Genomic DNA, 56564 nt, shown 5'->3' on the forward strand with positions numbered 1-56564 from the left:
CCCCCCCCCCCCCCCCCCCCCCCCCCCCCCCCCCTCACTCCTCCAACAATTCCGCCAACCGCGCCTTGTCGGCCTCGCTCAAGCCCGCCGCTTCGGGCGCCGCGGCCCGCCTGCGGGTGACGACAAAGGCCAGCACCGCACCCGCCAGCAAGGCCGCCGGCCCCGCGAGCCACAGGATCAGGTTGGCGCCCGAAGTGGTCGGTTTCAACAGCACGAACTCGCCATAGCGCGCGACGATATAGGCCACCGCCTGATCATCCGTATCGCCCGCCTTGATCCGGTCGCGCAGAAGGACCCGCAGGTCATGGGCGAGGTCTGCATCGGAATCGTCGATGCTCTCGTTGCGGCAGACCAGACAGCGCAGCCCCTGGCTCAGGGCGCGCGCGCGCGCCTCCTCGGCCGGATCGGGCAGCATCTCGTCGGGCCGGACCGCGAAGGCGGGGGCGGCGAGCAGGGCGAAGGCCAGAGCCAGTCCGAGCCGCCTCATTCTGCCGGCACTCCCACCGGCCGGCGCGCCCCGGCGGCGAGGCGATAGCGCCGGTCGGTCAGGCTCATGATCCCGCCTGCCGCCATCATCAGCCCGCCAAGCCAGAGCCAGTCGGCAAAGGGCTTCAAATAAGACCGAACGGCATAGCCGCCGCCGTCCTGCGGATCGCCCACGACGAGGTAGATGTCGCCGAATATCCCGGGCCGGATCGCGGCCTCGGTCGTGGCCATGCCGGCGACCGGATAGGTCCGCTTGGCGGGATGCATCACGGCGACCTCTGCGCCGCCCTTGCTCACCACCATCTCGGCCACCCGGGCGGTATAGTTCGGCCCCGGCACGTCGCGCACCTCTTTCAGCTGGACCTGATAGGGGCCAAGCGCATAGCTCTCACCCACTTTCAACACCCGGATATCCTCGACCGCCCAAGAGGTCAGGGCCACCACGCCAAAGATCACCACGCCAAAGCCGGCATGGGCGATCGCCCGGCCCCAATCGGCACGCGGCAGGCGGGTCAGCCTTGCAAAGCGGTTGCCGAAGGCGCCACGGCCCGACCGCTGCCAGAGGTCGATCGCCGCCCCCGCCACCAGCCAGACCGCCAGCGCCACGCCCAAAGGCGCCAAGGGCGAGCGCCCCGAGGTCAGCGCAAAGGCCAGAAGCGCCATCGCCACCGCCAGCGCCAAAGCCCCGGCAAAGGGCCGCAAGGCGCGGCCAAGCTCCGCCCGCTTCCAGGGCAGGACCGCTCCCACCGGCAGGATCACCGCCAGACCCAGCACAAAGGGCATGAAAGCCGCGTTGAAGAAGGGGGCGCCGACCGACAGGGCGCGGCCCCAGAGGATTTCCGCCACCAGGGGCCAGATCGTGCCGATGAAGACCACGAAACAGGCCACCGTCAGCAGAAGGTTGTTCACGACCAGGCCGCTTTCCCGGCTGACCATGGCGAAAACGCCCTTGGACTCCAAAGCCCCGGCCCGCGCCGCAAAAAGCGTCAGCGCCCCGCCGACAAAGACCGCGAGGATGGCCAGCACGAACATCCCCCGCGTCGGATCGCTGGCAAAGGCATGGACCGAGGTGATGACGCCCGAGCGGACGATGAAAGTCCCGATCAGCGAGAAGCCGAAGGCAAGGATCGCCAGAAGCATGGTCCAGGCCTTCAGACTCTCGCGCTTTTCGACCACGATGGCGGAGTGCAGCAGGGCGGTGGCGATCAGCCAGGGCATGAAACTGGCATTCTCCACCGGGTCCCAGAACCAGAACCCGCCCCAGCCAAGTTCATAATAGGCCCAGAGCGAACCCATCGTGATGCCGATGGTCAAGAACAGCCAGGCGGCGAGCGTCCAGGGCCGCACCCAGCGGCCCCAGGCGGCATCCACCCGCCCCTCGATCAGGGCGGCGACGGCGAAGGCGAAGGCCATGCTCAACCCGACATAGCCGAGATACAGGAACGGCGGGTGGAAGGCCAACCCCGGGTCCTGCAGCAAGGGGTTCATGTCATGCCCGTTCATCGGCGGATAAGCCAGCCGCAGGAAGGGGTTGGAGGTCCAGAGCATGAAGGCCAGGAAGGCCACCGCGATCGCCCCCTGCACCGCCAGAACCCGCGCCTTCAGCCGCACCGGCAATTGCCCGCCAAACCAATGCGCACAGGCGCCGTAAAGGCTGAGCGCCAGCACCCAGAGCAGCAAGGAGCCCTCATGGTTGCCCCAGACCCCCGCCACCTTGTAGAGCATCGGCTTCAGGGTATGCGAATTCTCGACCACAAGCTTCAAGCTGAAATCGCTGGTGACAAAGGCATAGGTCAGCGCGCCGAAGCTGACCGAGATCAGCAGGAACTGCGCGGTGGCGGCGGGCCCGGCCAGCGCCATCAGCATCGGATCGCGGCGCTGCGCCCCGATCAGCGGCAGCGTGGCCTGGATGCAGGCCACGACAAAGGCCAGGATCAGGGCAAAATGTCCAAGCTCGACGATCATCGGCCTCTCCTCTTGTTGCGGCGATCATAGGCGGGTTTGCGCGCCGATCCAATGGGCTGCGGCAGGGCTGGCCCGCCGCTGCGGCACCGCGCCGCGTGATGTGATGCGGGTTTCCGGCGATTTGCCGGGGTGGCGCGCGGATTTCGCACAGAATTGCCATGGACCGGGGCGAGACTTGCCCGGATAGTGCGGCAAAATGGAGGATGACATGGCCAGAACCACCCAGATCCGGACCACACTGATCGGGGCCCCGATCGATGCGGGCCAGCGCCGCGCCGGCTGCGTGATGGGACCGCAGGCCTACCGGGTCGCGGGGCTGGCGCAGGCCATCGCCGAACTGGGGCATGGCGTGCAGGATTGGGGCGATCTGGCCCTGCCCCTGCTGGAACCCGCCACCTGCCCCAACCCCGCCGTCCATTCCCTGCCCGAGATCCTCGGCTGGACCAGGGTGCTGTCAGCCTCCGTCGTCACGGCGCTGGAGGGCGGCACCCTGCCTATCGTGATGGGCGGCGACCATTCGCTGGCACTGGGTTCGGTCGCGGGGGCTGCGACCCATGCGGCGGCGGTCGGGCGGCCGCTGTTCCTGCTCTGGCTCGATGCCCATTCGGATTTCCACACGCCGCTCACCACGACCTCGGGCAACCTGCACGGCACCCCGGTCGCCTATATCGCCGGGCGCGAGGGCTTTGACGCCTTCCCGCCCTTCCCCGGCGTGATCCCGGCGGAGCGGATCTGCCTTTACGGCATCCGCTCGGTCGACCCGGCCGAACATGCGGCCCTCCTGACCCACGACATCGCGATCAACGACATGCGGGTCCTGGACGAGCGCGGCATCGTGGCGCCCTTGCGCGAGTTTCTCGAGACGGTGAAGGCGGCGGGTGGCATGCTGCATGTCTCGCTCGATGTCGATTTCCTCGACCCTTCGATCGCCCCCGCGGTCGGCACCACGGTCCCCGGCGGCACCACCTTCCGCGAAGCACATCTGGTGATGGAACTGCTGCACGAGGCGGGTCTGGTGACCTCGCTGGATCTGGTCGAGCTGAACCCGTTCCTGGACGAACGCGGCAAGACGGCCAAGCTGATGGTGGATCTGGTCGGTTCGCTGATGGGGCGCAAGGTCTTCGACCGGCCGACGCGGAGCTTCTGAAGTGGCAGCGGGGGGTTTCCACCCCCCGCACCCCCCGAGGCGGGGGCGGCTCACGCCCCCCCGCCGCCCCCAGTGGGATATTTCTGTCTAGATGAAGGGGCGGGCTTTTACTGGCCGGGGTTTCCTCCTATCTTGACCGCATGACCGTGCCCTTGATCGACCCCTTCGCCCGCGCCATCTCTTATCTGCGCGTCTCTGTGACGGATCGCTGCGATTTCCGCTGCGCCTATTGCATGACCGAACACATGACCTTCCTGCCCAAGGCCGAGCTTCTGAGCCTTGAGGAACTGGAGCGGGTCTGTTCCGCCTTCATCCGGATGGGCGTCGAGAAGCTGCGCATCACCGGGGGGGAGCCCTTGGTCCGCAAGGGGATCATGTCGTTTTTCGAGGCGATGGGGCTGAAACTCGGTCACGGGTTGAAGGAACTGACCGTCACCACCAATGGCTCGCAGCTGCGCAAATACGCGCAGGCGCTGGCCGATTGCGGGGTGAAGCGGATCAACGTCTCGGTCGACACGCTGGACGACAAGAAATTCGCCGAGATCACCCGCTGGGGCCGCCTGGCTCAGGTGCTCGATGGCATCGCTGCGGCGAAAGAGGCGGGGCTCAAGGTCAAGATCAACGCCGTGGCGCTGAAAGGCTTCAACGAGGACGAGCTGTTTTCCATGGCCGAATGGTGCGCCCGCGACGGCCACGACCTGACCTTCATCGAGGTCATGCCGATGGGCGACATGGGAACGGTCGAGCGCGCCGACCAGTACTGGAGCCTGAAGGACCTGCAAGCCCGCCTCGCCAGCCGCTACACAATGACCGAGCTGGCAGAGAAGACCGGCGGCCCGGCGCGCTATCTGCGGCTGGAGGAGACGGGGCAGAAGATCGGCCTGATCACCCCGCTGACCCACAACTTCTGCGAAAGCTGCAATCGGGTGCGGCTGACCTGCACGGGCGAGTTGTACATGTGCCTTGGCCAGGAAGACATGGCCGACCTGCGGGCGCCCCTGCGGGCGAGTGCTGACGATGCCCCGCTGGAGGCCGCCATCCGAGCGGCAATCCTGCGCAAGCCCAAGGGGCATGACTTTGATTATTCAAGGGCGAAGGTGGCCGGGCAAGTGAGCCGGCATATGAGCCATACGGGGGGGTGAGGACTTTTGACCTCCGCAGGTCAATTTTGGTTACATCAAGGGATTGGTTTGGACGTAATCTCTTTCGATTGACTTAGCTGAAAGGGCAGAAATGTGAGGTATCTCTTATTTTGCTTCTGTCTTGTTTTTTCAATGATGCCAGCCGTGGCAGATGAGATTACTGACGCCGCCGTAATTTTCGGCGGAAAAGATGCTATAGTCAAGAAGTGGGCCAGAACACCGCGCGTCGTCGTAATTCATGAAAACCCGACCGAACTTCGTGCACTTCGACCAACGATCGATTTTTTAAACGAAACGACGCACTTGGGAATAGGCACTTATCAAGACATCTGGATCCCCGATTTGCAGAGCTCTCCGTTATTGGATTCCGGCGCCTCTTTCCGAATAAATATAAGCGGTTTCTTGACGAACCGCCCCCATGGGCACCCTGTTTATACGAAGAGAAGTTATTACAGCAGATATCTTTATTTTTCTGGTCGACATCAGAACCGGATCATTCTTTTCGGTCGTCCTCGACGATCACCTGCCCAATTTACAGCGCGGTTTCGCAAATGGTTCTAACCCCTGCTACTTTTCCATGAAGTCAAAGAGCGGGCAAATCGCGATCGCCGAGATCTATATCAACAGTCTGTTGAGCGCAGAGGATATCGACGAATGCATTTACGAAGAGCTTACGCAAGCCTTCGGGCTGGTGGATGACTCACAGGGCACGCCCTATTTTACCTATGACAACCTTGCCGGTGCGAAACCGGGCAATCGAGACTGGAAGCTCCTCAAGGCTCTCTATGATCCACATCTGAAGCCTGGCGATCCCGTTTCAAAAGCCTTGGAACTTTATCGCACGCTTCCTGAAAATTATACCCAAAGCCAGAAACCGTCCCAAGTGCCGGAGGCACAAACCAACAGCCCCCCTAAATCAACCCCCCAAACCGCCGCTTTTCATGAATACTAGCGTTGTCTAGAAGACCGATTCTCCAATTTATAGTTAACGCCCCCTCTCCTCCCCGCGCGTAGAGCCGGAAGGAAGACCGAAAGAAGACGCCAAAAAGACAAGCACCTCCCCACTCCAACCCCGATTACCCCCGCGCTCGCAGGCACTTGCCCCCTCACACCGGCATCCGCGCCTCGATCATCCCGGCGTACCAGCTTGCGCCAAACGGAATGGCATTGTCGTCGAAGTTATAGGCGGCATGGTGCAGCGTCGCGGTGTCGCCATTGCCAAGGAAGATATAGGCGCCGGGGCGGGACTGGAGCATGTAGCTGAAATCCTCCGCCGCCATCAAAGGGGCGATGTCGGTCGCGACCGCGGGAGAGATCCCCTCAGCCACAAGCGCCGCAAACCGGGTGTTCTCCGGCGCGTTGAGCGTCACCGGATAGCCGCGCTGATAAAGCACCTCCGCCCGCGCGCCGAGCGCCAGAGCCGTGCCTTCGGCAATCTCGCCGATGCGCTTTTCGACCAGATCCTGCACCCCATGATCCATGGTCCGCACGGTGCCCTTCAGCTTCACGGTCGTCGGGATCACGTTATGGGCCGGGCTGTCGGTCTCCACCACGCAGACCGAGACGACGACCTGCTTCAAAGGGTCGACATTGCGGCTGGCGATGGTCTGCAGCGCCAGGATGACATGCGAGGCGACGACGACCGGATCGACGCCATTGTGCGGGTTGGCGGCATGGCCGCCCTTGCCGGTGATCACAATGTCGAACTGGTCGGCCGCAGCCATCATCGCGCCCTCGCGCAGGGCAAAGCTGCCGACCGGAATGCCCGGCATATTGTGCATGCCATAGACCTCCTGAATGCCGAAGCGCTCCATCATGCCCTCGGCCACCATCTCGCGCCCGCCACCGCCGCCCTCTTCGGCGGGCTGGAAGATCAGGACCGCGGTGCCGTCGAAATTCCGCGTCTCGGCCAGATACTTGGCCGCGCCCAGCAACATGGCGGTATGCCCGTCATGGCCGCAAGCGTGCATTTTCCCTTGCGTTTTGGAGGCATAGGCCAACCCGGTCTTTTCATGGATCGGCAGGGCGTCCATATCGGCGCGCAGCCCGATCACCCGGCCCGAGCCGGAATTGCGCCCCTTGATCACCGCGACCACCCCCGTGCGCCCGATGCCCTCGACCACCTCGTCACAGCCGAAACTGCGGCACAGTTCCGCCACCTTCCCCGCGGTGCGCTGCACGTCGAACATCAGCTCCGGATGGGCGTGAAAATCGCGGCGCCAGGCGGTGATCTCGGGCAGCAGTTCGGCAAATCGGTTCTTCACGGGCATGGGACGACTCCTTTGCCCGATGATCCGCCAATCGCAGCCCATCAGCAACCCCCGCTTTTCCCCCTTTCATACTGGCAGAAATATCCTCGGGGGCGGTCCGGAGGGGGCGGAAAGCCCCCTCCGGGCGGGGGGTGCGGGGGGCGGCAGCCCCCCGCTTCCGCCTCACAGCGACGGCCCCGGCACCAATTTGCTGCCATCGCTGAACCGCGACAACCGGAACCGCGACAGATCATGCCCGACCTCCCGCCCCGCAACCAGATCCGCCACGACGCGCCCCATCCCCGGCCCGATGCCGAAGCCGTGGCCGCACATGCCCGTGGCCACCACCAGCCCCGGGATCGCGGCCACCCGGTCCACCACCGGCACTACATCGGGGATCGTGTCGATCATGCCCGCCCAGGTCCGCAACAGGGCGGGCCTCCCAAGGGACGGAAAAGCCGCGGCAAAATCGTCCTGCACCTTGGACAGTGCCTTCAGGTTCGGCGCCGGATTCAACACGCGCATCTTCTCGAAGGGCGAGATTTCCTCGCCCGTCCAGGCCCTTGCCGTGCCCCAGCCATCGGGGAAACCGACGGGCGCGCGGGCGCGGAATTTGGTCTTGCGGAAGTCTTTGCGCAGCACCGACAGGAATTTCCCCACGTGGCGGAAGGCATCCGGGCCAAGGTAGAAATCATGCGAGGCGCCCGGCGCGATCGTATAGCCGCCATCCTCCCGCCTGCGAAAGGCAAAGCGGTCGTCGGCGGCACAGCCTGCAAAGACATCCGGCATCGGCTCGGTCTGCGCAACCGAAGCCAGGACCGAAAGCTGCGGGATCTTCACCCCCTCGGCCCTGAGCAGAAGCGAGGACCAGGACCCGCCCGCCACCACGACCTGATCACAGGCGATGCGGCCCTTTTCGGTGAAAACCCCGGCGATCTTGCCGCCCTGAAGGTCCAGCCGCCGCACCGCGCAATCCTCAACAATAACAGCGCCCTGCTCGACAGCGCCCTCGGCCAGCAGCGGCACCGCGACCCAAGGTTCGGCCCGTGCGTCCGTGGCGGTGAAGAGCCCACCCACCCATTGCACCGCCGCGCCCTTGATCCGGTCATAGACCTGCAGGCCGGATTGCAGCCGCACATCCAGCCCCATGGCGCGCGCCTGATCGGCCCAGATCTCGAAGCCCATCATCTCGGCCTGGGTCCGCGCGAGGTACATGACGCCCTCCTGCCGGAAGCCCAGACCGCGGCCGCCGCCGGCGCTGAACCTCTCGTGCAGATCCTGCCAGATCGCGAGGCTTTCCATCATGATCGGCAATTCGGCAAAGTCGCGGCCCTGCTGGCGGATCCAGCCCCAGTTGCGGCTCGATTGTTCTCCCGCGATGCGGCCCTTTTCGCAAAGGACGACCCGGATGCCCTGCTCGGCCAGAAACCAGGCCGTCATGACGCCGATGATGCCGCCGCCGATCACCACCACGTCACAGGCGGCGGGCGGCGGGGCGCCAAAGCGGATCGGCGTCGCGATCGAGATCGGGCCGGTGTCAGAAAACGACGTCACGCGAGATCCTCCAACAGGCGGCGCATGAAGTCATGCCCGGCCTGAAACTCGGTTTCCTCAAGATATTCATCGGGTTGGTGGGCCTGGGCTATGTCGCCCGGCCCGCAGACCACCGCCGAATAGCCGCGGGCCTGAAAGTGCCCGGCCTCGGTGCCATAAGACACGACGCCCGAGGCATTGGCCCCGGTCAGGCGGCGGACCAGCGCCTCGGCAGCACCGCCGCCAGGGCCGTCCTCGGGCTGGAGGGGGGGGACGCGGAAGAATCGTTGCAGCAAGATCCCGGCGCCGGGCTTGCGGGCGGAAAGCCTTGCGCCCAGGTCGGCGGCGGCGGCTTCGAAGGCTGCGGCATGGGCCTCGACCTCTTCGCCGGGCACCACGCGCATCTCCAGCGCGAAACGGCAATCGGCGGCGGTGATGTTATGCGCGGTTCCGCCCGAGATCATCCCGATGTGCAGCGTGGTGAAGGGCGGATCGAAGCGGCTGGCCAGAAGGCTTGGCGCCTCGGCCTGCAGGGCTTCGTTGCGGTCGTTGACCCAAGTGATCAGCCGCGCGCCTTCCATGATCGCCGAGACGCCATAAGGCAGCAGGGAGGAGTGCACCTCGAACCCTTTCACATGGACATGAAAGCCGGTGCCGCCCTTGTGGCCATGGATCGGCTGCATCCGCGACGGCTCGCCGATCAGCGCGATCTCGGCCTTGGGGAAGGCGGTTGCCATGGTGCCCAGCATCGGATCGGCCCCGGTGCAGCCGATCTCCTCGTCATAGGACAGGGCCAGCTGCAGGGGCCGCGCCAGATCGCGGCGCGCGGCCTCGACCAGGGCCCAGATCGACAGCGCGACATAGCCCTTCATGTCGCAGGCGCCGCGGCCATAGATCCGGCCCTCGCGGGTGGTCAGGGTGAAAGGGTCCGAGGACCAGGCCTGCCCCTCGACCGGCACGACATCGGAATGGCCGGAGAGGACCACGCCACCCGCGATCAGCGGCCCGGCATGGGCCATCAGCGCGGCCTTGCGACCATCCTCGTTCCAGTGCCGGGCGGTGGCGATGCCGTGGCTGGCCAGGTAATCCTCCACCCAATCGATCAGCGGCAGGTTGCTGTCATGGCTGACCGTCGGAAAGGCCACCAGCCGCGCCAGAATCTCGATCGGCGTCAGAATTTCGACCATCGCGGCCTCCTGTTCGTTTTGCAGCGGACCCTCCACCCGCGCCCTTCCAGTGTCAACATCCGGCGGAATGTGCGGCGGGCCAGACAGATCGCCGCGCAAAGAGGGGGCAAATCGGTCAAGATAAAGATTGATCGGTTGGACAAAATCGGGAAAGCTCCGGGAAGGGCGAGCATGGCGCTGGACGCCAGCCGACCCTGACGACGTAAGCCGAATAAAAACAAAGACCTGGGGAGAAACCTATGCCCGATGGGGGCGACGCCGTCCTGGACGTTCGGGGCTTGACGACGGTTTTCCGCACCCGTGGTGGTGAGGTCCATGCCGTCAATCAGGTCAGCTTTCACCTCAAGCGCGGTGAACTTTTGGGCGTTGTGGGCGAAAGCGGCTCGGGCAAGTCGGTGACGATGATGTCGCTGATCGGGCTGTTGCCGATGCCCCCCGCCGAGGTGCGCGGCGGCGAGGTCTGGATGGGCGGGCGCGACCTGCTGAAGATCCCGGCCAAGGACCTGCGCGACATGCGCGGCGCCAAGGTCGGCTTTGTCTTCCAGGACCCGATGACCAGCCTCAACCCGGTGTTTCAGGTCGGCTTCCAGATCATGGAACCCCTGATCCGCCACATGGGCCTGACCAAGGCTCAGGCCCGGGTCCGCGCGGTGGAGCTTCTGGAACTGGTGGGCATCCCCGATGCCGCAGCCCGGCTCGACAGCTATCCGCACCAGTTCTCGGGCGGCATGCGGCAGCGTGTGATGATCGCGATAGCGCTGGCCTGCGACCCCGATGTGCTGATCGCCGACGAGCCGACCACGGCGCTGGACGTGACCATTCAGGCGCAGATTCTGGAGCTTGTGAAGGAGCTGCGCCAGAAGCTTGGCATGGCGATCATCTGGATCACCCATGATCTGGGCGTGATCGCCGGCATCGCCGACCGGGTGATGGTGATGTATGGCGGGCAGATCGTCGAACACGGGCCGGTCAAGACGCTGTTCGCCGATGCGCAGCACCCCTACACGCGGGCCTTGCTGAAAACCGTGCCCTCGCTGACCGGCGCCCGCGCCGCGCGGCTGCAGGTGATCGAGGGCCAGCCGCCGATCATGACCGAAGCGCCGACCTCCTGCGCCTTCGCCCCGCGCTGTGCCCATGTCTTTGCCCGCTGCCGGGTGGAAAACCCGCAGCGCCGCGCGGTGGACGGCGCGCAACTGGGCCAGGGCCATGACGTGGCCTGCCATTGGGAGGCGGGTCATGCGTAGCAGCCATCCGCCGAAGATGGGCAGCATTGCCCATCCTACCGACTCCCGTTGCGCAACCTTAGGGCGTAGGATGGGCAATACTGCCCATCTTCGGGACATCGGAGGGCGCGCCCATGTTTGACATCGCATCAAAGCCCGGCGCAAACCCTCTTGTCCGGGTCCGCGACCTCAAGATGTATTTCCCGATCCACAGCGGCGTCCTGCGCCGCCATACCGGCGATGTGAAAGCGGTCGATGGCGTCAGCTTCGACATCATGGCGGGTGAAACCCTCGGTCTTGTCGGCGAAAGCGGCTGCGGCAAATCCACCGTCGGCCGGGCGCTGATCCGGCTTTACGAACCCACCGCCGGCTCGGTCGAGATTGCCGGCGACGATATCCTCGCGCTGCGCCCCGAGGCGCTGCGCAAGAAGCGGCCGCAGATGCAGATGGTCTTTCAGGACCCGCAGGCGAGCCTCAACCCGCGGATGACCCTGGCGCAGATCATCGGCGAGCCGCTGGTCGAACATTCCGGCAAATCCGGCACCGATCGGCTGGCGCGGATTTACGAGCTGATGGATCAGGTCGGCCTCAACCGCCGTTTCGCCAACCGCTACCCGCATGAGTTTTCCGGCGGCCAGCGCCAGCGCATCGGCATCGCCCGGGCTCTGGCCTTGAACCCCAAGTTCATCGTCTGCGACGAGCCGATCGCGGCCTTGGATGTCTCGATCCAGGCGCAGGTGGTCAACCTGTTGGAAGACCTGCAGGAACGCCTTGGGCTGACCTATCTCTTCATCAGCCATGACCTGTCGATGGTGCGCCATATCGCCGACCGGGTCGCGGTCATGTACCTTGGCCGCATCGTCGAATTGTCGCCCCGCGACGCGCTTTACGAAAAGCCGCTGCATCCTTACGCCGAGGCGCTCCTCTCCGCCGTGCCGGAACCTGACCCCGACCGCGAAGGCTCGCGCCAGCGCATCATCCTGAAGGGCGATGTGCCCTCGCCCGCCAATCCCCCCAAGGGCTGCGCCTTTTGCACGCGCTGCCCGAAGGTGATGGAGATTTGCCACAAAGTCCGCCCGGACCTGACCGAGGTTCAGCCCGGACGCCAGGTTGCCTGCCACCTTTACCCAAGTCCCGCCGCACCCATCGGATCAACCGGGGGCGGTCAAGTCCAACTGCAACAACAAGGAGTGTAACCCCATGAAATTGAAGACAGCTCTTCTGGGCGCTGCCGCTTGCCTCACGATGGCAAGCGCCGCCTTCGCCGAGCGTGGCTCGGATGGCCATGTGAATGTCCTTTATTGGCAGGCCCCTTCCAACCTCAACCCCTATCTCTCGGGTGGCACCAAGGAACTGGAATCCGCCTCGCTGGTCTTGGAGCCGCTGGCCGGTTTTGACGCCAAGGGCGCCCTTTTTCCGCGTCTGGCCGTGGATATCCCGACCGTGGACAACGGCGGCCTCTCCAAGGATCTGACCGTGATCACCTGGAAGCTGAAGCCGGGCCTCGTCTGGTCGGACGGCTCGCCGGTGACCTCGGCGGACGTGAAGTTCTCCTATGACTATTGCAAGGACCCGGCGGGCGGCTGCGCCCAGGCCTCGAAATACGAAGGCATCAAGACGGTCGAAACCCCGGATGCCGCGACCATCGTCGTGACCTTCACAGCGCCCAAGCCCAACCCCTACCTGGCCTTCGTCGGCGCCACCTCGCCGATCCTGCAGAAGGCGCAGTTCGAGAAATGCATCGGCGCGGCAGCACCGACCTGCACCGATGCCAACAACATGCCGATCGGCACCGGCCCGTTCAAGGTGACCTCCTTCAAGACCAATGACACGATCGAGCTGGAAGCCAACCCGAACTACCGCGACCCGGCGAAGCCCGCTTTCGCGACGATGACCCTGAAAGGCGGCGGCGATGCCGAAGCAGCCGCCCGCGCCGTGATGGAAACCGGCGAGTTCGACTATGCCTGGAACACGCAAGTGAACCCGGAACTGCAAACCCAGATGGCCGCCGGCGGCAAGGGCCATTTCGTCAACGGCTTCGGCACCCTGGTCGAGCGGATCGAGATGAACCTGACCGACCCGTCCTCGGATCTGGCCGAGGGCGAGCGTTCCACCGTCAAGCATCCGCACCCGATCCTGTCCGACATCAACGTCCGCAAGGCGCTGTCGATGGCGATCGACCGTCAGGCGCTGGTCGATGTGGGCTATGGCACCGCAGGTCGCCCGACCTGCAATCTGGTTCCGGCCCCCGAGGCCTATGCTTCCGACAACACCGGCTGCATCAAGCAGGACATGGATGGCGCCAAGAAGCTCCTGGATGACGCCGGCTGGAAACCCGGCGCCGATGGCGTCCGCGAGAAGGACGGCAAGAAGCTGCACCTCTTGTACCAGACCTCGGTCAACCCGGTCCGGCAGGACTTCCAGTCGCTGGTCAAGTCGTGGTGGACCGATCTCGGCGTCGATGTCGAGCTGAAGTCGATTGACGCCTCGGTCTTCTTCGGCGGCGATGCGGGTTCGCCCGATACCTTCCAGAAGTTCTATGCCGATGTCGAAATGTACGCCAACAACTTCGACGGCACCGATCCGGAAGCCTATCTGTCGCAATACAAGTGCGACAAGATCCCCTCCCCGGCCACGCAATGGCAGGGCGAGAACATCAACCGCTTCTGCGACCCGGCCTATGACGCGCTGGCCGCCAAGATGTCGGCGACCTCTGACATTGCCGAGCGTGGCACGCTCGCCAAGCAGTTGAACGACATGCTGACCAAGGACAGCATGACGATCGTGCCGCTGGTCGACCGCGGCCGTCTGTCGGCCGCGTCCAACACGCTGGGCGGGGTGGATCTGAACGTCTGGGATTCCGAACTGTGGAACGCACAGGACTGGACCCGCACGAAGTAATCCCCTGACCCCAAGGGTCGCGGGCCAGTCCTTACCCGGGCCGGCCCGCGATCCCCTGCAAAAGGCAAGCCCCGATGCTGACCTATGCCCTGCGCAGGCTTCTGCTTGCGATCCCGACATTGCTGCTGATCTCGCTGGTGATCTTCCTTCTGGTCGATCTCGCCCCCGGCAGCCCGATGTCCGAGGTGCCCCTGACCGTGCCCCCCGAGACACGGCTGAAGATGATGGCGGCGATGGGCGCCGATCAGCCGGTCTTCATCCGCTATATCCTGTGGCTGCGCCAGTTCTTCTGGGTCGAGCCGATGCACCAGTTCGATCTGATGTTCGGCTCCCATATCGTCGAGGGCCAGCAGCGCATCCTGTCCTATCAGACCCGCGGCCCGGTCTTCACGGTGATCGGCGAGCGCATCCCCCAGACCCTGACGGTGATCGGCACCGCCTATCTGGTCGGCGTGCTGATCGCGATCCCGATCGGGATCTATTCGGCCTACAAGCAATATTCCTGGTTCGACCAGCTTGGCACCTTCATCGCGATGCTGGGCTATTCGGTGCCGACCTTCTTCACCGGGGTTCTGTTGATCGTGATCTTCGCGATCAAGCTGAAATGGTTCCCCTCGATCTACAACACCTCGCTCAGGGTCACCGACTGGGGCAGTTTTCTGATGCAGATGCGTCAGATGGTGCTGCCGGTCACTGTGCTCGCCCTGTTCAACGCGGCCGAGATCAGCCGTTACACGCGGTCCTCGATGCTGGAGAACCTCGGCCAGGATTACGTCCGCACCGCCCGCGCCAAGGGCATGGGCGAGGGCACGGTGGTCTTGAAACATGTGCTCAGGAACTCGCTGATCCCGGTGGTCACCGTGATCGCGCTTGGCATCCCCGGCATCTTCGGCGGGGCGATCATCACCGAGAATGTCTTCAAGGTGAATGGCATCGGCGCTGCCCTGATCGGCGCCATCCATGCCAATGACCTGCCCATGGTTCAGACCCTGACCTTCATCTTCGCCATCCTGATCGTCGCCTTCAACCTGATCGCCGATATCCTGTACGGCATCCTGGACCCGAGGATCCGCTATGATTGAAGCCGCCCTGCCCAAGCCCGAGCCCGAAGTGAAGCTCGCCCCGCCGCGCAGCCAGGCCCGCGACATCTGGGACCAGTTCAAGACCCACAAGGGCGCCATGACAGGCCTTGTCGTGCTGTGCCTGCTGATCACGGCGATCCTGATCGGGCCCTTCCTGTGGCAGATCGACCCATCCTATGTGAACCCGGACACCGCCAAGATGATCCTCGGCCGCAACAAGCCGCCGACCTGGGCGCATCCGATGGGCACCGACCAGCTGGCCCGCGACATGCTGGCGCGCGTCCTTTACGGCGGGCGGATCTCGCTGGCGGTGGGGGCGGTGGCCATGCTGATCTCGGTGGTGATCGGCACGGCAATCGGGGTGCTGGCGGGTTATTTCAAGCGGCTCGACGGCGTGCTGATGCGGCTGACCGACCTGTTCCTGGCCCTGCCCCTGCTGCCCTTGCTTCTGGTCCTGATGATGCTGTTCGGCGATGCGGTGCGCAAGGCGGTGGGGCCGGAGTCGGGCACCTTCCTGCTGATCGTCTTTGCCATCGGCGTCACCAGCTGGATGTCGGCCGCCCGCATCGTGCGCGGCCAGGTCCTGGCCCTGAAAGAGCGCGAGTTCGTCCTCGCCGCCCGCTCGATCGGCACGCCCAACCTGCGGCTGATCTTCCGCCATGTCCTGCCCAACGTGATCTCTCCGGTCATGGTGGCCGCGACACTGGGCATCGCGGGGGCGATCATCACCGAAAGCGTGCTGAGCTTTCTCGGCCTCGGCTTTCCGCCGGATTTCCCGACCTGGGGCCGGCTTTTGTACGACGGGGTGGACTATATGCAGCTCTACCCCAGCCGGGTGATCATCCCCGGGCTCGCGATTTCCCTGACCGTGCTGTCGGTGAATTACATCGGCGACGGCCTGCGCGACGCCTTGGACCCGCGGATTCGCGGCCGCTGAGGCAGGCGCGGGGCACCCTACCCCGACCTGTGGAAGCGGGGGGGTTCACACCCCCCGTGGGATATTTATAGACCCATGAAAGGGTCAGTGCATCGCCTTGCGGATTCGGCGGATCGAGAGCCAGACGCCAAGGATGACCAGCGGGGTCAGGAGGGCGAGGGCCAGCGGTTCCGCGATATGCCAATGCTCGAAGACCGGGGCGGCGATATGGGCGGCGAGGCTGGTGGCATAATAGCTGATCGCCACCACCGACAGGCCCTCGACCGTGTGCTGCAGGCGAAGCGCCAGATCGGCGCGGCGGTCCATCGAGGCCAGGAGCGCCTGGTTCTGCGCCGACCGTTCGACATCGACCCGCGTGCGCAACAATTCCGCCGCGCGCTGCGCCCGTTCCGCCATCGCCTCGAGCCGCGCCTCGGTCGATTTCACCGTCCGCATCGCGGGGTCATAGCGGCGCATCATGAATTCGCCGAAGGTCTGCCGCCCGCTGGTGCGTTCCTCGCGCAGGACCGCGATGCGCTGGGTGACGATGGCCTCATAGGCCGCCGAGGCGCCGAAGCGGAACGAGCTTTGCACCGCGAGGCTTTCCAGTTCCGAGGCGATGGCAAGGAGTTCGTGCAGCGCCGCCTCGGCCGGGCGCCTGTCGGTGTCGAGCCCGAGGACCAGGGCCGAAAGCTGCGGGTCGAGCAGGTTCAGCCGCGCCGTCACCTCGCGCGCCTTGATCAGCCCCAGCATCGACATGGCGCGGTAGGTCTCGATCTCGCACAGGCGCTGGACGATGCGGCCGATGCGCCGGCTGCCGGTGCCCGGCGCCACGAAGACCGCAAAGCGCATGTGGCCAGCCGGGTCGATGCGGAAATCCCCCGCGATCACCGCAGCCCCTTCGACCACCCGCGACACCGCGATGCTTTCGGCGACGAACCACTCCTCGAGCTTGGCGCGCAGTTCGGCTTCGGTTTCGGGCAGGGCTTCGATCCGCACCATGACCGAGGTCGCACAGCGCGTCGCCGCCGCCTCGCGCCAGTCGGCCGGGAAAACCTCGGCATCGGCGGGGTCGAACGGCCGGTCCGAGACGCCGGGGGTGAAGGCGGAGTAGGTGACGAACTCGGTATGGCTTTCCCATTTCAGGGTCGAGCGCCCGATAGGCCCGGAAAAATGGTTGGCCTCGGGCTGCGGATGGGCAGAGCCGTGGCGGTCCAGCAGCGCCAGCAGATGCGCGCGGTCCGCCTCGCGGTCGCGGTTGGCGCCCTCCTCCGCCATCAGCGCGGCAAAGACCGCGGTCGAGGGCGCCGAGAGCACCGGGAAGGGCCGGGCATGAAGCTCGTTGACCAGGGCATAGCGCAGGGGATGGTCGGAAGGGGTCATCGCGTCTCTCGGGGCTGGCGGAAGCTGAGGGCCGAAGATAGGCAAACCGGCGAAATCGTAAAGATGAAAGTGTCATGGAAACAAAGGCTTGTCAGTATACTTCGGTAGACTGGCAAAAAAGTTTCATCTGGGACCGTAGGGCGCGGCCCCACCCTGCGTAGATCCGGGCAGAAACCCCTTCAGGAGACTGCGATGAAAACCCAACTCTTTGCCGCCTTGATCCTTGCCCTCGCCACCCCGGCCCTGGCCGAGAATGTCACCGTGACCGGCTCCAATGGCGGCAGCCTGGTCAGCCAGGGCTCGTGCCAGAAAAGCGCAGGCGCGGCCTCTTGCGCCAGCACCACCACACTGACCGGGCCGAACGGCAAGGTCAGCACCAGGGCGCGCAGCACCACGGCGGGCAATGGCCAGATCACCTCGACCCTCTCGGGCACAAGGGCCAGTGGCAAGGTCTTTGGCCGCACCATCAAGGCCTCGCGCTGAGCCGGCGGATTGCATAGCTTCAGCTGATGGCCCCGCCCCCCGCCCTTGCCCCGAAGCCCCGTCCCGCCCATGCGGTGGAGGCCGAGGCGCTTATGGCGCGGATGGCTTCGGGGGACCGGCAGGCGCTGGCGGGGCTGATCGCCCTCTACGGGCGCGGGATCCGCAGCTACTGCGCCCGCGCCCTGCACCACGGGGCCGAGGCCGAGGATGCCGCACAGGAGGTCTTCCTGAAACTCTGGTCCTTCGCGCAGCACTTCGACCCGGCCAAGGCATCGGTGGCAACCTGGGCCTACCGGATCGCGCTGCGCCATTGCATCGACCGCAACCGCCGCGCCCGTCTGCGCCAGTTCTTCGGCCTTGGCGGTCCGGTCGCGGAGCCCGCGGACGAGGCCCCCGACGCGCTGCGCCAGATTGCCGCGCGGCAGGATCTGGCCGGGGTGCGGCGGGCGGTTCAGGCCCTGCCCGAACGCCAACGTCAGGCCTTGCTCTTGCGCGTGGTGGCCGAGATGGACACCACGGCGATTGCCGAGGTGATGGGCACCGGTACCGGTGCCATCGAACAATTACTGGTCCGGGCCCGCACCGCCTTGCGCGCGAGGACCGGGCTGGATCTGAGGGAATGAGGGGAAGATGACAGAGACACGCGCAGAACTGGAAGCAAGGTTCGGCCCCGATCCGGCCGACTGGCCCGCCCCCTTTCGCGGGACGCTGGCCGCGGGCGACGAAGGCATCCTGCATCAGGCGCTGGTGGCGGACCCGGACGAAAGCGCCCTGGCCCGTGCCGTTCTGTCCCGTCTGGCGCAGGAAAAGCCAGCGCTTCTGTCCGGCATTCTGTCGCCAAGATTGGCGCTTGGCGCCTATGCCGCGCTGTGGCTCGGCATGGCGTTTCTGGGCTGGCAAGGCGCGGGCAGCGCCCTCGGCGCGCCCCTGCTGGCGTTGACCCTGGGGGACTTTTCAGGCTGGGAGATGCTGCAATGACCTCTTGGAAGTCGGTGGCCCTCGGCGCGGTTCTGGCCCTGTCCCTCTTGGGCAATGCCCTGGCCCTTGGCGCGGGGCTGAAGCTTCACCACCTGCGGCAAGACCTGCTGGGCGGCGGTGCTGCGGTGACGCTGCCGACGGCGGAACGCCGGGCTCTGGGATGGGCCCTGGTCGCCCATCAGGCCGAATTGCAACCCTCCCTGCATGCGGTGCAGGTGGCCCGGGCGGAGGCTGCGGCGGCGATCCGCGCCCGCCCCTTCGACCGCGCCAAAGTATCCGCCGCACTGGACGGGCTGCGTACGGCGCTGGATGGGCTGATGGTGCAGGGGCAAGGCGTGGTGCTGGACGATCTCGCGCAACGCCACGGCAGCTGAGCCAAAGCAAAACCCCGCCCTTTGACGGGGCGGGGTTTTGTAGGTCAGCGCAAGGCCGGATCAGTTGATCAGCGGCAGAAGCGCGTCGAGGCTCTTCTTGGCGTCGCCGTAGAACATCCGGGTGTTTTCCTTGTAGAACAAGGGGTTCTCGATGCCCGAATAGCCGGTGCCCTGGCCGCGTTTGGAGACGATCACCAGCTTGGCCTTCCAGCACTCCAGCACCGGCATGCCGGCGATGGGGGAGTTCGGGTCTTCCTGCGCCGCCGGGTTCACGATGTCGTTCGAGCCGATGACGATGGCGACGTCCGTAGTGGGGAAGTCGTCGTTGATCTCGTCCATCTCCATCACGATGTCATAGGGCACCTTGGCCTCGGCCAGAAGCACGTTCATATGGCCGGGCAGACGGCCCGCCACCGGGTGGATCGCGAAGCGCACGTTCTTGCCCTTGGCGCGCAGCTTGCGGGTCAGTTCCGAGACCGACTGCTGCGCCTGCGCCACGGCCATGCCATAGCCCGGGATGATGATGATGCTGTCGGCATCGTTCAGCGCCGCGGCCACGCCCTCGGTGTCAATCGCCACCTGCTCGCCGGTGATCTCCATCGCAGGACCGGTGGTGCCGCCGAAACCGCCGAGGATGACCGAGATGAAGCTGCGGTTCATCGCCTTGCACATGATATAGCTCAGGATCGCACCCGAGGAGCCGACCAGCGCACCGACCACGATGAGCAGGTCGTTGGAGAGCGAGAAGCCGATCGCCGCCGCCGCCCAGCCCGAATAGCTGTTCAGCATCGACACCACGACCGGCATATCCGCCCCGCCGATCCCCATGATCAGGTGATAGCCGATGAAGAGGGCCGCCAACGTCATGCCCAGCAGGGCAAAGGTCGACCCGGTCTGGATATAGACCACCAGCAAGACCAGCGAAATCAGCGCAGCACCTGCGTTCAGCAGATGGCCGCCCGGCAGCTTCTTGGCCTTGCCGTCGACCTTGCCCGCGAGCTTGCCGTAAGCGATGACCGAGCCGGTGAAGGTGACCGCCCCGATGAAGACACCAAGGAAGGTTTCCACCCGCAGGATGGTCAGTTCGACCGAGTCCTTGTGCGCCAGGATCGCGGCAAAGCCGGTCAGGGCATCCTTGGCGGTCTGGTCCAGGCTCAGAACCCGCGCGGCCTCGATATCGGCGTTAAAGCCGATGAAGACCGCCGCGAGGCCCACCAGCGAGTGCATGGCCGCCACAAGCTGCGGCATCTCGGTCATCTGGACGCGTTTGGCCGCAATCGCCCCCAGAACCGCGCCGCCGGCCAGCATGACGACCGACAGAACCGTGAAGAAAGTCCCGCTGGCGCTTTGGCCGATCAGCGTGGCAACCACCGCCAGGGCCATGCCCGCAATGCCATACCAGACCGCGCGCTTGGCGCTTTCCTGGCCCGAAAGTCCGCCCAGCGACAGGATGAAAAGCACCGCCGCGACGACGTAAGCCGATGTCGTGAAACCCATTTGCTTTTCCTCCCCTTACGACTTCTGGAACATGGCGAGCATGCGCCGCGTCACCATGAAACCGCCGAATATGTTGATCCCGGCCATGAAGACCGACAGGGCGGCCAGAACAACCACCAGCCAGGAGCCCGAGCCGACCTGCGTCAGCGCGCCGAGGATGATGATCGAGGAAATCGCATTGGTCACCGCCATCAGCGGCGTGTGCAGCGAGTGGCTGACGTTCCAGATCACCGAGAAGCCGATGAAGACCGACAGCACGAAAACGATAAAGTGCGACATGAAGGCCGCCGGCGCGTAAAGCCCGGCCAGCAGCATCAGGGCACCGCCGATGACCAGAAGGCCGACCTGGTTGCGGGTCTGGGCCTTGAAGGCGGCGGTCTCAACGGCGCGCTTTTCTTCCGCCGTCAGCTCCTTGACCTTTTCCTTGGGCTTTTGGACGGCAATCGCGGCGATCTTCGGCGGCGGTGGCGGCCAGGTGATCTCGCCCCCCTTGGCCACCGTGGCGCCGCGGATCACGTCATCTTCCATGTTGTGGGCGATCACACCGTCTTTCTTCGGTGTAAGATCGGTCAGCATGTGCCTGATATTGGTCGAATAAAGCGTCGAGGCCTGGGCGGCCATCCGGCTCGGAAAATCGGTGTAGCCGACAATCGTCACGCCATTGGGGCTGACGATCTTCTGGTCCGGCACCGTCAGATCGCAGTTGCCGCCACGCTCGGCGGCAAGGTCGACCACGACCGAGCCGGGCTTCATCATGGCAACCATATCCGCCGTCCAGAGCTTGGGCGCAGGGCGGCCCGGGATCAGGGCGGTGGTGATGACGATGTCCATCTCGGGCGCAAGCTCGCGGAATTTCGCGAGCTGCTTGGCCTGAAACGCCGGAGTCGATGGCGCGGCATAGCCGCCGGTCGCAGCCCCGTCCGGCAGTTCGGAGGCGTCAAACTCCAGATAGACGAAAGACGCGCCCATCGATTCAATCTGCTCGGCCACTTCGGGACGCACGTCAAAGGCATGGACGATGGCACCGAGCGACACGCTGGTGCCGATGGCGGCAAGACCCGCCACCCCGGCGCCGACGATCAGCACCTTGGCCGGCGGCACCTTGCCCGCCGCCGTCACCTGACCGGTGAAGAAGCGGCCGAAGTTCGAGCCCGCCTCGATCACCGCGCGGTAGCCCGCGATATTGGCCATCGAGGACAAGGCGTCCATCTTCTGGGCGCGCGAAATGCGCGGCACCATGTCCATTGCGACCACGGTGGCGCCGCGCGCTTTGGCAATCTCGAGGAGTTCGGGGTTCTGGGCGGGCCAGAAGAAGGAAATCAGCGTCTGACCGCTCCGCAAAGCCTCGGCCTCGGCGACTTCCGGGCCACGCACCTTGACCAGCACGTCAGAGGCCGCCTCGACGGCAGCGGCATCCGGCAGAACCTCGACCCCGGCGGCGGTATAAAGCGCGTCCGAAAAGCCGGCCTTGACCCCTGCTCCCGACTGAATGCAGCAGACATGACCCAGTTTCTGCAACTGTCCTGCCGAATCCGGTGTCATCGCAACGCGATTTTCCCCCGGAAATACCTCTGCCAATGCTCCGATCTTCACGCGCGCTCCCCCTATCCGATCGACCCAGGACCAATGGGCCGTTTCCTGATTTTTGGCATATCATGACAAAAACCGGATGCAACCTTAACCTGCCCGGATGCCGTGCCGGTTGAGAATATTTCGCATTTGGGTGGCGGAGTGTCGGTTTCAGATGACAGATCGCACCGCACCGGGCCGGCCGCCGGGGGTTTTGCACCCCCGGACCCCCGCAGAGTATTTGGACAGAGGGCAAAGGCAGGGGCGGTTTCGCGGGCTGGAAAGTTGCGTTAGGCTGACTGAAAAGGGAGTGACCATGACCACCGATTTCGCAGCCACAAGGACGCAGTTTCATTTGCCCGAGGGGGTGATCTATCTCGACGGCAACTCGCTGGGGCCTTTGCCGGTCAAGGCGGCGGCGCGGGTGGCGGAGACCATGACGGCGGAATGGGGCGAGATGCTGATCCGGGGCTGGAACAGCGCCGGCTGGATGGAGATGCCAAAACGGGTCGGCGACCGGATTGCCGGGTTGATCGGGGCGGAGGCCGGGCATGTGGTGATGGGGGATACCCTGTCGATCAAGGTCTATCAGGCCCTGGCTTCGGCCTTGCAGATGCGCCCGGGGCGGCGGGTGATCCTGTCGGACAGCGGCAACTTCCCCTCGGACCTTTACATGGCGCAGGGGCTTTGCGCGACCTTGGGCGGAGAATACCGGTTGGAAACCGTGGCGCCAGAAGCGGTGCTGGCGGCGATTGATGAGACCGTCGCCGTGGTCATGGTGACCGAGGTCGATTACCGCAGCGGGCGGCGGCATGACATGGCGGCGCTGTCGGCGCGGGCGCATGAAAAGGGCGCGCTGATCATCTGGGATCTGGCGCATTCGGCGGGGGCCTTCCCGGTCGGCGTGGCTGCGGGCGGCGCGGATTTTGCGGTGGGCTGCAGCTATAAATACCTCAACTCCGGCCCCGGCGGCCCGGCCTTCATCTATGTGGCACCCCGCCATGCTGAAACCGTGCAACCGGCGCTGTCGGGCTGGCTCGGCCATGACGCGCCCTTTGCCTTTGAACCCGGCTACCGCCCCGGCCCGGGGATCGAGCGGATGCGGGTCGGCACGCCGCCGATCCTGCAACTGGCGGCTTTGGAGGCGGCGCTGGATGTCTGGGACGCGGTCGATCTGGAGGACCTTCGCGCGGCCTCGCTTGCCCTGACCGACCGCTTCATCGCCGGGGTCGAGGCCACCTGCCCCATGCTGGAACTGGTCACCCCGCGCGAGCATGCACGGCGCGGCTCGCAGGTCTCGTTCCGCCACCCGGAGGGCTATGCAATCATGCAGGCGCTGATCGCCCAAGGCGTCATCGGCGATTTCCGCGCCCCCGACATCCTGCGCTTTGGCGTCACCCCGCTTTATATCGGCGCGGCAGAGATCGACTGCGCGGTGGCGATTCTGGCCGAGATCATGCAGAGCGGCTCCTGGGACCGGCCCGAATTCAAGGCGCGGGCGCGGGTGACATGATCCGGCACTTTCGGCCCTCGGACGCGCAGGCCACGCGGGATGTGTTTGTGGCCGCCGTGCAGATCGGTGCGGCGGGGCGCTACAGTGCTGAGGAACTGGCGGAGTGGATGCCCGACCCTGCCATGCCGCCCGACTGGGGCCCCTGGCTGGACCGTCACATCACCCTTGTGGCCGAGGAGGGCGCGATTGCGGGCTTCATGATGCTGGAGCGTTCGGGCTACCTCAACATGGCCTTCGTGCGCCCCGAGGCGATGGGCAAGGGCGTGGCGGATGCGCTTTACGCAGGGATTCTCGCCGAAGCGCGGGCGCTGCACCTGCCGCGCCTGACGGTGCTGGCCAGCCGTTACGCGCAGGGGTTTTTTACGCGTCATGGCTGGCGCCTCGCCCCCGAGCTGACCGACCTGCCCGGCCTCGACCCGGCGCAAGGGCCGGACGACCGCCCGATGAATCGCGCCATGGCCCTTGATCTTTAACGGCAATTTCCGCTTTTCTTCGGGAACCGGATCATCCTTTCGGTTGTTTTAATACAGACTGCTTTGACCTTCTGCTCTGGCTGCGCTAGCGTTTTCGGTTAAGGCATCGCTGGATGCCACAGAAGGATGGGACGCGCGATGGTGATGAAGAACTGGCACAAGGGCGCTTGGCTTGCCGCGGCACTGATCCTGCCGCTGGCGGGATGCGAGGATGTAGCAGGCGTGAGCATGTCGAACACCGCGCCGGTCCAGTTGTCTGCGCCCGACACCCATTACGCCGCCCAGCCCGACACGAACTTCACCGTCCCCGCTGTCCCCGTGGAAAAGCTTGACCCCGCGATGATGCGCCAGGAGGTCGACTATCCCAGCACCCAGGCGCCGGGCACCGTGATCATCGACCCCTCGACCAAGCATCTGTACCTGATCACCCAGAAGGGCCGCGCGCTGCGCTATGGCATTTCGGTCGGCAAGGCCGGTTTTGGCTGGTCGGGCGAGGCCGAGGTTACCAGCCGCACCCATTGGCCGACCTGGACCCCGCCGCCCGAGATGATCTCGCGCCGGCCCGAGCTGGAGAAATACCGTGGCGGCCAGCCCGGCGGCCTGACCAACCCGCTGGGCGCGCGGGCCCTGTATCTCAAGACCAATGGCATCGACTACGGCTACCGGATCCACGGCACGCCGGAGTGGGAGAGCATCGGGCACAACGCCTCTTCGGGCTGTATCCGGATGATCAACCAGGACGTGATGGACCTTTATGAGCGGATCCCCGACGGCACCCATGTCGTGGTGTTGAACGAGGATGGCAGCTTCCCCACCAAGCTTTCGGTGCCGCCGCCCGCCAAGAAGCCGGCGAAAAAGCCCGCGCCCAAGGTTGATCCGGTGCCGGTCGTGGCCCCGGAGCCGCCGGTCATGCAGCCTGCGCCGGAGCCGATGATGGGCCCGCCGGGCCGGGTCTGAGCCCTGCCCCGCATTTGCGGCAAATTTTAACCCATTAAGCACGAGTTCAACCTTGCCTTGTGTGAGGGCTCGTCTGGGTTAAAATCCCCTTAATTTCCGGGATCGGATTTTAGGGAGCTGCCATGACCACCTATCTGATTACCAATTATGTGACCTGGGTCGGGTTCACGACGCTGCATGCCGGTGATCGTCTGGTGGTGGCGCCGGGCGGCGGGCTGGTGATGCCCGGGTTTGACCTGAGCGTCACGGGCGCCGGCGGGCCAACGGCAATCAGCTTTGCGGGCTATGTCTATCTGGACCAGGTGACGGTGGACAAGGATGTGACCATCGGCCTGACCAGCTCGGCCCAGTTCCAGAGCGATACCGAAGGTGCCGCGTTCCAGATCGGCGGCACTGCCAGTGTCGCGACCGGATCGGCGCATCTCGATACGGCGGGCGCCATCAGCGTGAGCCATGGCATCGGCGTCCAGACCTGGGGCGCCAAGAATGTGGTGGTCAACTCCGGTCTGATCACGGCGGATGTCGGTGTCTTTCTGGCCAGCAATTTCGACAGCCTGACCAACAGCGGCACCATCCTTGGCACCAACCATGCCGTGCATCTGGAGGATTTCGGCCTGACGCTGACCAACCTTGGCAGCCTAGCCGCCTCGGCCGGGTCTGCGGCGCTTGTGACGGGCGACAGCGCCAGTGTCACCAATGCGGGCAGCATCACCGGCCTTCTGACCGCGATCGACGTGGCCAGCGACATCAGCTTTCACCTGAACAATTCCGGCACGATCACCGGGGCCATCACCTCCACCGGGGCCTCGGCCGATCAGATCGTCAACAGCGGCACGATCAGCGGCGATGTGGCGCTTGGCCGCGGCAATGACCGCTTCGGCGGCGGGCATCTGGCGGGCAACCTCGACATGGGGCTCGGCAATGACACGGTGGATGCGCGCGGCGGGGCGGTGGCGGGCGTGATCAGCGATGCCGGAGGCAGCGACACCTATTACGTCGACAGCCCGGTGACCCGGATTTTCGACACCGGGCCGGGCAAGGATCTGGTGCTGGCCTGGTCGTCGTTCCAGCTCGATGGCGGGCTGGAGGCTTTGACCCTGATGGGGCCGGGCGATCTGGCGGGTTATGGCAACGGTCTGGCCAATGTGATCATCGGCACCGAGGGCGCCAACCTGTTGAGCGGCGGCGGCGGACAGGACCGGCTCTTTGGCAATAGCGGCGCGGATGACCTGCGCGGCGGTCAGGGCGCCGATCAGCTGTTCGGCGGCGACGGCGCCGATGTTCTGCGCGGCGGCGCCGGGCGCGATGTGATGACCGGGGGCGAGGATGCCGATATCTTCATCTTCACCGCCCTGTCGCAGACGGGCGCCAGCACCGACAGCGCCGACCTGATCACCGATTTCACCCTGGGCGAGGACCGGATCGACCTTTCCGCGCTCGATGCCATCCGGGGCAATGGCCATGCCGATGACGCCTTCACCTTCATCGGTGCCGCGGCCTTTGGCCATGTCGCAGGCCAATTGCAGGTCACTCAGGGCGATGGCAGGACCTGGGTGGCGCTGGATGTCGATGGCAACGGGCTGGCCGATGCGCTGATTGCGCTCGACGGGCTTTTGGCCCTGACGGTTGAGGATTTCCTGCTTTAGAACAGCTGCTGCCGCTTGCGGGATAGGGTGAAGCCATGGCCCGATCTGGTCTCGCAGGTCATCCCCGTCTTGTCCGATGTGCAGGTGATGCCGCCATAGGTCAGGGTGCTGCCATAGTCCAGCACCTCGGCCTCGGGGTCGGCCACCGTGTCGCCGTGACAGACCAAAGCGCCGCGTTTTGAACTTTCGGCAACGGAAAAGCTATCGCCCCAATCCAGATCGCAATCGGCGGGCGGTGTGGTGAAGCTGCGGTTCAATTCCATCAGATCGCAGCGTACCTCGGTGCCCTGCTCCACCACAAAAAGGCAGGCGATGTTGCCTGTGGGCGAGCGGAAGGCATGCAAGGTCTCCCCTGCCGTCTGATCCTCTCCTTGGTCCGCCGGAGCGGTGTCACCCTGTCCGGCCTCCGGCAGATAAAGCCCCGGCAGGCCCAGCATCGCCGCCCGGTTGCCCGTACCGCTGCCCAAGGGACCGGTGGTCGAAAGGATCTTCACCCCCTGATCGGTCAGGGCAAAGAAGATCCGGCTCGTGTCATCCTCGGGGTCGATGTAGGTGAAGAACCTGCCCTGAAGCGCGGCGTGACCCTCGACATGCAGGCAGGCCACTTCGCCCTCGGGGCAGGTCCGGGCGCCCGTTGGCGCGCCGGAGGTCAGACCGAAGTCAAAGCCATCGTCTTGGACCGCCTGCACGGCAAGCACCGCCCCTTTGGTGTTGCTGTAAAGACCCTCCGCCGGCCCGGCGATGGCGGCAGAGGACAGAAGCGAAAGCAAAGCGGCAAGGGCAAATCGGCGCATGACAAACCTCATTCCAATGAGGCCAGTCTTGCCGCCTTTGCCCTTGGCATCAAGCCAGAGGTTGCGCCTTCTCGACCAGACGGGCGAAGAAACTGGCGCCGATCGGGGCAGCCTCGTCGTTGAAGTCGAAGGCCGCGTGGTGCAGGCCGGCACCGGGACCGGTGCCCATGAAAAGATAGGCGCCGGGACGTGCTTCGAGCATGTAGGAGAAATCCTCCGACCCCATCTCGCGGCTGGCATGGCCATGCGCGGCCTCGGCGCCCGAGATATCGGCGGCGACCTCGGTGGCGAAGGCGGCCTCATCCGGCGTGTTGACGGTGGCGGGGTAGCCCCAGTCGTAGTCGATGCGGGCCGAGACGTTATAGGCGGTAGCATGGCCCTCGACGATCTCATAGAAGCGCTTCTTCAGAAGCTCGCGCACCTCGGGTTTGAACGAGCGGATCGTGGCGCAGAACATCGCCTCTTCCGGGATGATGTTCGAGGCGGTGCCGGTGTGGATCTGCGTCACAGAAATCACCGCCTCGTCCAGCGCATAGACATTGCGCGGGATGATGGTCTGGATCGCCTGCACCATGCCGACGACGGCCACCACCGGATCGACGCATTCATGCGGCGTGGCAGCATGACCGCCCTTGCCGGTGATATAGACATAGGCCGTATCGACCGAGGCCATATGCGGGCCGGGCGTCGTGTAGAAATTGCCGAACTCCTGGTTGGGGGAGTTGTGGATGCCGTAGACCTGGCCAATGTCGAAGCGGTCCATGATGCCTTCCTGCACCATGGCCTGACCGCCGGCGCCATCCTCTTCCGCCGGCTGGAAGATCAGTGCGACACGGCCGGCAAAGCGCCGGGTCTCGGCCAGATATTTTGCGGCCCCCAGCAGCATGGTGACATGGCCGTCATGGCCGCAGGCATGCATCCGCCCCGGGATGGTCGAGGCATATTCCGCCCCGGTGATCTCGGTGATCGGCAAGGCGTCCATGTCGGCGCGCAAGCCGATGGTCGGCCCCGGACCCTGGCCGTTGATGATGGCGACGATGCCGGTCTTGGCGATGCCCGGGTGGATTTCATCCACGCCGATCTCGGCCAGGCGTTCGGCGATGAAAGCGGCGGTGTTCACACAGTCGAAGGAAAGTTCCGGGTGCATGTGCAGATGGTGCCGCCAGCCCTTCATTTCCTCGGCATAAGCGGCGATACGGTTGAGGACGGGCATGGCAGACTCCTTTTTTGCCCTTTGATCAAATCTTAAAATGAAGGCAACGGCAATGGCCCTTCCCTCTGATGCGCTCGTTCGTGATCCCGATGGCGGTATCGACCGCCTGCGCGAGATCATGCGGCGCCTGCGCGACAAGACCACCGGCTGCCCCTGGGATATCGAGCAGACCTTTGCCACCATCCTGCCCTATACGATCGAAGAGGCGCATGAGGTGGCCGATGCGATCACCCGCGAGGCCTGGGAGGAGCTGCCGGGCGAGCTGGGCGATCTGCTGCTGCAGGTGGTCTTCCATGCCCAGATGGCCGAGGAAGCTGGCATGTTCGGCTTTGACGACGTGGCCCGCGCGATTTCCGACAAGATGCTGGCGCGCCATCCGCATGTCTTTGGCGAAGAAAGCCGCGACAAATCCTCCGAGCAGCAGACCCTCGACTGGGAGAAGATCAAGGCGGCCGAACGCGGGCCGGCGCGGGTGCTGGACGGCGTGGCGCTGGGGCTGCCGGCGCTGACCCGGGCGGTCAAGCTGCAAAAACGCGCGGCACGGGTCGGGTTTGACTGGCCCTCGACCGACGAGGTACTGGACAAGCTACGCGAGGAAGTGGTGGAGCTGGTCGAGGCGCGCGACAGCCTGACGGAAGTCGAGGTGGCCGAAGAAATGGGCGACCTTCTGTTCGTCATGGCCAATCTTGCCCGCCACATGGGCATCGATCCCGAAGCGGCGCTGCGCGGCGCCAATGCCAAGTTCACCCGACGCTTTGAAAAGATCGAAGATTGGCTGGCTGAGGCGGGCAAAACCCCGGACCAGTCCGATCTGGAGGAGATGGACGCCTTGTGGAACCGCGCCCGCGCCGAAGACAAGCTGAAGAAGGGCTGAGACCCAAATCTTCTGCGAAGATTTCCGCTCCTCCTGCGATGTTCCGCCGATTTGCGATGGTGCGAAGAAAGTGTTTTTGTCACCTATTGACCGCGGCGGGATTTCCCGGTCTAAGACGGGCAATACCTGACAAAAGGACTCAACCATGCAACGCGTCGCCCTTCTTGCCCTCGCCGCAGCCACCGCTGGCCTCTCCCCCGCCTTTGCGGAGGAGGTCAATATCTACTCGCACCGCCAGCCCGAACTGATCCAGCCGCTCCTGGACAAGTTCACCGAGGAAACCGGGATCGAGGTGAATTTGGCCTTTGTCGACAAGGGCATGGCCGAGCGGCTGAAGGCCGAGGGCAGCCGCTCGCCCGCCGATCTGGTGCTGACGGTGGACATTGGCCGCCTGATGGAACTGGTCAATGCCGACGTGCTGCAACCGGTCGATGACGAAGTGCTGAAGACCAATATCCCGGCCGAATACCGCGACCCGGGCAATCTGTGGTTCGGCCTGACCACCCGTTCGCGCGTGGTCTATGCCAGCAAGGAGCGCGTCAAGGCCGGCGATATCACCACCTATGAGGACCTCGCCGATCCGAAGTGGAAGGGCAAGATCTGCATGCGCTCGGGTCTGGCCGATTACAACGTCGCCCTGACCGCCGCCTATCTGCTGCACCACACCCCGGAAGACACCAAGACCTGGCTGGAGGCGCTGAAGGCCAACCTCGCCCACAAGCCGCAGGGCAATGACCGCGATCAGGTCAAGTCGATCTGGTCGGGCGAATGCGATATCGCGCTCGGCAACACCTATTACATCGGCCAGATGCTCGCCGATCCGGCGCAGAAGGACTATGCCGACGCCGTCCGCGTCGACTTTCCGGTCTTCGCCGGCGGCGGCAGCCATATGAACATCTCGGGCATCGCGATGACCAAGGCGGCGCCCGACAAGGCCGCGGCGCTGAAGCTGATGGAATGGCTCGCCTCGGACGAAGCCCAGCAGATCTATGCCGAGACCAACAACGAATTCCCGGTCAAACCCGGCGTGCCCCTGTCGGCGCTGGAGCAAAGCTGGGGCAAGTTCACGCCCGATACGCTTGGCCTCGCCGATATCGCCAAGGCGCGCGGCGATGCGGTCAAGCTGATCGAAGAGGTGAATTTCGACGGCTGACCTGCTGGCCCCTCGCCGTCTGGCGGGGGGCCTTTCCCATTCCTGACCGGATGGACAAAGCTCCGTGACTTCTATTGGATGGCGCCAAACAGGAGCCTCCCATGACGCGACATCCCCGCAAGATCATCATCGACACCGACCCCGGTCAGGACGATGCCTTTGCGATCCTTCTGGCGCAGGCCAGCCCCGAAGAGCTTGATATCCTTGGCATCTGCGCCGTGGCCGGCAATGTGCCGCTGCCCTGGACCACCCGCAACGCCCGCATCATCTGCGAACTGGCCGACCGGCGCGAGATGCGGGTCTATGCCGGCTGCGAGGCGCCCCTGAAGCGCAAGCTGGTCACCGCCGAACATGTCCACGGCAAGACCGGGCTGGACGGGCCGGCGATGCCAGAGCCGACAATGCCGCTCGAAAGCGAGCACGCCGTCGATTTCATCATCGAGACGCTGCGGCGCGAGGCCTCCGGCTCGGTCACCCTTTGCCCGCTGGGGCCCTTGACCAATATCGCGCAGGCCTTCCTGAAAGCGCCCGATATCGTGGGCCGGGTGCAGGAAATCGTCCTCATGGGTGGCGCCTATTTCGAAGTCGGCAACATCACCCCCACGGCAGAGTTCAACATCTACGTCGACCCGGAAGCCGCGGATATCGTGTTCAAATCCGGCGTGCCTTTGGTTGTGATGCCGCTGGACGTGACCCACAAGGTCGTCACCAACCGCGCCCGGGTCGAGGCCTTCCGCGCCCTTGGCACCAATGTTGGCCGCGTCGCCGCCGAATGGGCGGATTTCTTCGAGCGTTTCGACATGGCGAAATACGGCAGCGAGGGCGCGCCGCTACATGACCCCTGCGTGATCGCCTATCTCCTGCAGCCCGGCCTCTTCCAAGGCCGCCACATCAATGTGGAGATCGAGATCCAGTCGGAACTGACCCTTGGCATGACGGTCGCCGACTGGTGGGGCGTCACGGATCGCAAGGCCAATGCGCTGTTCATCGGCGATGTCGATGCCGATGGCTTCTTTGCCCTGCTGACCGACAGGCTCGGGCGCCTGTAACGAAAAACGCCCCCATTCCAATGGGATGCGGGCGTTTTCTAATTCAGCCTGTGAAGATCAGCCTGCCGAAGCGGCGGGCTTCTTTTCCTTGACCTCGGCATGGACCAGCAGAGGTTTGCCCTTCTGGCCGACAGCCTCTTCATTGACCACGACTTCCGAGACATCGGTCATGCCCGGCATTTCGAACATCGTGTCGAGGAGGATATCCTCCATGATCGAACGCAACCCGCGCGCACCGGTCTTGCGCTTGATCGCGCGCTTGGCGATGGCGGAGAGCGCATCGGTGGTGAAGGTCAGCTTGACGCCCTCGATCTCGAACAGGCGCTGGTATTGCTTGACCAGCGCGTTCTTCGGGTCGGTCAGGATGGTGACCAGAGCGGCCTCGTCCAGATCGGTCAGGGTGGCGATCACCGGCAGACGGCCGACGAATTCCGGGATCAGACCGAATTTCAAAAGGTCCTCCGGCTCCAGCTCCATGAAAAGCTCGCCAGCGCCGCGCGAGTCGGGATCCTTGACCTCGGCGCCGAAGCCCATGGCCGAACCCTTGTTGCGCTGCGCGATGATCTTCTCGAGGCCCGCAAAAGCGCCGCCGCAGATGAAGAGGATGTTGGTCGTGTCCACCTGCAGGAATTCCTGCTGCGGATGCTTGCGGCCGCCTTGCGGCGGGACGGAAGCCACGGTGCCTTCCATGATCTTCAGCAAAGCCTGTTGCACGCCCTCGCCCGAAACGTCGCGGGTGATCGAGGGGTTGTCCGACTTGCGGGTGATCTTGTCGACCTCGTCGATATAGACGATGCCGCGCTGCGCGCGTTCGACGTTGTATTCCGAAGCCTGCAACAGCTTCAGGATGATGTTTTCCACATCCTCGCCGACGTAACCGGCTTCGGTCAGCGTCGTCGCATCGGCCATGGTGAAGGGCACATCGAGGATGCGCGCCAGAGTCTGGGCCAGAAGCGTCTTGCCGCAGCCGGTCGGGCCGATCAGCAGGATGTTCGACTTCGACAGTTCGATGTCCGTCTTGGTCGAATGGTTCAGCCGTTTGTAGTGGTTGTGCACCGCGACCGAGAGCACGCGCTTGGCATGGATCTGGCCGATGACATAATCATCCAGCACCTTGCAGATGTCGCGCGGCGTCGGCACGCCATCGGTGGCCTTGAGACCCGTGGTCTTGGTCTCTTCCCGGATGATGTCCATGCACAGCTCGACGCATTCATCACAGATGAAGACCGTCGGCCCCGCGATCAGCTTGCGGACCTCATGCTGGCTCTTGCCACAGAACGAGCAATAGAGGGTGTTCTTGCTGTCGCTGCCCGAATTGTTCGCCATTATCGTCCTCTGCCCGGCGCCCCAAGAGGGAGCGACTTGAGGGAAGTCTAGGCCAAGGCCCGCGCCTCCACAATCCGAAATTGCCCCGGGCGGGGTTTGCGCCCGCCCGGAAATGATCACATGCCGAAGAGTTGGCCGCGGAAGGCGCGGGCCACGGCTCCGGTCATTTCGACGTGTCGTCCATCTTGCCGCGGCCTTCCATGATCTCGTCGATCAGGCCCCAGGCCTTGGCATCCTCGGCCGACATGAAATTGTCACGCTCAAGGGCTGCTTCAACCACCTCGTAGGAATTGCCGGTATGCTTGACGTAGATTTCATTCAGCCGGCGCTTGAGCTTTTCGGTCTCGCGCGCGTGGATCATGATGTCGGTCGCCTGGCCCTGATAGCCGCCCGAGGGCTGGTGAACCATGACGCGGCTGTTCGGGAGCGAGTAGCGCATGCCCTTTTCGCCCGCCTGCAAGAGAAGCGAGCCCATCGAGGCCGCCTGCCCCATGACCATGGTCGAAACCTTGGGCCGGATATATTGCATCGTGTCGTAGATCGACAGGCCCGAGGTCACAACGCCGCCCGGGCTGTTGATATACATCGAGATTTCCTTGGAGGGATTCTCGGCCTCGAGGAACAGCAGCTGGGCGCAGATCAGGCTGGACATGCCGTCATGTACCGGGCCCGCGAGGAAGATGATCCGCTCCTTCAGAAGGCGCGAGTAGATGTCATAGGCCCGCTCACCCCGGCTCGTCTGTTCGACGACCATGGGGACCAGCGTATTCATGTAAGTGTCGATCGGATCGCGCATGTCAAACCTGCCTGTTGTGACTTGAAGGATTATCGCCTGAGCATTGCCAGAGTCTTAGTGGCGCGCACCGGGGGCTGCAAGGGCGGGGGCGAAATGTGAACAGATTGCGGGATTCGCGGACAAGGGGTCAGATCGGGGGGCTTTTTGTGTCAAACTGACCCCGGAACATTTCGCGATGGTGTAAACCGGTTCAATTCGCCGACGCCTGCCCCGAAATATTTCCTGCGGAATTGGCGAAAATTTTCGCAGAAAATTTGGGGCCCCCACCCGCCGGCACCCGCGGAACGCGAATCTCGGGGGTCGCGTCGCGAATGATTTCCCCCCGGGCAAACTTGCGCCGCACCTTCCCTTTTCACCCCTGCCGCGCTAAGTCCAAGGCATGACCGCAACAATTCTCGACTCCATCAAGGCCTACAAGCTGGAAGAGGTCGCCGCCCGCAAGGCCGCGCGTCCCCTGCGGCTGGTTGAAGAGGCCGCCCTCTCCGCCCCCGCGCCGCGCGGCTTTGCCCGTGCCCTGTCGGAGGCTGCCGCCTCGGGCTATGGCCTGATCGCCGAGATCAAGAAGGCCTCGCCCTCCAAGGGCCTGATCCGCGCCGATTTCGACCCGCCCGCACTGGCAAAGGCCTATGAGGCGGGTGGCGCCACCTGTCTGTCGGTGCTGACCGACGGGCCCTCGTTCCAGGGCGCCGACAGTTTCCTTGTGGCGGCGCATCAGGCGGTGAAACTGCCCTGCCTGCGCAAGGATTTCCTCTATGACACCTATCAGGTGACCGAGGCCCGCGCGCTTCATGCCGATTGCATCCTGATCATCATGGCCTCGGTCTCCGATGCCCAGGCGGCCGAGCTTGAAGCGGCCGCCGTCGCTCATGGCATGGATGTGCTGATCGAGGTGCATGACCGGGCCGAGCTGGACCGCGCCGCGCTCCTCAAATCGCCGCTGATCGGGATCAACAACCGCAACCTGCACTCGTTCGAGGTGACGCTGGACACCACCCGCCAGCTTGCCCGCTATGTGCCCGAGGGGCGGATCATCGTGTCCGAAAGCGGGCTTTACACGCCCGAGGATCTGGCCGAACTCGCCCGCTTCGGGGCGCGCTGCTTCCTGATCGGCGAAAGCCTGATGCGGCAGGCCGATGTGACGGCGGCGACCAAGGCGCTTCTGGCCCGCCCGCTGCAATCGCAGGGCGGCGCATGAGCGGTGGGTTGAGCCATTTCGACGACCAGGGCCATGCCCATATGGTCGATGTCGGCGCCAAGGAAGTGACAGCGCGGATCGCCACCGCCGAGGGCCTGGTGCTGATGACGCCCGAGACGCTGGCCTACATCACCGAAGGCCGCGCCAAGAAGGGCGACGTGCTGGGGGTGGCCCGTCTCGCCGGCATCATGGCGGCCAAGAAGACCTCGGACCTGATCCCGCTCTGCCATCCCCTGCCGATCACCAAGGTCGCGGTCGATCTGGTGCCCGATGCCGCTTTGCCCGGCGTCCGCGTCACCGCCACCGTCAAGACCGCCGGCGTCACCGGTGTGGAGATGGAGGCGCTGACCGCCGTCTCGGTCGCGTGTCTCACCGTCTATGACATGCTCAAAGCGGTGGAGAAATCCATGCGGATCGAGGGGATAAGGCTTCTCCTGAAAGACGGCGGCAAGTCGGGGCTTTACGAGGCGGACAAGTGACCCCCAAGCAGCCCATGCTCTCGGTCGAAGAGGCGCTGGCCTTGTGTCTGGGCCTCGTGTCGCCCCTGCCCGCCGAAACCGTGGCCCTGCGCCAGTCGGTCGGCCGGATGATGTCCGCCCCCGCCACGGCCCGGCGCGATCAGCCGCCCTTTGCCGCCTCGGCGATGGACGGCTATGCCGTGCAGGGCGATCCGGCGCCGGGCGACCGTTTCACCGTGGTGGGCACAGCGCAAGCCGGTCTGGGCTATGCCGGCACGGTCAACGCGGGCGAAGCCATCCGCATCTTCACCGGCGCGCCCGTGCCGCAGGGTGCGACCCGCGTCGTGATCCAGGAGGATGTCGAGGCCACAGGTGCCACGATCATCCTGCGTCCCAAGGCCGACATCGCCCGCCACATCCGCCCCCAGGGCCAGGATTTCAAATCGGGCGAGGAACTGGCGCCGCGCCGCATTTCGCCGCATGACCTCGCCCTCTTGGCCGCGATGAACATCCCCGAGGTCAGCGTCCACCGCCGCCCCGTGGTCGCCATAATCGCCACCGGCGACGAGCTGGTGATGCCCGGCGAAACCCCCGGCCCCGACCAGATCATCTGCTCCAACGCCTTCGCGCTGGCGGCCTTGATCGAGGCGGAAGGCGGCATCGCCCGGATGCTGCCGATCGCCCGCGACACCGAGGCCGAACTGCGCGCCGTCTTCGCGCTGGCCAAGGATGCCGACCTCATCGTCACCATCGGCGGCGCCTCGGTCGGCGACCATGATCTGGTGGGACCGGTGGCGGCAAGCCTCGGGCTGGAGCGCGCCTTCTGGAAAATCGCGATGCGGCCGGGCAAGCCCCTGATGGCCGGGCGGCTTCTGGGCGTGCCGATGCTGGGCCTGCCGGGCAATCCGGTCTCCTCAATCGTCTGCGCGCATCTGTTCCTGCTGCCCATGGTGTGCGCCCTGCAAGGCCGCCCCGACCTTGCCCCGGTGGCACGAAAGGCCGTGCTTGGCGCCGATGTCGAGGCGACCGGCCCGCGCACCCATTACATGCGGGCACGCCTCGCCGAGGGCGTCATCACCCCCTTCGACCGCCAGGACAGCGCCCTGATCCGCATCCTGACCGAGGCCAATGCCCTGTTGATCCGCCCCTTGGGCGACGAGGCGCGCGAAAAGGGCACAGAGGCACTCTACCTGCCGTTGTAAATGGCTAAAATGCTTGACACAAACCGGGAACACGGGCAGAACATTCAATTAACACTTGGGCTTGCAAGGTCGGGCCCAGGCTGATTGAAGCGGCGGAAGGCCAGGCCACTCCGCCACCGGGCAAGGGTAGGGTCACGGCAATGCTGACGCGCAAGCAATTGGAACTTCTGGATTTCATCCGTATCCGGGTGGAAACCGACGGCGTGCCGCCCTCCTTCGACGAAATGAAGGATGCGCTGGACCTGAAGTCGAAATCCGGCATCCACCGCCTGATCACCGCTTTGGAGGAGCGTGGCTTCATCCGCCGCCTCGCCCACCGCGCCCGCGCCCTGGAAATCGTCAAACTGCCCGAGGCGATGGAGAAGGCGGGCTTCACCCCGCGCGTCGTGCAAGGCTCCAAACCCGCCGCCCCGCCGCCCCGTCCGGCTGCAGCCTTGGACATTGCTCCCGTGGCCGAAGCCCAGGCGCTGGAAATTCCGATGATGGGCCGCATCGCCGCCGGTGTGCCGATCGAAGCCATCGCCCATGTCAGCCACCATGTGACCGTGCCCAACGCCCTGATGTCCGGGCGCGGCGCGCATTACGCGCTTGAAGTCAAAGGCGATTCGATGATCGAGGCCGGGATCAACGATGGCGATATCGTCATCATCCGCGAACAGCAGGACGCCGAGAACGGCGATATCGTCGTGGCTCTGGTCGAGGATGCCGAAGCGACGCTGAAGCGCTTCCGCCGCCGCGGCGCCATGATCGCGCTGGAGGCCGCCAACCCGGCCTATGAAACCCGCGTCTTCCCCGACCATATGGTCAAGGTGCAGGGCAAGCTGGTCGGCCTGATCCGCAGCTACTGAGGCCTAGCCGCCCTGCGCCAACCGCGCCGGGTTGGGCCGCAGCACCAGCGGGCGCGCCGCGGCCTGGGTGCCGGTCCAAAGCCGCACGCCGGTCTTGACCGGGCTCAGGATCAAATCCCCCTCTGACAGATGCCCGGCCAAGGCGCCGCTTTGCGCCAGAACCGCGGCGTCGATCACCACACAGCCGGGAGGATGCCCCGGCGCGGGGCCAAAGCGCGCCGGCAGCACAACCAGATCGGCGGTAGCGCAAGCCTCCGCCACCGCCGCGCCGAGCGCCGATTCCACAGCCTTGCCCGACAGGATCACGCCACGAAAGCCGTCGAGGGCGAAGCGGCGCGCCGTCTTCTCGCCCGCGAACCCCGGGCGCAGAGCCGCCTGCTTCGGATCGGCCAGATCGCCATCATCGGCAAGCCAGGATGCGGCGGCAAAACCCGCCCCGCGTGGCGCGGACAAGGCCCGCCCCTCCGGCCCCATCACCCCCGCCAGCACGCCATCCGACGAGATCAGCAAAGGGGGCCGCTCCCCCGCGACCCAGAGCGCAAAGCCGAGCGCGACGGGCATCAGCCCGGCCAGCCGCGCCCTGCCCTGCCAGATCAGCGCCCAAAGCGCGCCGAGCGTGATCAGGGGCACCACCCAGGGCCCCGGTTGCGGCACCGGGGTGATCGCGCCATTCAGACCGGCGATCCAATGCGCGATGAACAGGATCCACTCCGCCGACCAGCCCATCACCAGGAGTGCCGGCCCGGCAAGGCCAAAGGGCGCAGCCAAAGCCGCCACCGCCCCGGCGCCCATCAGCAGGCTCATCACCGGCACGGTCAGCAGGTTGGCGATCAGCCCGTAAGCCGTCAGCCGGTTGAAGGTCGCCGCCGAATAGGGCGCCGTGGCCAGCCCCGCCAGCAGCGAGGTCACCGCAAGCATCGCCACCGGCAGCATCCAGCGCGGCAGGCCCTTGGCGATCAGCAAACGCTCCGCCGGACCAAAGCCCGCGATCAGCCCGATCGTGGCGGCAAAGGACAGCTGGAACCCCGGCGACATCAGGCTTTCGGGCGCGCAGATCAGCAGGATCACCGCCGCCAGCGCCACCGCGCGCAGGGTCAGCGCCTGCCGGTCAAAGAGCACCGCGCCGAGCATGATCGAGACCATGAGGAAGGCCCGCGTCGTCGCCACATTGGCCCCCGACAGCACCAGATAAAACAGCGCCACCCCGAAGGCGAGGCAGGCCGCGACCTTCTTGGAATTGACCCGCAAGGACAGCGGCGGGATCAGCGCCAGACCATAGCGGACCAGCGCGAAGACAAAGCCGGTCAGAAAGGCCATGTTCATCCCCGAAATCGCCAGCAGATGCGCCAGCGAGGAGATGCGCAGGTCGCTGACCACCGCCGCCGAAATCTCGGACCGGTCGCCAGTCAGCGCGCCCGAGGCAAAGGCGCCGGAATCGCCCGGCACCGCCGCCATGATCCCGGCCGACAGCCGGTTGCGTAGCCGGTTGACCGCGGCATCCCAGCGGCCCGGCGGGGTCCAGGTCATCACCGGATTGGCGGTGTACCCCACCGCGCCCAGCTGCTGAAACCAGGCCATCCGGCGAAAGTCGAAGCCCCCCGGCTCGGACGCGCTTTCGGGGGCGGCAAGGCGGGCGGTCATCTGCACCGTGGTGCCGGGCTCGTAGGGGTGCTGTGGCGGCGGCCCGTGCAAGGAGATGCGCACCGTCAGGGGCGTGACCGCAGGCGCGACCTCGGACAGGATAACCCGGTCCAGAGTCAGGCGGATCGCATCCGATTGCGATCGGTCGATGTCCACGATCCGCCCCTGTACCGGGCCGTAGTAGGGCACCTCCAGCATCGGCGCCGCGACCAGCCAGACCCGGGCGCCACAAGCCAGCGCGCCGATCCCCATGCAGGCCAGCGCCAGCACAAAGGGCCGTGCCAGCCAGGGACCGAAACGGGCCAGCCCCATCAGGGCCAGAACCGCCGCCGAAACCGTGGCATAGAACAGAAGCCCCGGCTCCCAGGCCAGGGAGAACCACAGCCCGATCCCCAGCGCCAGAAACACCGGGACGAACAGAAACAGATCGACAGGCGACCCCGACAACCCGCGCAGGCCCGCCATCAGCGCAGAGGCCAACCGTCCCGCCACCTTGTCTTGCCCTCCGCATTTGCCTAAAGCTGCCACGAGCCTCCGCCCAGCCTAGGCTCAATCTGGTTTCCAGAAAGTTAACGCGCACAAGTCGGAGTCCCCTGCCGTGACCCAGATCGTCACCCGTTTTGCCCCCTCGCCCACCGGTTACCTGCATATCGGCGGCGGTCGCACGGCGCTGTTCAACTGGCTTTTCGCCCGCGGTCACGGCGGCAAGTTCCTCTTGCGGATCGAGGATACCGACCGCGAACGCTCCACCCCGGCGGCGACGGAGGCCATCCTGCGCGGGCTGACCTGGCTTGGCCTCGACTGGGATGGTGAGGTCGTCAGCCAGTTCGAACGCAAGGACCGTCATGCCGAAGTCGCGCATGAGATGCTGGCGCGCGGCACCGCCTACAAGTGCTTTTCCACCAAGGAGGAAATCGAGGCCTTCCGCGCCGCCGAAGAGGCCGCCGGGCGCTATCCGATCTTCCGCAGCCCGTGGCGCGACGCCGATCCTGCGACCTATCCCGACCTGCCTTACGTTGTAAGGATGCGCGCCCCGCGCGAGGGCGAGACGGTGATCGACGACAAGGTGCAGGGGAGCGTCACCTTCCGCAATGACCAGCTCGACGACATGATCGTCCTGCGTTCGGACGGGGTGCCGACCTATATGCTGGCCGTGGTGGTCGATGACCATGACATGGGCGTCACCCATGTCATCCGGGGCGACGATCACCTGGCCAATGCGGCGCGCCAGACCATGGTCTATCACGCGATGGATTGGGCGGTGCCGGTCTGGGCCCATATCCCGCTGATCCATGGTCCGGATGGCAAGAAGCTGTCGAAACGCCACGGCGCGTTGGGGGTCGAGGAATATCAGGCCATGGGCTACCCGGCCGCCGGCATGCGCAATTACCTGACCCGTCTGGGCTGGGCGCATGGCGATGCCGAGATCTTCACCAGCGCCGAAGCCATGCAGATGTTCACCCTGGAAGGCATCGGCCGCGCCCCGGCCCGGCTCGATTTCAAGAAGCTGGAACATATCTGCGGCCAGCACATCGCGCGGGCCGACGATGCTGCACTGCTGCGTGAAATCGAGGCTTACCTCGAGGTCGCGGGCAAGCCCGCCCTGACGCCGCAGCAGCATGACCTGATGCTGAAGGGCATGTACTGCCTGAAGGACCGCGCGAAGACCTTCCCGGAACTGATTGATAAGGCAGAGTTTGCCTTGCTGTCGCGCCCCGTGGTTCCCGATGCCGCCGCGGCTGGTTTTCTGGATACGGTATCCCGTGGTATACTAAAGAAGTTGACGCTGCAGCTGCAAAATAGTAACTGGGAAAAAGCGGAACTCGAGCATATCCTCACCGCTGCGGCACAAGAAGCCGGGATCGGATTCGGCAAGCTGGCCTCGCCCCTAAGGGCAGCGCTTGCCGGTCGGACGGCGACGCCGAGCGTCTATGACATGATGTTGGTCATCGGGCGCGACGAGACGATTGCGCGGCTGAATGAGGCGGTTGGCTGACGCCTCTTCGGCCTAGGATGTGCCAAGGCGCATCCGTTCAAGGACGAATCCGCCCCCGTCCGCTGCCACGGGCCGGGGCTCCCAACGGGGGACGTGAGATGAGTGCGCCTGATAAATCCGCCAAGCTGAGCCTGAATGGCCAGTCCTACGACCTTCCCATCATGTCGCCCGTTCTGGGCCCGGATGTGCTGGATATCCGCAAGCTTTACGATGAGGCGGATGTCTTTACCTTTGACCCCGGCTTCACCTCGACCGCTTCGTGCAAAAGCACGATCACCTACATCGACGGCGACAAGGGCGAGCTTCTGTACCGCGGCTACCCGATCGAACAGCTGGCCGCCGAAAGCTCGCATCTCGAGGTGTGCTTCCTTCTGCTGTACGGTGAGCTGCCGACCACGGCCCAGCTGGAAGACTTCAAGGGCCGCGTGACGCGCCACACCATGGTGCATGAACAGATGCACAACTTCTTCCGCGGTTTCCGCCGCGACGCACACCCGATGGCCACGATGGTCGGCGTGGTCGGCGCGATGAGCGCCTTCTACCATGACTCGCTGGACATCACCGATCCGTGGCAGCGCGAGGTCGCCTCGATCCGGATGATCGCCAAGCTGCCGACGATCGCCGCCATGGCCTACAAATACTCGGTGGGTCAGCCCTTCGTCTACCCGAAGAACTCGCTCTCTTATGCCGGCAACTTCCTGAACATGTGCTTCTCGGTCCCGGCCGAGGAATATGTCGTCAACCCGATCCTGGAAAAAGCCATGGACCGGATCATGATGCTGCACGCCGATCACGAGCAGAACGCCTCGACCTCGACCGTGCGTCTGGCGGGTTCCTCGGGCGCCAACCCCTTCGCCTGCATTGCGGCGGGCATCGCCTGCCTCTGGGGCCCGGCGCATGGCGGCGCCAACCAGGCCGCGCTGGAACAGCTGCGCGAAATCGGCACCGTCGACCGCATTCCGGAATTCATCAAGAAGTTCAAGGACAAGTCCTCGGGCGTCAAGCTGATGGGCTTCGGCCACCGCGTCTACAAGAACTTCGACCCGCGCGCGACGGTGATGAAGGAATCGGCGGACGAGGTGCTGGAACTTCTCGGCATCCACAACAACCCCACCCTGCAGGTCGCCAAGGAGCTGGAGCGGATCGCCCTGTCGGACGATTACTTCATCTCCAAGAAGCTCTACCCGAACGTCGATTTCTACTCGGGCATCATCCTCGATGCGATGGGCTTCCCGGTCTCGATGTTCACCCCGATCTTCGCGATCTCGCGCACCGTGGGCTGGATCAGCCAGTGGAAAGAGATGATCGCCGAGAATGGCAAGATCGGCCGTCCGCGCCAGCTTTATATCGGGCCGGACAAGCGCGACTACGTCGAGGCATCCAAACGCTGAGCGCCGGAGCCGCACACAATTGAAGATTGCGAAAATGGCCGGATCAGAGGTATGATCTGGCCATTCCCTTGTAACAAAAAGGCCTGATTTGTACCATATGACCAGCCCGACCTTGCGTTATCCCCAATGAGCCGCCTTACCCTGCATATCGGCTCTCACAAGACCGGCACCACAACCGTTCAGGCCACATTCCAACACAATCAGGCGCTTTTCCTGCAGCGGGGCATTGGCTACGCCCGCGGCTCCAGCCTGCCGAACCTGCACCAGTTCCTGTCCTACCGCGAACCGAAGTCGTTTCTTCCCGCCGGCTTCAAGGTCCATGACGGCGAGGCGCTTGCCCGGGCGCTGACCCAAAGCGGCGCGGAGCATGTCTTTGCCTCGTCGGAGAATTTCTCGTTCTTCTTTGAACAGGCCGCGGTCGACGAACTCGCCCGGATCATCCAGCCACTGTTCGACGAGGTCCGCATCATCGTCTATCTGCGCCGTCAGGACCGCCATGCGATCTCGCACCACCAGGAGGGTGCCAAGCCCAACCGGCGGCCGGAAAGCGCGCTCTGGGGCCATGGGCTTGGCGCCTTGCCCAAGCCCGCGCCGGAGCACTGGCTCTACCTCGACTATGACCGCCGGATCGCGATGTGGGAAAAGGCCTTCGGCACCGAGAACCTGACGGTCCGGCTGTTCGACCGCAATCTGCTGCGCGGCGGCGACATCGTGACGGATCTTCTGGCCCTGATGGATGTCGATGCCACCGGGCTGGTGCGGGTGCCGGATGTCAATGTCTCGCTCGGGCGGGTGATGACCAAGGTCGGTCATATCGCGAACGAGACGCTCGGCAGCGACAAGATCACCGCAGCCCTGTTGCAGGCCCTGCCGTCCAGCCCGCAGCGGATGCTGCCCTCGGCGGCCGAGGCGGAGGCGTTCCTCACCCCCTACCGCATCGGCAACCGGCGCCTGAACGCGCGGCTTGGCGTCACCGAATTCGCGGACCTGTTCCCCGATGATTTCGACGATTACCCTGCGGCGGGTTCCGAGGATCTGACCCCGGACGAGGCGGAGTTGGCGCTGCGTGCGGTCATTCGTGCGCTTGGCGGAATCAACGGCACCGCGACGCCGCTGAGCGTCGATGACCTGCGGATGGCGGCGAGCAGTCTGATGAAACAGCAGCCGGAATCGGCGCTGCGGCTGATCAAGGTGGCGCAGGAGATGCGCCCCAACGGTCCCACCATCCAGAAGGTCCGCGGCCAGATCGAGGCGGTCCTGGCCAAGCGCGGCGCCTGAGGCGGCTGCAGCGGCACAGGACTGCCGCTGCCCATCGAAAGGTCAGCGCTGCAAGGTCAGCGCTGCGGGCTGGACCCGTCCAGCGTGGCCAGCGCGCCATAGGTCTGCGGACGGCGGTCGCGGAAGAGGCCCCAGCTCGCCCGCATATCGGCAATCGCGTCCAGATCGAAGCTGGCGGTGATCACCTCGGTCCGGTCGCGGCTGGCCTTGGCCACCAGTTGCCCGGCCTGATCGGCGATGAAGCTGGAGCCGTAGAAGGTCAGATCGCGCCCGCCCGGTGCCACTTCCTGCCCAATCCGGTTCGAGGCCACCACCGGCATGATGTTGGACCCGGCATGGCCCTTCATGCAGGCCTCCCAATGCGGTTGGCTGTCATAGCCCGGGCTCATCGGTTCCGACCCGATCGCGGTCGGATAAAGCAGGATCTCGGCCCCCATCAGGGCCATGGCGCGGGCGCATTCGGGGAACCACTGGTCCCAGCAGATCGCAAGGCCGACCCGGCCCACCGCCGTCTCCCAGACCCGGTAGCCGGTGTCGCCGGGGGAGAAATAGTATTTCTCCTCATAGCCCGGGCCCTGCGGGATATGGGTCTTGCGGTAGTTGCCGAGGATCTGGCCATCGGCGTCGATCATCGCGCAGGAGTTGAAGAAGGCCTGACCCGCCTTCTCGAAATAGGGGCAGGGCAGCACCACGCCCAATTCGCGGGCGAGATCGGCGAAACGGGCGATCAGCGGATGGCCGGCAAAGGGCTGGGCCAGGGCGAAATACTCCCCCCGCTCCTCGATGCAGAAATAGGGCGCTGCGAAAAGCTCCTGGATCAGGATCAGCCCGGCTCCCTGCCCTGCGGCCTGGCGGACCAGCGTCTCGGCAGCGTCGAGGTTGGCGGGCAGATCCCAGCTGCAGGCGAACTGGGTGGCGGCGACGGTCAGATTGCGCATCTCGGGGTCCTTCTGGCAGCGGGCGTCGCCCCTCTGCTAGCAAAGATTTGCCGCGCGGACATGTCCTTTTCGCCGCCGAGCCACGATCAGCGGAAAAACCCCTGCCGGGTGGCCGAGGCGAGCGAGGGGTGCAGCTGTTCGGAGCCATCCTGCCCGACCCTGCGGCGGCGGCGGCGCAGGAAATACTTGCCCCAGGACCGCCAGGTGCCGACCATCGGCGCATTCACATCGCCCGGATAACGCGACCGCCAGTCGAGCGGCAGGGCGAGGCCCACCGTCTCGGCCCGCTCCAGCATCCAGGTCAGGGGGATGTTGGACAAAAGCCGCGCCGCCGCGTGCCCGCCGATCTGGCCGCCGACATCGCCATGCGCGCCGCGAAACCAGACCTGTTCGACATTGCCTTTCCAGTCGGGCGGACTTTCCCACAGGACTGGGGCGAAGGCGTGGCGCGTCTCGTTCAGGGCCAGCGCCTGAAACCCATGCCGGATCGAGCGGCCGAGCGTGTGGTTGTGGAAGGCGTATTTGTCGTTGAACAGCTTCCAGATGAAGGGGAAATGCAAGCCCATCGATTTGACCGTGTCAAAGACGCCGATCATCTCGATCGGGGCTTCGGGCAGGCAATAGGCGGCGGCGAAGGCATGGGCCACCTCGGAATCGGGGTTAACGCGGTAGTGGCGGAAGGTCAGGGCCACGGCGCGTTCGGTCGCCTGCTCCTGACGCAGCAATCCCACCCGGTCGATCATCCCGGCCAGCGAGCGCACCGCATAGGCGCCGCGCGAATAGCCGAACAGGAAGATCCGGTCGCCGGGCCTGTACTGGCTGGCGAGCCAGCCGTAGGCGCGGATGATCTGACTGTCGAGCCCCTTGCCCTGGATGATGTCCCAGCCGTGGCGCCAGCCCTCCCACTGCGAGCCGGGCTCGTAATACAGCCGCAGATGCGCGCGTGGGCCCTGTTCGGAGAGAAGCTTGAAGATCAGGCCGATGTTGGTCTCGTGCCCGGCATCGAGACTGGAAAAGGTGCCGTCCAACAGGATCACATGGTCGACCTGCCCGCGCTGACGCCCCGGCATTGGGGCGGGCTGGGCTTCCTGGGCCGCCACCGGGCGACCACGCCACCATTGGCGCAGACGGGTGAACAGGTTCAGGCCCAAACTCCTTCGCCGGTTGAAGACACCTTGGGTGCCGGATGCGGTCAGTCGCCGTCAGGGCAAAAAGTAACCCCCCGGCTGGGATTGTCCAGCCGGGGGGTTAAGGGTCACACAAGATTGCGAAGTCTTTCGGCCCGCTTAGAGTTTCAGCGACAGAACCGTCACACAGGCCAGCTCGCCAAAGCCGTTGAAGCGGCTGTTGGTCACGGTCGAATAGGCGCCCATGCCCTGGATGACGACATAATCGCCCTCGGCGATGTCCGCCGCCATCGGCACTTCGCCCGGCAGACGGTCAACCGAATCGCAGGTCGGGCCGAAAACCACGCGGCCTTCGGTGTCGCCCATCCGGCGGTGGCCATTGCGGTCCAGCACGTCGATGCGGTTGATGATGCCGATCTGGCTGAATTCGAACATCGAACCGTAGATGCCGTCGTTCAGGAAGACATGGGTGCCATCGCGCACGGCCTTGACGCAGGCGGCAACGGCATAGGCATCGCCGCAAAGGCCACGGCCCGGCTCGCAGACCAGCGCGGGACGCTCCGCCCCGAAAGCCTCGGTCGCAACCGCGTCGATCGTGGTGAAGATCGCTTCCAGATCGACCTTCATGCCCTCGGCCCGGTTGTTCGGGAAACCGCCGCCGACGTTCAGGCGGGCGATCTTGACACCCGCGTTGCGGGCAATCACCGCGGCTTCGCGGATATAGGTCGCCCAGGCTTCCGGATCGGTGCATTGCGTGCCCGGGTGGAAGGTGATCGAGGGGATGAAGCCCGCATCGGCCACGACTTTCAGCAGTTCCGCGGCCAGTTCGGCGGTCGCGCCGAACTTCGCGCCGAAATTATAGGCAGCGCCCGAGACCGGCAGCTTGAAGCGCACCGAAATTTCGCAGCCCTCGGCCGGCACCATCTCGACCAGTTTGGCGAGTTCGGAGCGGCTGTCCACCGACCAGGACGTCACATGACGCGCCACGGCATGGGCGATCTCGGCACGCGAGCGGACCGGGTTGTGGTAATGGATCGCAGCATCCGGATCCAGACGGCGGATCAGGTCGATCTCGAAAGGCGAGGCGCAGTCAAAGCCCTTGACCCCCGCCGCCATCAGGTTTTCCACCACTTCTTCCGAAGGGTTGGACTTGACGGCATAGGTCACAAGACCCGGAAAACCATCAATAAAACGACGTGCAGTTGCCTGCACGACCTGAGGCGCAAAAAACAGCACCGGATTCTCCGGCTGTTGATTGCGGAGGAATTCGGTCGGATTGGTCCAGATCGTTTTGGACAGTCCCATCGGCGTGATCCTTTCTGCCAACAAGATGCTAGTCCCTCCCCGTTGCCATAAAAATGGACGGAACGGCCTTGGCACTAGCGCGGTTTTTCCAACCAGGCCAGGTGCGTATGAGCCGCCCTTTTCCTGCAACTGAGGATGCTGCATATGGGTGACAACTTCACCGAACAAAACTATATAAATGTACGAAATGCCCGGCATAATGACGAAAAAGGAAGTCACACTGTATGGATGAGCTCGATCGAAGCATCATAGCCCTGCTCAGCGCCGATGCGCGGATGTCTGTGGCCACTTTGGCCCGCCGCTTGAAGGTCGCAAGGTCGACCATCCAGGCCCGGCTGGAGCGGCTGGAGACCGGCGGCATCATCGCCGGCTACACCCTGAAACTGGGCGAAGAGGCCCGCCAGGGCCGCTTGCGCGCCTCGGTCCTTCTGTCGATCGAGCCGCGCGGCCAGGCGGCAATCCTGTCGCGTCTGAAGGCCATCACCGAGGTCGAGCGCGTCTTCACCACCTCGGGGCGCTTCGACCTTCTGTTGCAGGTGGCCGCCCCCAATACGGCGGTGCTGGACGGGGTTCTGGACCAGATTGGCGCGATGACAGGGGTGAAATCCTCCGAAAGCCTGATCCATCTGTCGACCCGGATCGACCGGGCCGCCTGAGGGGCGGCAGCGTGAGGGGGGCTGCACGGGCGGGTGGCGTGAAACAGCCGCAGGCGCGGGGGATGGCTCACAATCGGGCCGGACCGGTGTAGACTGCGGGTCAGGCGCAGCCCTGCCTTGCAAGCGCATGTTCTTCACGGAGGATCAGATGAGCGAATTTCACGGATCTCCCTGCTGGTACGAATTGGCAAGCCCGCGGCCCGCGTCGGTCGAAGCCTTCTACGCCAGCCTTCTGGGCTGGTCCTGGGCCGAAGCCGGCGCGCCGGGCATGCCCTACCGGATTGCCAGCCTGCAGGGCGTTGGCGTGGCCGGGATGATGCAGGCGCGCCCCGGTCAGCCCGAGGGGTGGTCGATCTATATCGCGGTCGACAATTGTGCGACCTGCCTTGACCGGGCCGAGGATCTGGGGGCCGAAGTCTGCCTCGGCCCGACCGAGATCCCGGGCACCGGAACCATCGCCGCGCTGCGTGACCCGCAGGGCGCCGCTTTCAACATCCTGCAGCCGCTGCCTGGCGCCCAAGGTTCGGCCTTCGACCAAAGCCGCCCCGGCCACGGCCATTGGCAGGATCTGGTGACCCCGGACCCCGAGGCGGCGCTGGAATTCTACATGGCGCTCTTCGGCTGGACCGTGCCGCGCAGCATGGCGATGGGGCCGGGCATGACCTATCACCTGATCGCGCGACAGGGGCAGGATATCGGCGGCACCTTCGCCCCTGCCAGCCCCGGCGCCTTCTGGCGGCCCTATTTCGGCGTCCCCTCGATCACCGCCGCCGCCAAAAGCGTGACCTTCGCCGGGGGATCGGTGCTGCGCGGCCCCGATCCGGTGCCCGGCGGGGTCTTCACCCTGCAGGTCGCCGATCCCGAGGGCGCCGCCTTCGCGCTGGTCGGCCCCTCCTGACGGTTGCCGCCCGACCGCCTACACACGACCGCCACCGCCTGACCTCAGCCCCCCGACCACGCACGCGTGCCGCAATCCCCCTCCCAGACCGAGGGGAGGCGGCCTGCGGGATCGGCGTAGATGGTGATCTCGGACCCGACCTCCGGCAGGTTGGCCAGCCTGGTCAGCCGGCTCCGGCTCGTGATGCCCGCCGCATCGGCCCAGGTGATCCGCCACATCGCCACCCCGTTGATCCTTGTCTTGGTGTCGAACCGCGACATCACCCTTGCCCGCTGCACCACCCCCTCTTCGCGCAGCCAGAGCATCCGCCGCGCGTTGCGCAAGCCCGATCGCAGCCCCCAGCCTCCGAGGCTTAGAAAGGCCAGCGCAATAAGCGCCAGCGCCCCGCCGCTGATCAGGGTCGTGCCCTGCTCCACCTCGGTCACGGCTGTATCTTCGGGCAGATAGCGCACCGTGATCGGCCCGTTGAGCGTCAACCCATGATAGGTGCTTTGCCCGACCTTGGCGGTGCCATGGGTCGCCACACCCGCCGCCTTGAAATCGAAGCCGAGCACATAGTCCGTGCAGGTATCCATGTGGTTCTTGCCGCAGGACCGCGTGGTGATCTCCTTGTCGCTGACCTGACCGGTCACCACAACGCCATGCACGGCAAGCGCCCAGCCGGTCCGCACTTGGGTCAGCCCCCCCGCCGCCAACGCCAAGCCCAGCAGGGCCGAGACGCCGAAAAGCCAGCCCGCCCTGCCAAGGACCAACGCCATTATCCCGCGCTGAGGATAGCTCACCTGCCCGTCCCCCTGACCTCACCCAAATTGCTTTGCAAACCTAGCCGAGGCTGCGGCGCTTGCCCAAGGAAAACCCCCCTCCCGCGCCCCGCAATCGCCCTCCCAGACCGAGCGCCACTTGCTCGCGGGGTCGGCGTAGATCGTGATCGTGGCCCCGAGGGGCGGAAGGTTCCGGCGCCAACCCCGGAAAAGGTACCCCTTCTCGCCCGTTCCATCCGTCCAGTAGGCGAACCAGCCTGTCCTGCCCATGCTCCTGAGCCGGGTGATCTGCGCCGTCCGGCGCGTCCCGGTTTCGCGCAGGACGATGGCTCGGCCGAACCCGATCATTCCCAGCACCAGTCCCAAGGCCCCGAAGATACAACAGACAAGGCCTAAAGCGACCGCCGCAAGGTCACCCCAGAATTGCGGGCTGTGCTGCAGTCTCTGCTGTTCCGGGTTGCCTCGCCTGTACCAGATGTCCAAGGCACTTCCCGGCTTCAGCGTCGCCCAAAGGTTTGGCTCGACCGTCGCCGAGTTCCGGAGGGTCTGACCCGCGCTAAAACTGTAATCGACCCCATAGACCGTACAGGCATCAACGCAAGGCTGGTGCGCCGGCCTTTGCCAGACCCGTTCGACCTTTGCTTGCACAGAAACTTCGTCGCGGAACGTCTCCCAACTGGCGGCAAGTTGGGGCAGATTCTGCGTCAGCACAGTCAAAGCCACGAAGAAAACCAGCACGGCGGCCCATCCGCCATTCCCCAGCGCCCGAAATGGGTCGCTCCACCGGACGTAACTGCCGCCACCCCATGCCAATTGGGCGCCCCTTCCCAACATGTTGCCTCAGACTGGTAGAGGATTGCGGCCCCGTTCGTCAAATTCCCCTCACCGCGCCCCGCAATCCCCCTCCCAGACCGAGGGCAGCTTGCCATCAGGGTCGGCATAGATGGTGATCGTGACACCAACCGGCGGAAGAGCCGGGCCCGGACCTCCCCGCCGGTCCTGCCCGTGAAGCTTTGTCCGGCCAGGCTGACCAGCCTCATCCTGCCAGGTGGCGCGCCAATTGGCGTAGCGGCGGAGCCAACGGACACGTTCCACAGCGATGACTCTGGCGCTGCGCCTTTGGCCCGAGTCGCGCAGCCAGGCCATCCGGCGCGCGGTGCACAGCGCCCGGATGCCGAGCGCGGTGCCGAACAGGGCAAGAATGCCACCGTCGAACAGGAAGACCGGGACCAACTCCCAGGTTGCGCGGCTGTCCTGCACCACCTTCCAGCGCGCGCCCGGGGCGACCCGCAAGGGGATCAGGTCCCCAACATGGGCCGCGTCATAGACGCCGCGGTACACCTCCAATGTCGAGACGAAGCCCTCGTCCTCGGGCGCGGTCAGCCGATAGGTCAGCCGATAGACCTCCCCACCCCGACCCGTGCCAGAGACCGCATCCTTGCGCAAAAGTACGCCGGTCGTGGGGATCCAGCGCGTGTCAATCCGATGCGCTTGCCATGCCCAACCGCCCGCCCCGAGACAGGCGATGACGGCGCATGCGCACAGGAAACCGGCGACATCCCCGCCTTGCCCTGCGAACAACTGCCAAACCGATTTGCGCACTGCTCGATCCATTTTCCCGACCGCAAACCGCTTTTCCTCGCCCGCCCCACAGGATACACACGCCGCGGAACAATACGAGGGCTAGAGCATGCCGATGGAAAAGACCTTCAACGCCGCAGAGGCCGAGGCCCGGATTTCGAAGCTGTGGATCGACCAGAAGGTCGGTCGTGCCGGGGCCAATGCCAAGCCGGGGGCCGAGGCCTTCTCGATCATGATCCCGCCGCCCAATGTGACGGGCTCGCTCCATATGGGCCATGCCTTCAACAACACGCTGCAGGACATCCTGATCCGCTGGCACCGGATGCAGGGGGATGACACGCTCTGGCAGGTCGGCACCGACCATGCCGGGATTGCGACCCAGATGGTGGTCGAACGCGAACTGGCCAAGGACAAGACCAACGCCACGCGGCGCGAGATGGGGCGCGAGGCTTTCCTCGCCAAGGTCTGGGAATGGAAGGAAAAATCCGGCGGCACGATCATCAACCAGCTCAAGCGCCTCGGCGCCTCCTGCGACTGGGACCGTGAGGCTTTCACCATGTCAGGGGCGCCCGGTGCGCCGGGCAAGGATGCCGAGGGCAATTTCCACGATGCCGTGATCAAGGTCTTCGTGGACATGTACAACAAGGGCCTGATCTACCGCGGCAAGCGCCTGGTCAACTGGGACCCGCATTTCGAGACCGCCATCTCGGACCTTGAGGTCGAGAATATCGAGGTGAAGGGCCATATGTGGCACTTCAAATACATCCTCGCCGGCGGCGAGACCTATGAATACGTTGAAAAAGACGCCGAGGGCAACGTGACCCTGCGCGAGAAGCGCAACTATATCTCGATCGCCACCACGCGGCCCGAAACCATGCTGGGCGATGGCGCCGTGGCGGTGCATCCTTCCGACGCACGCTATGCGCCCATCGTCGGCAAGATGGTCCAGCTGCCACTTTGCGACCGCCTGATCCCGATCATCACCGACGAATACCCCGATCCCACCTTCGGCTCGGGTGCCGTGAAAATCACCGGCGCGCATGATTTCAACGACTATCAGGTGGCCAAGCGCGCCAACCTGCCGATGTACCGCCTGATGGACACCCGTGGCGCCATGCGCGCCGACGGTGCGCCCTATGATGTGGCCGTCGCCCGCGCCCGCGAGATTGCTGCCGGTTCGCCCACCAACGAGATTGAAGTCGACAGTCTGAACCTCGTGCCCGAGAAATACCGTGGCCTCGACCGCTTCGAAGCCCGCAAGCTTGTGGTGGCCGATATCAACGCGGCGGGCCTTGCCGTGACCGTGCTGGTGAAATCCTATGACGAGGAAACCGGCTCGGAACACCTGACGCTGGAACCCGTGGTCGACAACAAGCCGATCATGCAGCCCTTCGGCGACCGCTCCAAAGTGGTGATCGAGCCGATGCTGACCGACCAGTGGTTCGTCGATACCGCCAAGATCGTCGGCCCCGCGCTTGACGCCGTGCGCAACGGCGACACCGTGATCATGCCGCAGTCGGGCGAGCGGACCTATTTCCACTGGCTGGAGAATATCGAGCCTTGGTGCATCAGTCGCCAGCTGTGGTGGGGCCACCAGATTCCGGTCTGGTACGGCCTGAACCTCGATGCGCCCGATTTCAAGGATGACGAAGGCGACGACGCGCTCGACGAGGTGGAGATCCTGACCTTCCTCGGCAACGGCGGCTATGCCGAAAGGGATGCGCGCCACCACTGCGCCGCCGACCTTGCCACCGTGACCGAGCATTTCCGCGACGATCTCGCCCCCCTGCCGCACCCGCTGAACGCCGCCCGCGTGGTCGAAGTGGCCGACCGGGCCGAGGCTGTGGCCCTGCTGGCGCAATCGCTGGCCGACTACAACCTCAGCCAGGATCCGACCCACCTGACCTACCCGGTCTGGCGTGACCCTGACGTGCTCGACACCTGGTTCTCCTCGGGCCTTTGGCCGATCGGCACCCTCGGCTGGCCCGACCAGACGCCGGAACTGCAGAAGTACTTCCCGACCTCCACCCTGATCACCGGGGCCGACATCATCTTCTTCTGGGTCGCCCGGATGATGATGATGCAGCTGGCCGTGGTCGATCAGGTGCCGTTCCACACGGTCTACCTGCACGGCCTCGTCCGCGACGCCAAGGGCAAGAAGATGTCCAAGTCGCTGGGCAATGTCATCGACCCCCTGGAGATCATCGACGAATTCGGCGCCGATGCCCTGCGCTTTGCCAATGCGGCGATGGCCTCGCTCGGCGGCACGCTGAAGATGGACACCCAACGTATCGCCGGCTACCGCAACTTCGGCACCAAGCTGTGGAATGCCTGCCGCTTTGCCGAGATGAACGGGGTCTGGGAGGGCTATGCGACCAACCCGACGCCGCCCAAGGCCACCGCGACCGCCAACCTCTGGATCATCGGCGAGACCGCCAAGACCCTCGCCGAGGTGAATGAGGCGCTCGCCACCTACCGTTTCGACACCGCCGCCGACGCGCTGTACAAGTTCGTCTGGGGCAAGGTCTGCGACTGGTATGTCGAATTCGCCAAGCCGCTGTTCGATGGCGAACAGGCGGCCGAGACTCGCGCCGTGATGGCCTGGGTGCTGGATCAGTCGATGATCCTCTTGCACCCGATCATGCCCTTCATCACCGAGGAACTCTGGTCCACCACCGGCACCCGCGCCAAACTGCTGGTCCACACCGACTGGCCGACCTATGGCCTGGATCTTGTGAACCCCGAGGCCGCCCGCGAGATGGCCTTCGTCACCGCCCTGATCGACGAGGTCCGATCGGCCCGCGCACAGGTCCATGTCCCGGTCGGCCTCAAGATCGACCTGGTGGCCATCACCCTGTCGGGCGAGGCCCGCGCTGCGTGGGAGCGCAACGAAAGCCTGATCCGCCGTCTGGCGCGGATCGAAGGCTTCTCTGAAGGCCCCGCGCCCAAGGGGTCCATCACCCTGGCGCTGGAAGGCGCGGCCTTCGCCATCCCGCTCGCCGGGCTGATCGACATTGCCGAGGAAAAGGCCCGTCTGCAAAAGACGATGGACAAGCTCGCCAAGGAAATCGGCGGGTTGAAAGGGCGGCTGAACAACCCGGCCTTCGCGGCCTCTGCCCCGGAAGAGGTGGTGGACGAGGCGAAAGCCAACCTTGAGGCCCGCGAGGACGAGGCCGCCAAGCTGAAGGCCGCGCTGGCCCGTCTGGCCGAAATCGGCTGACGCGCCGCACCGGACCGCAAGAAGGCCCCCGCACCCCGGGGGCCTTTTTCACGACCTAGCAGATCCGCGGCAGCTGTTCCCCGATCAGCATGTCGACGATCCGGCTGCCGCCGAAAAGCGTGGTCATCCGAACCTGACCCCTGTGATCGGCCACAGCCCGCCCGATCCGGCAGGCCGCCCGCCCCTCGGGCAGGCTTTGCATCGCCTCCAGCGCAGCCTCGGCCTCATCCTCGGGAACGAACAGCACCAAAGTGCCCTCATTGGCGAGGTAGAGCGGATCGAGCCCCAGAATCTCGCACATGCCCTTGACCTCGGTCCGCAAGGGCAAGTCCGTTTCCGACAGCAGGATGCCGACACCCGATGCCTCTGCCATCTCGTTCAGCGCCGAGGCGATGCCGCCCCGTGTCGCGTCCCGGGCGGCGCGGGCGCCGGGGGCGGCGGCCAGAACCGCCTCCATCAGGTGGCCCAAACCGGCGCAATCGGATGTGAGGTCGGTGGACAAAGCCATATCGCCCCGTGCCGCCAGAATGGCAGCACCGTGGTCGCCGAGCATCCCGTTGACCAGCGCCACATCTCCCGGCCGGATCCGGTCCGCCGCCAGATGCCGCCCGGGCGGGATCACCCCCACGCCCGCCGTGGTCACAAAGACCTTGTCCGCCGAGCCGCGCCCGACGACCTTGGTATCCCCGGTCACAATCCGCACCCCGGCGCGCAATGCCTCCGCCTGCATCGAGGCCACGATCCGGCGCAACAGGGCCACCTCGCAGCCCTCCTCGATGATGAAGGCCGCCGACAGCCACAGGGGCCGCGCCCCGCCGACCACGAGGTCGTTGACCGTGCCGCAGACCGCGATTTTGCCGATATCGCCACCGGGAAACTCGACCGGCGTGACCACGAAACTGTCGGTGGTGAAGGCCAGTTGCGCCCCGGGTTCCCGCAAGGCATCGGAAATCAGGCGGGCCTGATCCTCGGAGCCCGGGGGCTGGAAGACGGCGGTGAAGACCTCGTCGATCAGATCGCGCATGGCCTTGCCGCCGCCGCCATGGGCCAGGGTTACATGGGTATCGCGCAGTGCCATTTCTTGCCCCCACAAATCTTCTGCGAAGATTTTGCTTGCGAATTTTCGCAGAAAATTCGGTTCTCGGAAGTTTCGCAGAAACTTCGTCACTCCGCCGCGGCACGCGCCCCGGCATATTGCCAATAGGCCGCACAGGCCCCCTCCGACGACACCATCAGCGCCCCGAGCGGCATCTCCGGTGTGCATCCGCGCCCGAACTGCGGGCAGGCTGTGGGCTTGATCTTGCCGGTCATAACCGCACCACAGGCGCAACCCGGGATCTCGGGCACATGACGTGGCCCTGCGGCATAGCCAATGCCGAACTTCTCCTCGGCGTCAAAGGCGCGGTATTTCGCACGGATGCGCAACCCGCTGGCGTCGATCTCGCCCAAGCCCCGCCATTCGAAACTCGGCCGGCGTTCGTAGACATCGGCGATGGCGGCGAGGCTGACCGGGTTGCCATGTTCGGGCACGACGCGGGCATATTGGTTTTCCACCTCGGCCCGGCCTTCGGCGATCTGGGTCAGGACCATCAGCACCGATTGTAGCAGATCGGTCGGCTCGAACCCGGCCACGGCGATCGGCTTCTTGTAATCCCTTGCAATGAAATCATAGGGATGGATCCCAATCACCATCGACACATGACCCGGCCCGATGAACCCGTCGAGCAGCATGTCGGGGTCGTCGAGCAGGGCCTTGATCGGCTCTGGCACGGTGATGTGGTTGCAGAAAACCGAGAAATTGCCCAGACCCTCGCGCGCGGCCTGCTGGATCGACAGGGCAGTGGAGGGGGTCGTCGTTTCGAACCCGAGGCCGAAGAAGATCACCTCGCGCCCCGGATTGCGCCGCGCCAGTTCCAGTGCGTCCAGGGGCGAGTAAACCATCCGCACATCGGCGCCGCCCGCCTTGGCCTGCATGAGCGACTTCTTGTGCCCCGGCACCCGCATCGCATCGCCAAAGGTGCAGAAGATCACGCCGGGCTGTTCGGCCAGCTGCACGCATTCATCGACCCGCGCCATCGGCAGGACGCAAACCGGGCAGCCCGGGCCGTGGATGAACTCCACCCCAGGATGGATCAGCTTGTCGAGGCCGTAGCGGAAGAT

50 protein-coding genes (1 of these 50 running past the window's edge) are annotated in these 56564 nt (G+C 65.1%); 29 read left to right on the forward strand and 21 right to left on the reverse strand.

The features are described from left to right. Positions 1–34 precede the first annotated feature (34 nt). Positions 35–487 carry a cytochrome c-type biogenesis protein gene (locus AC1DVR_RS04265; protein WP_477999295.1) on the reverse strand — a complete coding sequence of 151 codons (453 nt, stop codon included), beginning with the start codon at positions 485–487 and terminating at the stop codon, positions 35–37. Next, entirely contained in the window at positions 484–2451 is a 1968-nt protein-coding gene (locus tag AC1DVR_RS04270; RefSeq protein ID WP_477999296.1) for a heme lyase CcmF/NrfE family subunit, read from the reverse strand. Before AC1DVR_RS04270 ends, AC1DVR_RS04265 begins: the two co-directional genes overlap by 4 nt. A gap of 226 nt (positions 2452–2677) precedes the next feature. Between AC1DVR_RS04270 and rocF the strand changes: the two genes are divergently transcribed. The 3 genes from rocF to AC1DVR_RS04285 all read left to right on the forward strand — a co-directional run bounded on the left by rocF (position 2678) and on the right by AC1DVR_RS04285 (position 5692). Continuing rightward, a complete protein-coding gene (gene rocF, locus AC1DVR_RS04275; RefSeq protein ID WP_477999617.1) occupies positions 2678–3598 on the forward strand; it encodes an arginase in 921 nt (306 codons plus the stop codon). Between the two features lie 140 nt (positions 3599–3738). Then, positions 3739–4740, forward strand: coding sequence for a GTP 3',8-cyclase MoaA (gene moaA / locus AC1DVR_RS04280; RefSeq protein ID WP_477999297.1), 1002 nt, complete (start codon positions 3739–3741; stop codon positions 4738–4740). Positions 4741–5158: 418 nt separating this feature from the next. Beyond that, positions 5159–5692, forward strand: coding sequence for a DUF2927 domain-containing protein (locus tag AC1DVR_RS04285; RefSeq protein WP_477999298.1), 534 nt, complete (start codon positions 5159–5161; stop codon positions 5690–5692). Between the two features lie 154 nt (positions 5693–5846). On the opposite strand, the gene AC1DVR_RS04290 is transcribed toward AC1DVR_RS04285, so the two are convergent. From AC1DVR_RS04290 to argE, 3 genes are all read right to left on the reverse strand, one after another. Beyond that, the gene (locus AC1DVR_RS04290; RefSeq protein WP_477999299.1) at positions 5847–7010 is read right to left on the reverse strand and encodes a M20 aminoacylase family protein; all 1164 of its coding nucleotides are present in this window, start codon (positions 7008–7010) and stop codon (positions 5847–5849) included. A 162-nt stretch (positions 7011–7172) separates the two neighbouring features. After that, complete coding sequence (locus AC1DVR_RS04295) at positions 7173–8543, reverse strand: NAD(P)/FAD-dependent oxidoreductase (protein ID WP_477999300.1); 1371 nt, start codon at positions 8541–8543, stop codon at positions 7173–7175. Then, positions 8540–9709 carry an acetylornithine deacetylase gene (gene argE / locus AC1DVR_RS04300; protein ID WP_477999301.1) on the reverse strand — a complete coding sequence of 390 codons (1170 nt, stop codon included), beginning with the start codon at positions 9707–9709 and terminating at the stop codon, positions 8540–8542. Before argE ends, AC1DVR_RS04295 begins: the two co-directional genes overlap by 4 nt. Before the next feature lie 239 nt (positions 9710–9948). On the opposite strand from argE, the gene AC1DVR_RS04305 reads away from it, so the two are divergent. The 5 genes from AC1DVR_RS04305 to AC1DVR_RS04325 all read left to right on the forward strand — a co-directional run bounded on the left by AC1DVR_RS04305 (position 9949) and on the right by AC1DVR_RS04325 (position 15852). Then, complete coding sequence (locus tag AC1DVR_RS04305) at positions 9949–10953, forward strand: ABC transporter ATP-binding protein (RefSeq protein WP_477999302.1); 1005 nt, start codon at positions 9949–9951, stop codon at positions 10951–10953. Between the two features lie 113 nt (positions 10954–11066). Beyond that, entirely contained in the window at positions 11067–12128 is a 1062-nt protein-coding gene (locus tag AC1DVR_RS04310; RefSeq protein ID WP_477999303.1) for an ABC transporter ATP-binding protein, read from the forward strand. Between the two features lie 4 nt (positions 12129–12132). Beyond that, positions 12133–13833, forward strand: a complete 1701-nt coding sequence (locus AC1DVR_RS04315; protein WP_477999304.1) for a peptide ABC transporter substrate-binding protein — start codon at positions 12133–12135, stop codon at positions 13831–13833. 74 nt (positions 13834–13907) lie between these two features. Next, entirely contained in the window at positions 13908–14915 is a 1008-nt protein-coding gene (locus AC1DVR_RS04320) for an ABC transporter permease (RefSeq protein WP_477999305.1), read from the forward strand. Beyond that, complete coding sequence (locus tag AC1DVR_RS04325) at positions 14908–15852, forward strand: ABC transporter permease (protein WP_477999306.1); 945 nt, start codon at positions 14908–14910, stop codon at positions 15850–15852. Before AC1DVR_RS04320 ends, AC1DVR_RS04325 begins: the two co-directional genes overlap by 8 nt. An 84-nt stretch (positions 15853–15936) precedes the next feature. Here the strand turns inward: AC1DVR_RS04325 and AC1DVR_RS04330 are convergent, their stop codons facing one another. Next, the gene (locus AC1DVR_RS04330; RefSeq protein ID WP_477999307.1) at positions 15937–17214 is read right to left on the reverse strand and encodes a DUF3422 family protein; all 1278 of its coding nucleotides are present in this window, start codon (positions 17212–17214) and stop codon (positions 15937–15939) included. A 192-nt stretch (positions 17215–17406) separates the two neighbouring features. Between AC1DVR_RS04330 and AC1DVR_RS04335 the strand changes: the two genes are divergently transcribed. Genes AC1DVR_RS04335 through AC1DVR_RS04350 form a run of 4 tightly spaced genes read left to right on the forward strand, consistent with a single transcriptional unit; the run spans position 17407 to position 19049 of the window. Next, positions 17407–17697, forward strand: coding sequence for a hypothetical protein (locus AC1DVR_RS04335; RefSeq protein WP_477999308.1), 291 nt, complete (start codon positions 17407–17409; stop codon positions 17695–17697). Positions 17698–17723: 26 nt separating this feature from the next. Then, positions 17724–18320 carry an RNA polymerase sigma factor gene (locus AC1DVR_RS04340; RefSeq protein ID WP_477999309.1) on the forward strand — a complete coding sequence of 199 codons (597 nt, stop codon included), beginning with the start codon at positions 17724–17726 and terminating at the stop codon, positions 18318–18320. Between the two features lie 7 nt (positions 18321–18327). Then, on the forward strand, positions 18328–18675 hold the full coding sequence (locus tag AC1DVR_RS04345) for a hypothetical protein (protein ID WP_477999310.1): 348 nt from the start codon (positions 18328–18330) through the stop codon (positions 18673–18675). Further along, positions 18672–19049, forward strand: coding sequence for a periplasmic heavy metal sensor (locus tag AC1DVR_RS04350; RefSeq protein WP_477999311.1), 378 nt, complete (start codon positions 18672–18674; stop codon positions 19047–19049). Before AC1DVR_RS04345 ends, AC1DVR_RS04350 begins: the two co-directional genes overlap by 4 nt. 60 nt (positions 19050–19109) lie before the next feature. On the opposite strand, the gene AC1DVR_RS04355 is transcribed toward AC1DVR_RS04350, so the two are convergent. Together AC1DVR_RS04355 and AC1DVR_RS04360 are read right to left on the reverse strand one after the other, a co-directional pair. After that, on the reverse strand, positions 19110–20546 hold the full coding sequence (locus tag AC1DVR_RS04355; RefSeq protein ID WP_477999312.1) for an NAD(P)(+) transhydrogenase (Re/Si-specific) subunit beta: 1437 nt from the start codon (positions 20544–20546) through the stop codon (positions 19110–19112). 15 nt (positions 20547–20561) lie between these two features. Next, entirely contained in the window at positions 20562–22139 is a 1578-nt protein-coding gene (locus AC1DVR_RS04360; protein ID WP_477999313.1) for a Re/Si-specific NAD(P)(+) transhydrogenase subunit alpha, read from the reverse strand. Positions 22140–22431: 292 nt separating this feature from the next. On the opposite strand from AC1DVR_RS04360, the gene kynU reads away from it, so the two are divergent. From kynU to AC1DVR_RS04380, 4 genes are all read left to right on the forward strand, one after another. Next, positions 22432–23628, forward strand: a complete 1197-nt coding sequence (gene kynU / locus AC1DVR_RS04365; RefSeq protein WP_477999314.1) for a kynureninase — start codon at positions 22432–22434, stop codon at positions 23626–23628. Further along, positions 23625–24101 carry a GNAT family N-acetyltransferase gene (locus tag AC1DVR_RS04370; RefSeq protein ID WP_477999315.1) on the forward strand — a complete coding sequence of 159 codons (477 nt, stop codon included), beginning with the start codon at positions 23625–23627 and terminating at the stop codon, positions 24099–24101. Before kynU ends, AC1DVR_RS04370 begins: the two co-directional genes overlap by 4 nt. 126 nt (positions 24102–24227) lie before the next feature. After that, complete coding sequence (locus AC1DVR_RS04375; protein WP_477999316.1) at positions 24228–25058, forward strand: L,D-transpeptidase; 831 nt, start codon at positions 24228–24230, stop codon at positions 25056–25058. 122 nt (positions 25059–25180) lie between these two features. Beyond that, positions 25181–26704 carry a M10 family metallopeptidase C-terminal domain-containing protein gene (locus tag AC1DVR_RS04380; protein WP_477999317.1) on the forward strand — a complete coding sequence of 508 codons (1524 nt, stop codon included), beginning with the start codon at positions 25181–25183 and terminating at the stop codon, positions 26702–26704. Here the strand turns inward: AC1DVR_RS04380 and AC1DVR_RS04385 are convergent. After that, a complete protein-coding gene (locus tag AC1DVR_RS04385) occupies positions 26701–27498 on the reverse strand; it encodes a DUF6636 domain-containing protein (RefSeq protein ID WP_477999318.1) in 798 nt (265 codons plus the stop codon). The genes AC1DVR_RS04380 and AC1DVR_RS04385 overlap by 4 nt on opposite strands. 49 nt (positions 27499–27547) lie before the next feature. Beyond that, positions 27548–28711, reverse strand: coding sequence for a M20 aminoacylase family protein (locus AC1DVR_RS04390; protein WP_477999319.1), 1164 nt, complete (start codon positions 28709–28711; stop codon positions 27548–27550). A gap of 52 nt (positions 28712–28763) precedes the next feature. Here AC1DVR_RS04390 and mazG point away from each other — a divergent pair, with 52 nt between their 5' ends. The 3 genes from mazG to AC1DVR_RS04405 all read left to right on the forward strand — a co-directional run bounded on the left by mazG (position 28764) and on the right by AC1DVR_RS04405 (position 31787). Beyond that, complete coding sequence (gene mazG, locus AC1DVR_RS04395; RefSeq protein ID WP_477999320.1) at positions 28764–29585, forward strand: nucleoside triphosphate pyrophosphohydrolase; 822 nt, start codon at positions 28764–28766, stop codon at positions 29583–29585. 145 nt (positions 29586–29730) lie between these two features. Continuing rightward, positions 29731–30738, forward strand: a complete 1008-nt coding sequence (locus AC1DVR_RS04400) for a Fe(3+) ABC transporter substrate-binding protein (protein ID WP_477999321.1) — start codon at positions 29731–29733, stop codon at positions 30736–30738. A gap of 101 nt (positions 30739–30839) precedes the next feature. Beyond that, positions 30840–31787 carry a nucleoside hydrolase gene (locus AC1DVR_RS04405; RefSeq protein WP_477999322.1) on the forward strand — a complete coding sequence of 316 codons (948 nt, stop codon included), beginning with the start codon at positions 30840–30842 and terminating at the stop codon, positions 31785–31787. A gap of 57 nt (positions 31788–31844) precedes the next feature. Here AC1DVR_RS04405 and clpX read toward each other — a convergent pair whose 3' ends face one another. Continuing rightward, positions 31845–33113 (reverse strand): ATP-dependent Clp protease ATP-binding subunit ClpX, encoded by a 1269-nt coding sequence (gene clpX / locus AC1DVR_RS04410; protein WP_477999323.1) that lies wholly within the window; start codon positions 33111–33113, stop codon positions 31845–31847. A 163-nt stretch (positions 33114–33276) separates the two neighbouring features. After that, on the reverse strand, positions 33277–33909 hold the full coding sequence (locus tag AC1DVR_RS04415; protein WP_477999324.1) for an ATP-dependent Clp protease proteolytic subunit: 633 nt from the start codon (positions 33907–33909) through the stop codon (positions 33277–33279). Between the two features lie 379 nt (positions 33910–34288). On the opposite strand from AC1DVR_RS04415, the gene trpC reads away from it, so the two are divergent. From trpC to lexA, 4 genes are all read left to right on the forward strand, one after another. Next, a complete protein-coding gene (gene trpC / locus AC1DVR_RS04420; protein ID WP_477999325.1) occupies positions 34289–35104 on the forward strand; it encodes an indole-3-glycerol phosphate synthase TrpC in 816 nt (271 codons plus the stop codon). Then, positions 35101–35583 carry a cyclic pyranopterin monophosphate synthase MoaC gene (moaC, locus tag AC1DVR_RS04425; protein WP_477999326.1) on the forward strand — a complete coding sequence of 161 codons (483 nt, stop codon included), beginning with the start codon at positions 35101–35103 and terminating at the stop codon, positions 35581–35583. Before trpC ends, moaC begins: the two co-directional genes overlap by 4 nt. A gap of 14 nt (positions 35584–35597) precedes the next feature. Continuing rightward, positions 35598–36764, forward strand: coding sequence for a molybdopterin molybdotransferase MoeA (locus tag AC1DVR_RS04430; protein WP_477999618.1), 1167 nt, complete (start codon positions 35598–35600; stop codon positions 36762–36764). A 140-nt stretch (positions 36765–36904) separates the two neighbouring features. Then, positions 36905–37612, forward strand: coding sequence for a transcriptional repressor LexA (gene lexA, locus AC1DVR_RS04435; protein WP_477999327.1), 708 nt, complete (start codon positions 36905–36907; stop codon positions 37610–37612). A gap of 3 nt (positions 37613–37615) precedes the next feature. Here the strand turns inward: lexA and AC1DVR_RS04440 are convergent, their stop codons facing one another. Then, complete coding sequence (locus AC1DVR_RS04440; protein ID WP_477999328.1) at positions 37616–39745, reverse strand: ComEC/Rec2 family competence protein; 2130 nt, start codon at positions 39743–39745, stop codon at positions 37616–37618. A 106-nt stretch (positions 39746–39851) separates the two neighbouring features. On the opposite strand from AC1DVR_RS04440, the gene gltX reads away from it, so the two are divergent. From gltX to AC1DVR_RS04455, 3 genes are all read left to right on the forward strand, one after another. Then, positions 39852–41249, forward strand: coding sequence for a glutamate--tRNA ligase (gene gltX, locus AC1DVR_RS04445; RefSeq protein WP_477999329.1), 1398 nt, complete (start codon positions 39852–39854; stop codon positions 41247–41249). Positions 41250–41347: 98 nt separating this feature from the next. Then, positions 41348–42640, forward strand: a complete 1293-nt coding sequence (locus AC1DVR_RS04450) for a citrate synthase (RefSeq protein ID WP_477999330.1) — start codon at positions 41348–41350, stop codon at positions 42638–42640. 126 nt (positions 42641–42766) lie between these two features. Further along, positions 42767–43918: a hypothetical protein gene (locus AC1DVR_RS04455; protein WP_477999331.1), complete on the forward strand. Its 1152-nt coding sequence runs from the start codon at positions 42767–42769 to the stop codon at positions 43916–43918. 56 nt (positions 43919–43974) lie between these two features. Here AC1DVR_RS04455 and aguB read toward each other — a convergent pair whose 3' ends face one another. The 3 genes from aguB to AC1DVR_RS04470 all read right to left on the reverse strand — a co-directional run bounded on the left by aguB (position 43975) and on the right by AC1DVR_RS04470 (position 47288). After that, a complete protein-coding gene (aguB, locus tag AC1DVR_RS04460; protein WP_477999332.1) occupies positions 43975–44856 on the reverse strand; it encodes an N-carbamoylputrescine amidase in 882 nt (293 codons plus the stop codon). Positions 44857–44942: 86 nt separating this feature from the next. Then, complete coding sequence (locus tag AC1DVR_RS04465; RefSeq protein WP_477999333.1) at positions 44943–46007, reverse strand: DUF2235 domain-containing protein; 1065 nt, start codon at positions 46005–46007, stop codon at positions 44943–44945. Positions 46008–46142: 135 nt separating this feature from the next. Beyond that, positions 46143–47288, reverse strand: a complete 1146-nt coding sequence (locus AC1DVR_RS04470) for a type III PLP-dependent enzyme (RefSeq protein ID WP_477999334.1) — start codon at positions 47286–47288, stop codon at positions 46143–46145. A 224-nt stretch (positions 47289–47512) separates the two neighbouring features. On the opposite strand from AC1DVR_RS04470, the gene AC1DVR_RS04475 reads away from it, so the two are divergent. Both AC1DVR_RS04475 and AC1DVR_RS04480 read left to right on the forward strand, forming a co-directional pair. After that, positions 47513–47944, forward strand: a complete 432-nt coding sequence (locus tag AC1DVR_RS04475; protein WP_477999335.1) for an Lrp/AsnC family transcriptional regulator — start codon at positions 47513–47515, stop codon at positions 47942–47944. 148 nt (positions 47945–48092) lie between these two features. Further along, complete coding sequence (locus tag AC1DVR_RS04480; protein WP_477999336.1) at positions 48093–48842, forward strand: VOC family protein; 750 nt, start codon at positions 48093–48095, stop codon at positions 48840–48842. Between the two features lie 44 nt (positions 48843–48886). Here the strand turns inward: AC1DVR_RS04480 and AC1DVR_RS04485 are convergent, their stop codons facing one another. From AC1DVR_RS04485 to AC1DVR_RS04495, 3 genes are all read right to left on the reverse strand, one after another. Continuing rightward, complete coding sequence (locus AC1DVR_RS04485) at positions 48887–49624, reverse strand: hypothetical protein (RefSeq protein WP_477999337.1); 738 nt, start codon at positions 49622–49624, stop codon at positions 48887–48889. A gap of 18 nt (positions 49625–49642) precedes the next feature. Further along, positions 49643–50341, reverse strand: coding sequence for a DUF3592 domain-containing protein (locus AC1DVR_RS04490; protein ID WP_477999338.1), 699 nt, complete (start codon positions 50339–50341; stop codon positions 49643–49645). 144 nt (positions 50342–50485) lie between these two features. Further along, positions 50486–51205, reverse strand: a complete 720-nt coding sequence (locus AC1DVR_RS04495; protein WP_477999339.1) for a DUF3592 domain-containing protein — start codon at positions 51203–51205, stop codon at positions 50486–50488. An 88-nt stretch (positions 51206–51293) separates the two neighbouring features. On the opposite strand from AC1DVR_RS04495, the gene AC1DVR_RS04500 reads away from it, so the two are divergent. After that, positions 51294–54404: a valine--tRNA ligase gene (locus AC1DVR_RS04500; RefSeq protein ID WP_477999340.1), complete on the forward strand. Its 3111-nt coding sequence runs from the start codon at positions 51294–51296 to the stop codon at positions 54402–54404. A 55-nt stretch (positions 54405–54459) separates the two neighbouring features. Here AC1DVR_RS04500 and hypE read toward each other — a convergent pair whose 3' ends face one another. Then, entirely contained in the window at positions 54460–55482 is a 1023-nt protein-coding gene (hypE, locus tag AC1DVR_RS04505) for a hydrogenase expression/formation protein HypE (protein ID WP_477999341.1), read from the reverse strand. Between the two features lie 86 nt (positions 55483–55568). Further along, on the reverse strand, positions 55569–56564 hold the 3' portion of the coding sequence (hypD, locus tag AC1DVR_RS04510) for a hydrogenase formation protein HypD (protein ID WP_477999342.1). It continues 141 nt past the right edge of the window; the window shows 996 of its 1137 coding nt (coding positions 142–1137); the start codon falls outside the window, past its right edge — the gene reads right to left on this strand; its stop codon occupies positions 55569–55571.

The organism is Rhodobacter sp. P2_H5 (genome assembly GCF_056403335.1).

Excerpts from the sequence above, each read along its gene's own strand:
- moaA (WP_477999297.1), top strand. The coding sequence starts at position 3,739 with ATGACCGTGCCCTTGATCGACCCCTTCGCCCGCGCCATCTCTTATCTG.
- kynU (WP_477999314.1), top strand. The coding sequence starts at position 22,432 with ATGACCACCGATTTCGCAGCCACAAGGACGCAGTTTCATTTGCCCGAG.
- AC1DVR_RS04400 (WP_477999321.1), top strand. The coding sequence starts at position 29,731 with ATGCAACGCGTCGCCCTTCTTGCCCTCGCCGCAGCCACCGCTGGCCTC.
- AC1DVR_RS04375 (WP_477999316.1), top strand. The coding sequence starts at position 24,228 with ATGGGACGCGCGATGGTGATGAAGAACTGGCACAAGGGCGCTTGGCTT.
- AC1DVR_RS04290 (WP_477999299.1), bottom strand. The coding sequence starts at position 7,010 with ATGCCCGTGAAGAACCGATTTGCCGAACTGCTGCCCGAGATCACCGCC.
- AC1DVR_RS04315 (WP_477999304.1), top strand. The coding sequence starts at position 12,133 with ATGAAATTGAAGACAGCTCTTCTGGGCGCTGCCGCTTGCCTCACGATG.
- AC1DVR_RS04325 (WP_477999306.1), top strand. The coding sequence starts at position 14,908 with ATGATTGAAGCCGCCCTGCCCAAGCCCGAGCCCGAAGTGAAGCTCGCC.
- AC1DVR_RS04385 (WP_477999318.1), bottom strand. The coding sequence starts at position 27,498 with ATGCGCCGATTTGCCCTTGCCGCTTTGCTTTCGCTTCTGTCCTCTGCC.
- argE (WP_477999301.1), bottom strand. The coding sequence starts at position 9,709 with ATGGTCGAAATTCTGACGCCGATCGAGATTCTGGCGCGGCTGGTGGCC.
- AC1DVR_RS04355 (WP_477999312.1), bottom strand. The coding sequence starts at position 20,546 with ATGGGTTTCACGACATCGGCTTACGTCGTCGCGGCGGTGCTTTTCATC.
- AC1DVR_RS04265 (WP_477999295.1), bottom strand. The coding sequence starts at position 487 with ATGAGGCGGCTCGGACTGGCTCTGGCCTTCGCCCTGCTCGCCGCCCCC.
- AC1DVR_RS04470 (WP_477999334.1), bottom strand. The coding sequence starts at position 47,288 with ATGGGACTGTCCAAAACGATCTGGACCAATCCGACCGAATTCCTCCGC.
- AC1DVR_RS04330 (WP_477999307.1), bottom strand. The coding sequence starts at position 17,214 with ATGACCCCTTCCGACCATCCCCTGCGCTATGCCCTGGTCAACGAGCTT.
- aguB (WP_477999332.1), bottom strand. The coding sequence starts at position 44,856 with ATGCGCAATCTGACCGTCGCCGCCACCCAGTTCGCCTGCAGCTGGGAT.
- AC1DVR_RS04345 (WP_477999310.1), top strand. The coding sequence starts at position 18,328 with ATGACAGAGACACGCGCAGAACTGGAAGCAAGGTTCGGCCCCGATCCG.
- AC1DVR_RS04415 (WP_477999324.1), bottom strand. The coding sequence starts at position 33,909 with ATGCGCGATCCGATCGACACTTACATGAATACGCTGGTCCCCATGGTC.
- clpX (WP_477999323.1), bottom strand. The coding sequence starts at position 33,113 with ATGGCGAACAATTCGGGCAGCGACAGCAAGAACACCCTCTATTGCTCG.
- hypE (WP_477999341.1), bottom strand. The coding sequence starts at position 55,482 with ATGGCACTGCGCGATACCCATGTAACCCTGGCCCATGGCGGCGGCGGC.
- AC1DVR_RS04380 (WP_477999317.1), top strand. The coding sequence starts at position 25,181 with ATGACCACCTATCTGATTACCAATTATGTGACCTGGGTCGGGTTCACG.
- AC1DVR_RS04350 (WP_477999311.1), top strand. The coding sequence starts at position 18,672 with ATGACCTCTTGGAAGTCGGTGGCCCTCGGCGCGGTTCTGGCCCTGTCC.
- AC1DVR_RS04285 (WP_477999298.1), top strand. The coding sequence starts at position 5,159 with ATGGGCACCCTGTTTATACGAAGAGAAGTTATTACAGCAGATATCTTT.
- AC1DVR_RS04455 (WP_477999331.1), top strand. The coding sequence starts at position 42,767 with ATGAGCCGCCTTACCCTGCATATCGGCTCTCACAAGACCGGCACCACA.
- trpC (WP_477999325.1), top strand. The coding sequence starts at position 34,289 with ATGACCGCAACAATTCTCGACTCCATCAAGGCCTACAAGCTGGAAGAG.
- AC1DVR_RS04320 (WP_477999305.1), top strand. The coding sequence starts at position 13,908 with ATGCTGACCTATGCCCTGCGCAGGCTTCTGCTTGCGATCCCGACATTG.
- AC1DVR_RS04390 (WP_477999319.1), bottom strand. The coding sequence starts at position 28,711 with ATGCCCGTCCTCAACCGTATCGCCGCTTATGCCGAGGAAATGAAGGGC.
- AC1DVR_RS04475 (WP_477999335.1), top strand. The coding sequence starts at position 47,513 with ATGGATGAGCTCGATCGAAGCATCATAGCCCTGCTCAGCGCCGATGCG.
- AC1DVR_RS04430 (WP_477999618.1), top strand. The coding sequence starts at position 35,598 with ATGCTCTCGGTCGAAGAGGCGCTGGCCTTGTGTCTGGGCCTCGTGTCG.
- AC1DVR_RS04270 (WP_477999296.1), bottom strand. The coding sequence starts at position 2,451 with ATGATCGTCGAGCTTGGACATTTTGCCCTGATCCTGGCCTTTGTCGTG.
- AC1DVR_RS04340 (WP_477999309.1), top strand. The coding sequence starts at position 17,724 with ATGGCCCCGCCCCCCGCCCTTGCCCCGAAGCCCCGTCCCGCCCATGCG.
- mazG (WP_477999320.1), top strand. The coding sequence starts at position 28,764 with ATGGCCCTTCCCTCTGATGCGCTCGTTCGTGATCCCGATGGCGGTATC.
- AC1DVR_RS04450 (WP_477999330.1), top strand. The coding sequence starts at position 41,348 with ATGAGTGCGCCTGATAAATCCGCCAAGCTGAGCCTGAATGGCCAGTCC.
- AC1DVR_RS04480 (WP_477999336.1), top strand. The coding sequence starts at position 48,093 with ATGAGCGAATTTCACGGATCTCCCTGCTGGTACGAATTGGCAAGCCCG.
- AC1DVR_RS04310 (WP_477999303.1), top strand. The coding sequence starts at position 11,067 with ATGTTTGACATCGCATCAAAGCCCGGCGCAAACCCTCTTGTCCGGGTC.
- AC1DVR_RS04335 (WP_477999308.1), top strand. The coding sequence starts at position 17,407 with ATGAAAACCCAACTCTTTGCCGCCTTGATCCTTGCCCTCGCCACCCCG.
- AC1DVR_RS04305 (WP_477999302.1), top strand. The coding sequence starts at position 9,949 with ATGCCCGATGGGGGCGACGCCGTCCTGGACGTTCGGGGCTTGACGACG.
- AC1DVR_RS04405 (WP_477999322.1), top strand. The coding sequence starts at position 30,840 with ATGACGCGACATCCCCGCAAGATCATCATCGACACCGACCCCGGTCAG.
- moaC (WP_477999326.1), top strand. The coding sequence starts at position 35,101 with ATGAGCGGTGGGTTGAGCCATTTCGACGACCAGGGCCATGCCCATATG.
- AC1DVR_RS04370 (WP_477999315.1), top strand. The coding sequence starts at position 23,625 with ATGATCCGGCACTTTCGGCCCTCGGACGCGCAGGCCACGCGGGATGTG.
- lexA (WP_477999327.1), top strand. The coding sequence starts at position 36,905 with ATGCTGACGCGCAAGCAATTGGAACTTCTGGATTTCATCCGTATCCGG.
- AC1DVR_RS04500 (WP_477999340.1), top strand. The coding sequence starts at position 51,294 with ATGCCGATGGAAAAGACCTTCAACGCCGCAGAGGCCGAGGCCCGGATT.